This window comes from Gracilibacillus orientalis (genome assembly GCF_900114645.1).
GTDB lineage: Bacteria > Bacillota > Bacilli > Bacillales > Amphibacillaceae > Gracilibacillus > Gracilibacillus orientalis.
The window spans coordinates 1-57,671 of the sequence record NZ_FOTR01000008.1; the positions used below are offsets into that span (position 1 = coordinate 1).

The 57,671-nt window shown below is 37.6% G+C and carries 44 protein-coding genes (1 of these 44 running past the window's edge); 4 read left to right on the forward strand and 40 right to left on the reverse strand.

What is annotated here, in order from left to right; translation table 11 throughout:
* Positions 1-272: 272 nt before the first annotated feature.
* The 5 genes from BM121_RS14365 to betB all read right to left on the reverse strand — a co-directional run bounded on the left by BM121_RS14365 (position 273) and on the right by betB (position 6,916).
* Complete coding sequence (locus BM121_RS14365; RefSeq protein WP_091484348.1) at positions 273-944, reverse strand: DUF899 domain-containing protein; 672 nt, start codon at positions 942-944, stop codon at positions 273-275.
* A gap of 31 nt (positions 945-975) precedes the next feature.
* Positions 976-2,457, reverse strand: coding sequence for an MFS transporter (locus BM121_RS14370; RefSeq protein WP_091484349.1), 1,482 nt, complete (start codon positions 2,455-2,457; stop codon positions 976-978).
* Between the two features lie 119 nt (positions 2,458-2,576).
* Entirely contained in the window at positions 2,577-3,077 is a 501-nt protein-coding gene (locus tag BM121_RS14375) for a MerR family transcriptional regulator (RefSeq protein WP_091484350.1), read from the reverse strand.
* 584 nt (positions 3,078-3,661) lie between these two features.
* Positions 3,662-5,356 carry a choline dehydrogenase gene (gene betA / locus BM121_RS14380; RefSeq protein ID WP_091484351.1) on the reverse strand — a complete coding sequence of 565 codons (1,695 nt, stop codon included), beginning with the start codon at positions 5,354-5,356 and terminating at the stop codon, positions 3,662-3,664.
* Positions 5,357-5,449: 93 nt separating this feature from the next.
* Positions 5,450-6,916, reverse strand: coding sequence for a betaine-aldehyde dehydrogenase (gene betB, locus BM121_RS14385; protein ID WP_091484352.1), 1,467 nt, complete (start codon positions 6,914-6,916; stop codon positions 5,450-5,452).
* A gap of 224 nt (positions 6,917-7,140) precedes the next feature.
* On the opposite strand from betB, the gene cudC reads away from it, so the two are divergent.
* Positions 7,141-7,734, forward strand: a complete 594-nt coding sequence (gene cudC / locus BM121_RS14390; RefSeq protein ID WP_425432242.1) for a choline uptake/conversion transcriptional regulator CudC — start codon at positions 7,141-7,143, stop codon at positions 7,732-7,734.
* Positions 7,735-7,946: 212 nt separating this feature from the next.
* Here cudC and BM121_RS14395 read toward each other — a convergent pair whose 3' ends face one another.
* The 20 genes from BM121_RS14395 to pcrB form a co-directional block, all read right to left on the reverse strand.
* On the reverse strand, positions 7,947-9,518 hold the full coding sequence (locus BM121_RS14395) for a response regulator transcription factor (protein WP_091484354.1): 1,572 nt from the start codon (positions 9,516-9,518) through the stop codon (positions 7,947-7,949).
* Positions 9,508-11,259 carry a cache domain-containing sensor histidine kinase gene (locus tag BM121_RS14400; protein ID WP_091484355.1) on the reverse strand — a complete coding sequence of 584 codons (1,752 nt, stop codon included), beginning with the start codon at positions 11,257-11,259 and terminating at the stop codon, positions 9,508-9,510. Before BM121_RS14400 ends, BM121_RS14395 begins: the two co-directional genes overlap by 11 nt.
* Before the next feature lie 170 nt (positions 11,260-11,429).
* Positions 11,430-12,074, reverse strand: coding sequence for a YesL family protein (locus BM121_RS14405; RefSeq protein WP_091484356.1), 645 nt, complete (start codon positions 12,072-12,074; stop codon positions 11,430-11,432).
* A gap of 203 nt (positions 12,075-12,277) precedes the next feature.
* On the reverse strand, positions 12,278-13,186 hold the full coding sequence (locus BM121_RS14410; protein WP_091484357.1) for a carbohydrate ABC transporter permease: 909 nt from the start codon (positions 13,184-13,186) through the stop codon (positions 12,278-12,280).
* A complete protein-coding gene (locus BM121_RS14415; RefSeq protein WP_425432243.1) occupies positions 13,183-14,115 on the reverse strand; it encodes a carbohydrate ABC transporter permease in 933 nt (310 codons plus the stop codon). The genes BM121_RS14410 and BM121_RS14415 overlap by 4 nt, the downstream gene beginning before the upstream one ends.
* Positions 14,116-14,172: 57 nt before the next feature.
* The gene (locus BM121_RS14420) at positions 14,173-15,504 is read right to left on the reverse strand and encodes an ABC transporter substrate-binding protein (protein ID WP_091484359.1); all 1,332 of its coding nucleotides are present in this window, start codon (positions 15,502-15,504) and stop codon (positions 14,173-14,175) included.
* Positions 15,505-15,906: 402 nt separating this feature from the next.
* Positions 15,907-17,952: a glycosyl hydrolase 115 family protein gene (locus tag BM121_RS14425; protein ID WP_091484360.1), complete on the reverse strand. Its 2,046-nt coding sequence runs from the start codon at positions 17,950-17,952 to the stop codon at positions 15,907-15,909.
* Positions 17,953-18,121: 169 nt separating this feature from the next.
* Complete coding sequence (locus BM121_RS14430; protein WP_091484361.1) at positions 18,122-18,799, reverse strand: GntR family transcriptional regulator; 678 nt, start codon at positions 18,797-18,799, stop codon at positions 18,122-18,124.
* 439 nt (positions 18,800-19,238) lie between these two features.
* Complete coding sequence (locus BM121_RS14435; protein ID WP_091484362.1) at positions 19,239-21,215, reverse strand: GDSL-type esterase/lipase family protein; 1,977 nt, start codon at positions 21,213-21,215, stop codon at positions 19,239-19,241.
* A gap of 299 nt (positions 21,216-21,514) precedes the next feature.
* Positions 21,515-26,290: a cadherin-like beta sandwich domain-containing protein gene (locus tag BM121_RS14440; protein ID WP_091484363.1), complete on the reverse strand. Its 4,776-nt coding sequence runs from the start codon at positions 26,288-26,290 to the stop codon at positions 21,515-21,517.
* Between the two features lie 590 nt (positions 26,291-26,880).
* On the reverse strand, positions 26,881-27,393 hold the full coding sequence (locus BM121_RS14445) for a YehS family protein (protein ID WP_091484364.1): 513 nt from the start codon (positions 27,391-27,393) through the stop codon (positions 26,881-26,883).
* Positions 27,394-27,475: 82 nt separating this feature from the next.
* Positions 27,476-28,855: a 23S rRNA (uracil(1939)-C(5))-methyltransferase RlmD gene (rlmD, locus tag BM121_RS14450; RefSeq protein WP_091484365.1), complete on the reverse strand. Its 1,380-nt coding sequence runs from the start codon at positions 28,853-28,855 to the stop codon at positions 27,476-27,478.
* A gap of 199 nt (positions 28,856-29,054) precedes the next feature.
* Positions 29,055-29,969 (reverse strand): diacylglycerol kinase, encoded by a 915-nt coding sequence (locus BM121_RS14455; RefSeq protein WP_091484366.1) that lies wholly within the window; start codon positions 29,967-29,969, stop codon positions 29,055-29,057.
* Between the two features lie 217 nt (positions 29,970-30,186).
* Positions 30,187-31,620: an Asp-tRNA(Asn)/Glu-tRNA(Gln) amidotransferase subunit GatB gene (gene gatB / locus BM121_RS14460; RefSeq protein WP_091484367.1), complete on the reverse strand. Its 1,434-nt coding sequence runs from the start codon at positions 31,618-31,620 to the stop codon at positions 30,187-30,189.
* On the reverse strand, positions 31,620-33,089 hold the full coding sequence (gene gatA / locus BM121_RS14465) for an Asp-tRNA(Asn)/Glu-tRNA(Gln) amidotransferase subunit GatA (protein WP_091484368.1): 1,470 nt from the start codon (positions 33,087-33,089) through the stop codon (positions 31,620-31,622). Before gatA ends, gatB begins: the two co-directional genes overlap by 1 nt.
* Before the next feature lie 12 nt (positions 33,090-33,101).
* Positions 33,102-33,392, reverse strand: a complete 291-nt coding sequence (gatC, locus tag BM121_RS14470) for an Asp-tRNA(Asn)/Glu-tRNA(Gln) amidotransferase subunit GatC (protein ID WP_091484369.1) — start codon at positions 33,390-33,392, stop codon at positions 33,102-33,104.
* 105 nt (positions 33,393-33,497) lie between these two features.
* Entirely contained in the window at positions 33,498-34,655 is a 1,158-nt protein-coding gene (locus BM121_RS14475) for a CamS family sex pheromone protein (RefSeq protein WP_091484370.1), read from the reverse strand.
* Entirely contained in the window at positions 34,655-36,667 is a 2,013-nt protein-coding gene (gene ligA, locus BM121_RS14480) for an NAD-dependent DNA ligase LigA (protein ID WP_091484371.1), read from the reverse strand. Before ligA ends, BM121_RS14475 begins: the two co-directional genes overlap by 1 nt.
* A gap of 18 nt (positions 36,668-36,685) precedes the next feature.
* Positions 36,686-38,935: a DNA helicase PcrA gene (gene pcrA / locus BM121_RS14485; protein WP_091484372.1), complete on the reverse strand. Its 2,250-nt coding sequence runs from the start codon at positions 38,933-38,935 to the stop codon at positions 36,686-36,688.
* A gap of 14 nt (positions 38,936-38,949) precedes the next feature.
* On the reverse strand, positions 38,950-39,630 hold the full coding sequence (pcrB, locus tag BM121_RS14490; protein ID WP_091484373.1) for a heptaprenylglyceryl phosphate synthase: 681 nt from the start codon (positions 39,628-39,630) through the stop codon (positions 38,950-38,952).
* 625 nt (positions 39,631-40,255) lie between these two features.
* On the opposite strand from pcrB, the gene ahpC reads away from it, so the two are divergent.
* Positions 40,256-40,819: an alkyl hydroperoxide reductase subunit C gene (ahpC, locus tag BM121_RS14495; RefSeq protein WP_091484374.1), complete on the forward strand. Its 564-nt coding sequence runs from the start codon at positions 40,256-40,258 to the stop codon at positions 40,817-40,819.
* Positions 40,820-40,834: 15 nt separating this feature from the next.
* On the forward strand, positions 40,835-42,361 hold the full coding sequence (gene ahpF, locus BM121_RS14500; protein ID WP_091484375.1) for an alkyl hydroperoxide reductase subunit F: 1,527 nt from the start codon (positions 40,835-40,837) through the stop codon (positions 42,359-42,361).
* An 81-nt stretch (positions 42,362-42,442) separates the two neighbouring features.
* Here the strand turns inward: ahpF and BM121_RS14505 are convergent, their stop codons facing one another.
* The 6 genes from BM121_RS14505 to modA all read right to left on the reverse strand — a co-directional run bounded on the left by BM121_RS14505 (position 42,443) and on the right by modA (position 48,292).
* Positions 42,443-43,429 carry a Gfo/Idh/MocA family protein gene (locus BM121_RS14505; protein WP_091484376.1) on the reverse strand — a complete coding sequence of 329 codons (987 nt, stop codon included), beginning with the start codon at positions 43,427-43,429 and terminating at the stop codon, positions 42,443-42,445.
* A 92-nt stretch (positions 43,430-43,521) separates the two neighbouring features.
* Positions 43,522-43,818, reverse strand: a complete 297-nt coding sequence (locus tag BM121_RS14510; protein ID WP_091484377.1) for a YerC/YecD family TrpR-related protein — start codon at positions 43,816-43,818, stop codon at positions 43,522-43,524.
* Between the two features lie 18 nt (positions 43,819-43,836).
* Entirely contained in the window at positions 43,837-44,880 is a 1,044-nt protein-coding gene (locus tag BM121_RS14515; RefSeq protein WP_091484378.1) for a DUF3048 domain-containing protein, read from the reverse strand.
* 188 nt (positions 44,881-45,068) lie between these two features.
* Positions 45,069-46,811 (reverse strand): adenine deaminase C-terminal domain-containing protein, encoded by a 1,743-nt coding sequence (locus tag BM121_RS14520; protein ID WP_091484379.1) that lies wholly within the window; start codon positions 46,809-46,811, stop codon positions 45,069-45,071.
* A gap of 94 nt (positions 46,812-46,905) precedes the next feature.
* A complete protein-coding gene (gene modB / locus BM121_RS14525) occupies positions 46,906-47,556 on the reverse strand; it encodes a molybdate ABC transporter permease subunit (RefSeq protein WP_091484380.1) in 651 nt (216 codons plus the stop codon).
* A complete protein-coding gene (gene modA, locus BM121_RS14530; RefSeq protein WP_245780812.1) occupies positions 47,531-48,292 on the reverse strand; it encodes a molybdate ABC transporter substrate-binding protein in 762 nt (253 codons plus the stop codon). The genes modB and modA overlap by 26 nt, the downstream gene beginning before the upstream one ends.
* A gap of 83 nt (positions 48,293-48,375) precedes the next feature.
* Here modA and moaC point away from each other — a divergent pair, with 83 nt between their 5' ends.
* The gene (gene moaC, locus BM121_RS14535; protein WP_091484381.1) at positions 48,376-48,861 is read left to right on the forward strand and encodes a cyclic pyranopterin monophosphate synthase MoaC; all 486 of its coding nucleotides are present in this window, start codon (positions 48,376-48,378) and stop codon (positions 48,859-48,861) included.
* Positions 48,862-49,032: 171 nt separating this feature from the next.
* Here the strand turns inward: moaC and BM121_RS14540 are convergent, their stop codons facing one another.
* The 9 genes from BM121_RS14540 to purM all read right to left on the reverse strand — a co-directional run.
* On the reverse strand, positions 49,033-49,545 hold the full coding sequence (locus BM121_RS14540) for a MogA/MoaB family molybdenum cofactor biosynthesis protein (RefSeq protein WP_245780817.1): 513 nt from the start codon (positions 49,543-49,545) through the stop codon (positions 49,033-49,035).
* Positions 49,546-49,627: 82 nt separating this feature from the next.
* Complete coding sequence (locus BM121_RS14545) at positions 49,628-50,974, reverse strand: DUF2252 domain-containing protein (RefSeq protein WP_091484383.1); 1,347 nt, start codon at positions 50,972-50,974, stop codon at positions 49,628-49,630.
* Positions 50,975-51,000: 26 nt separating this feature from the next.
* The gene (locus BM121_RS14550) at positions 51,001-51,855 is read right to left on the reverse strand and encodes a hypothetical protein (protein ID WP_091484384.1); all 855 of its coding nucleotides are present in this window, start codon (positions 51,853-51,855) and stop codon (positions 51,001-51,003) included.
* Positions 51,839-52,765 carry a WD40/YVTN/BNR-like repeat-containing protein gene (locus tag BM121_RS14555; protein ID WP_091484530.1) on the reverse strand — a complete coding sequence of 309 codons (927 nt, stop codon included), beginning with the start codon at positions 52,763-52,765 and terminating at the stop codon, positions 51,839-51,841. The genes BM121_RS14550 and BM121_RS14555 overlap by 17 nt, the downstream gene beginning before the upstream one ends.
* 365 nt (positions 52,766-53,130) lie before the next feature.
* Positions 53,131-53,979 carry a VOC family protein gene (locus BM121_RS14560; RefSeq protein ID WP_091484385.1) on the reverse strand — a complete coding sequence of 283 codons (849 nt, stop codon included), beginning with the start codon at positions 53,977-53,979 and terminating at the stop codon, positions 53,131-53,133.
* 108 nt (positions 53,980-54,087) lie between these two features.
* Positions 54,088-55,344: a phosphoribosylamine--glycine ligase gene (gene purD, locus BM121_RS14565; protein ID WP_091484386.1), complete on the reverse strand. Its 1,257-nt coding sequence runs from the start codon at positions 55,342-55,344 to the stop codon at positions 54,088-54,090.
* Positions 55,345-55,506: 162 nt separating this feature from the next.
* The gene (purH, locus tag BM121_RS14570; RefSeq protein WP_091484387.1) at positions 55,507-57,042 is read right to left on the reverse strand and encodes a bifunctional phosphoribosylaminoimidazolecarboxamide formyltransferase/IMP cyclohydrolase; all 1,536 of its coding nucleotides are present in this window, start codon (positions 57,040-57,042) and stop codon (positions 55,507-55,509) included.
* A 2-nt stretch (positions 57,043-57,044) separates the two neighbouring features.
* Positions 57,045-57,617 (reverse strand): phosphoribosylglycinamide formyltransferase, encoded by a 573-nt coding sequence (purN, locus tag BM121_RS14575; RefSeq protein ID WP_091484388.1) that lies wholly within the window; start codon positions 57,615-57,617, stop codon positions 57,045-57,047.
* On the reverse strand, positions 57,610-57,671 hold the 3' portion of the coding sequence (gene purM, locus BM121_RS14580) for a phosphoribosylformylglycinamidine cyclo-ligase (RefSeq protein WP_091484389.1). The gene runs 967 nt beyond the window's last position; only the last 62 of its 1,029 coding nucleotides appear in the window; the start codon falls outside the window, past its right edge; its stop codon occupies positions 57,610-57,612. Before purM ends, purN begins: the two co-directional genes overlap by 8 nt.

Consider the following 57,671-nt stretch of genomic DNA (forward strand, 5'->3'; position numbering starts at 1 on the left):
AAGTGGTGCTCCATACTTGATCGTCGTTCAGTAAAAAACTTTTCATGGCTCTTTTTCATCATGCTTAATAATTTTGTGAAATCCTCAACCGCCAACAGCTCTTACATTTCCATCAGACTCGATGTTAAGTGAAAATAAAGTTGTTTACTTTCTAAGATGAGAATCCGCATATATCCGTTGAAAAATGTGGCTTGTTCAAATAATAGTTGTTTACTTTTCATGTTCAGACAGTTATTGCGCGTATTAACTTTATGCACCCGAATACCGTTATTCTAGCGACCTAGCGGTGTTAGATCAAGGTAGTTCAAGGAAAAAAGAAGGATATCCAGGCCACGTGAATAGGTTGAATAAGTGTGAAAAATACGATCATCTTCGCGTAAAAACACACTCACACCTGGTAATTCAGTACCCCATATGTCCCAACGTCCGACAGCCTTCTCATGCTCTTTCTTACTTCTAAAGTTAATTTGGAGTGGAGTGACGGCCTCATCCAATGTGACATGAAAATCGTAATTGAAGTCGCTTCCGAATGAAGAATACCAGGGAAACGTCCAGCCCATTTCCTTCTTGTATGCAACAATTTTAGATAGAGGTGCTCGGGAAACCACTGCTAACGTTGTGTTTTTCTCATGAAGATGTGGCAAATGGCCAAGGTCGTCCATATGGTGTGTACATCCTGAGCATGCCTTGTTCCAGCTAGGATCGAACATGACATGATGGACGATTAGTTGGCGTCGACCTTCAAACAGGTCGAGCAGACTGGCTTTTCCACGTGCCCCTTCAAAGATATACTCCATATCAATTTCGACCATTGGCAACTTGCGGCGCTCAGCATTCAGTTCATCTCGTGCCCGGGTGAGTTCCTTTTCCTTCTTGAGAAAATCTTTACGGGAAGCAAGCCATTCCTTTCGGGAAACGATGTTTGGTTTGGTAGTTTCTTGCATGATGCATTTCTCCTTTCGGTTTTTTATCAATTTATGATGACACGTCTGTGTTCTCAGTCTTTTCCTTTCGAGGCTGACCAAGAAAAATGAGAGAAGCTAACAGCCCAAGCAGAGCAAATCCGGCTGCCACTCCGAACGCGAATTGGTAACCTTCATGCAAAGCAAGCAACTGAACTTGTTGATCCGCATCATCGGGAATATAACCAGTGTGTGATATTGCAATAGCTGCAAGAAGTGACACACCAAGTGGACTACCAATAGAACCAGAGGTTTCTACAATGCCAGAAGCCAACCCCGAATCTTGTTCAGCAACTCCTGTCAAGGCAGCAATTTGTGAGGCAACAAAGGCAGCACCCATCCCAAATCCGAACATTAGTAAACCAAGTAAGATGATCATAAATGAACTACTTTCGAATGGTACCATGGTCAACGTCATACAACCAATTCCAAGCATAACCATACCGAATGCGGCAACTTTCTGTACACCAATACGTGACACAAAGCGCTGTCCCACAGAGACCCCTACAATCGATATAACTGTCATAATCATCATTGTCAGGGCAAATTGTACAGCCGAGTATCCAAGTATTCGTTGGGCATACATGGTAAAAGTAAATAGCATGCCATCTACCGACATGAATGCTGCTATGCATACAAAGTTGCCACCTACAAGTGTTTTCGAACGAAAAATTCCTAATGGGACAAGAGGAGCTTGAGATCGTGACTCAATGTAGATAAAAAGTAACACAAGAGCACCCGAAATCAGCAGCAAACCGATCGTCTGCATCCCCAACAAGCCGGCCATTGGTGTTTCCGAAATGGCATAGACAAGAAGAAATAGAGCAATCGTTATGGTTATAGCACCAGCTACATCAAAAGTACGTCTAGTCTCTCGCACCCCACGACTCTCGTGCAACAACAGAAAACTTAATGCAAACACAGCAAGACCAACCGGCACGTTGATGAAAAATATCCATTCCCAACCAAACCACTCCGTTATTAATCCGCCTATCAACAAACCTGAAGTAGCACCGATCCCTCCAAGTGCTCCCCATACACCAAGTGCCTTGTTGCGCTCAGTTCCCTCCTTGAAAGTGATCATCAGAATAGAAAGTGCAGCCGGAATCATCATGGCCCCTGAAATACCCTGAATCATACGTGCGACAATTAACACCTTGTCCGTCCAGGCAAATCCACAAAAGAGGGAGGATAAGACAAATAAGCCAACGCCGAACATGAACAAACGGCGACGGCCAAGTATGTCTGCTGCACGACCACCGAGCAGCAACAGGCAGCCGAAAGTCAGGGTATATGCTGTAATGACCCATTGTACATCTCCTGCTGCAAAACCAAGACTTGATTCGATAGACGGGATGGCTGTAAAGACAGTTGTAGAGTCGGTCACAACCATGAAAAAAGCAGTACAAAGCAGTGCAAGAATGTATGTGCGATGTCGTTTATCGATGACATCCTTGTCGGTCTTCTTCACGTCTTTCTTACTTCTAAATCGCATTAGTTGTCTCCGCTTCTTTCAAAATAAAATAGGATCATCATCTGTGGAGCATTATAGGTCTTTTTAATGACAAAAGTGTCGTGTGTTGCAAAGCGTTTGTTCATCATTTATTCCTCCCTTTAGGTTGATTCATTTGAATGCTTGTCGAGAAAGTCGCCAAGCTTGTCGAAGTGGTGCTCCATACTTGATCGTCGTTCAGTAAAAAACTTTTCATGGCTCTTTTTCATCATGCTTAATAATTTTGTGAAATCCTCAACCGCCAATGGCTCTTCCATTTCCATCAGATTCGATACATTTTGTAATTCTTTTAAAAGTTTCTGTTGAACTCTGATATGTTCTCTAAGTCGATCGATTTGAAGCGATACAATTTCGAATGGATTGTAATTGTCATCAGCTAGAATCGATTTAACTTCATCGAGTGATAAACCTAGTTCCTTTAATGCCAGTATTTGTTGTAGACGTGAAAGGTCAGATTCGTTATACAACCTGTATCCTGAGTTAGAATATCCAGATGGAGAATACAAGCCAATTTGATCATAATACCGCAATGTTCGAACGGTTACCCCTGTTAATTTTGCAAGTTCCCCAACTTTCCAATATTTCTTACCTGCAATAATCATCCCCTCATTTCGCGCGACTATTAATTACCGGTGGCTTTAATATAAATCATTACGTGACGTAAGGGTCAAGTTAATATATAAAATTTATTTTAAAGAGATAAAAAGTATTGAAGGGATCCTAAATCATATCGGACTCCCATCCCCCATAGAACACCCTTATTTTTCTTAAGATTATCACACACACCTGCTGAGTATTTCTTTTCGATTGCTCAATTTATAAAAGGAAAATTTCACTACACTAATATATAAAACGGTCGTTTTGTGATAAATAGAAAGAAAAGGGAGTGCAAAGGAAGTTCTTGATGTACTCGAACCTTGATAGGTTTTACGGACGATTAGCACCGTGTTAAAGAAGAACTATGGGGTATCAAGTCCTGTGACCAACGTCGATACTAGAGTATCCTGTTCGTCGTACTTTGTACATTCACAATTTTTACTACGTCTCGCATTACCACTCTGCTAACATTTTATACTTTTCTAACGTAAAAAAGAGCATTACATTGCTTTGTTTTGCAATGTAATGCTCTAAATATATATCTAAAAGGGGGTAATACATTCAGAATTAGTCCTTCTCATAAAAAAAATTATTTGGTTTGTTTAGTCATTGTACCTGCATCTGCCGGATCAATACCATGACGGTAATAGTCCGCATAAATAGGCTTGAGAGGCTCTTTTCCAAGAATTAAGTCTGCTGCCTTTTCTGCTAGCATCAACACCGGTGCATGGATATTACCGTTAGTGACGTAAGGCATGGCTGATGCATCAGCCACTCGAACATTGTCGAGCCCATGAACTTTCATAGTGTTCGGATCTACGACAGCCATAGGGTCTGAATCTGGTCCCATTTTTGCCGTGCACGATGGGTGAAGTGCAGTCTCCGCATCTTTTGCTACCCAATCCAAAATCTCTTCATCTGTTTGAACAGAAGAACCAGGGGAGATTTCTCCTGAATTATAAGGCTCCATTTCTGGCTGAGACATAATTTCTCTTGAAACTCGTATAGCTTCAACCCACTCACGTCGATCCTGTTCGGTAGAAAGGTAGTTATAGACCATACTTGGATGTTCTTTTGGATCTTTCGAACGAATCTTTAAAGACCCTCGAGCATCAGAATACATAGGTCCTACGTGTACCTGGAATCCATGATCAGTGTCCGCTTTTTTTCCATCATACCTTACAGCTACCGGAAGGAAATGGAACATCAAATTTGGATACTCGACTTCCTCGTTCGAACGGACAAAACCTCCGCCTTCAAAATGATTGGTAGCTGCTGGACCTTTGCGACCAAGTAACCACTGCAAACCGATCCAAGGCATCCGCAATTTATTTAAGTTAGGCTGTTCGGATACCGGTTTCGAACAAGAGTATTGGATATAAGCTTCGAGGTGATCCTGAAGGTTTTCACCAACACCAGGAAGATCAACTTTTGGTTCGACACCAACTGAGCGCAGATGTTCTGCATCGCCCACACCTGATAGTTGAAGAAGCTGTGGCGTATTGATTGCACCGCCGACAAGTATAACTTCACCTGCTTTGACATGATGCATCTTCCCATTTCGTTGATATGTCACACCTTCAGCTTGTCCACCATTTATGTCGATATTTGTAACGAATGCACGTGTTCTTATGGTGAGGTTCTTACGGCTCTTAACCGGATGTAAATAAGCGCGAGAAGCTGACATCCGTCTACCTTTATACACGTGTTTATCAAATGGTCCGAACCCTTCTTGACGATAACCGTTCACATCAGGTGTTCGAGAGTATCCAGCCTCGACAGCTGCATTAAAAAAGGCTTGGAATAATGGATTTGTTGCTGGTCCGCGTTCCAATTTGATAGGACCATTGTGACCACGAAGTTCATCATCTGGATCTGCTGCTATAGCATTTTCCAAACGATTAAAATACGGAAGACAGTGTGCAAAATCCCATGTTTCCATACCTGAGTCTTTTCCCCAACGTTCATAGTCCTTTGGATTGCCACGCTGGTAAATCATACCGTTAATCGAACTTGAACCACCAAGCACCTTACCACGAGCATGCTTAATTCTTCGACCACCCATATAAGGTTCAGGGTCAGACTCATATTTCCAGTCGTATAAACTTTTTCCGGCAGGGAACGGCAAAGCTGCTGGCATTTGAATCAATAGATCCCATGCATAGTCACTACGTCCTGCCTCTAATATAAGAACACTGTTTGTCCCATCTTCACTAAGGCGGTTACCAAGTACAGAACCTGCACTACCACCGCCGATGATTACATAATCAAATGTTGCACTCATTTTACGAACCTCCTTATATTTTGAATGTAGAGATGAGAATATTATGAAAACATTCATCAAAAACCTCATTCAATTATTAGAACAAAATAATAGTTACTTAAACCAATTAAGCGGCTCTGGATTGAGATTGCGATAAACATGTTTCGTTTCTGTGTATTCTTCCAATCCAATTTTGCCTAACTCACGTCCGATTCCAGACTGTTTATATCCACCCCACGGAGCTTGTGCAAAATATGGGTGGAAATCGTTGATCCATACAGTGCCCATCCGTAATTCAGATGCAACACGTTCCGCCTTATCCACGTCTGTTGACCATACCCCGCCGGCAAGGCCATAGATGGAGTCATTAGCAAGACGCACTGCTTCTTCTTCACCTTTAAAACGTTCGACCGTTAAAACGGGACCAAATACTTCCTCCTGCACAATCCGCATACTAGAACGACAATCAGTTAATATGGTAGGCAAGTAGAAGAAGCCGTTTTGCAGTTCGGGGGCATCAGGACGAGAGCCGCCAACCAATACGTTTGCTCCTTCTTGTTTTCCGATTTCCACGTATTGTTCAACTTTTTCTCGATGCTCTTCTGAAATCAATGGGCCAGATTGCGTTTCCTCATCGAATCCGTTACCTAATTTAATTCGCTTAGCTCTTTCCGCAAGTGCTTCGACAAAACGGTCATGAATTGAATCTTCAACAAGTAACCTAGCCCCTGCTGAACAAACCTGACCAGCATGGAAGAAAACGGCATTCAAAGCCTGATCAAGCGCCGTATCAAAATCAGCATCCGCAAATACGATATTCGGATTTTTCCCTCCGAGTTCCAGCGCAATCTTTTTCACATTTCCGCTTGCCGCCTGCATAATCTTCTTACCTGTCACAATACCGCCTGTGAAAGATATGAGATCGACGTCATGGCTCACGGCTAATTCGTTACCAACTGTTTCACCTTTACCAAGCACAAGATTGACTACGCCGTTCGGAAAATCTACTTCTTCCATTAATTCTGTCACTTTAATAGTGGTTAATGGAGTAATTTCACTTGATTTCATTACAATTGTATTTCCAGCCGCAAGCGCGGGTGCAATTTTCCAGGCTGCTTGTAAAAGTGGATAATTCCATGGCATGATTTGACCACAAACGCCAACCGGTTCACGAACAACTTTACTTTGGCTATTTGGAATCGGTGGTTCAATAATTTCTCCGCCGTCTTTATCAGCTAAACCGGCAAAATAACGAAAAACCCCTGCAATATCATCCATATCTGCACGACTTTCTTCGATTGTTTTTCCAGTATCCAGCGATTCTAATTCCGCAAGCTCTTCCTTATCTCTTTCAATCAAATTCGCAATTTGGAATACTTTATTACCTCGTTCACTAGCAGGTGTATATCTCCAATTCCCATGATCAAAGGCTTTTCGAGCTGAAGAGATTGCTAGTTTCGCATCTTCTGCGTCCCCTTCAGCAACCGTTGCAATAATTTCCTGATTAAACGGGTTGATGATGCTCCTGCTCTCTCCAGAGCGAGCCTCAGTCCATTTCCCGTTGATGAACATTTTTTTCATATATTTTCCCCCTTACATTAATTTTGTTAAATTATTTTTTAACGTATTGAACACATTAAATATACCACAGTGATTTTTCTTTGTAAACCAACGTCTATTTTTGATTAAATAATTTTTGACATTCACGCAAGATACGGTATAGTTAAAATTAAAGAAGTTAAATTTATATTTAACCAGTTAAATTTTAATTATCTGCCAAACATAATATGAAATGAGGGATGAAATTGGAAGATAAAAAAGATGAAAAACAGCAGAAAGCTGGAGAATTGCTTGAAGATGCAGAACGCGCAGTCATTAACTCTATTGCTGAAACAATGGATCTATACGGCGTCACAGCATCTATCGGAAGATTATACGCAACCATGTATTTCAAGCATGATCCCTTGACTCTTGATGATATGAAAGATGATCTTGGAATGAGTAAGCCGAGTATGAGCACCGCCGTTCGAAAGTTACAAGATATCAATATTGTAAAAAAAGTCTGGAAAAAAGGTTCTCGTAAGGACTTATTTATTGCCGAGAAAAATTTCTTCCAATATTTTTCCCATTTCTTTGGGGATAAGTGGGAAAGGGAAGCTAAATTAAATCTTTCGTCCATCAATTATGCTATAGAGAAACTGCAACAAGTACTACATGATGAGGAAATCGATGAAGAAATGAAACAACGAGCTGAACAAGATTTACAGCAACTCGAGGAATATAGGAGCTATTGCCACTGGTTGGAGAGACTTACCCATTCCATTGAATCCGGTGAGATTTTTGAATTCTTACCAATTGAAGATCCGAATCCAAAAGATCACAATCACAATGAAGACTAACCAAATATGCTAGTGAAAGAAATGAAAAACAGCCTCTCGCTATGTGGAAGAGGCTGTTTTTTATTATATGCTTCTAAAAACAATGAAATAGTGCATTATTATATTTTCGAAGGACTCGGTATAGATATTAAAAGCTCTCACTCCCCCCAAGTGTAGCAAGTGTCTGTGTACCTTGACCGTATCCAAACCTGATTTAAGATGGAATTATTAACTTAATACGAGTTATTTTTTGAAACCACAAACAAATTTTTGTATTCTGTAGGAGACATTCCTGTGTACTTTTTAAAAGCCAGACTAAAGTAATGGCTTTTATTACCAAATCCTGTAATATCTGAAATCTCAAACATTTTCAAATTACTTTTTTCTTCCAAAAGATGTTTTGCTTTCTCCATCCTGAGTCTATAAACATATTGTGAAAATCGTTCTCCCATTTCGCGTTGAAATAAGCGACCTAGGTAGTCTTCATTCATGAATAATATTTCTCTAGCAATTTTTTTCAAGGATAACTCAGGGTTAGCTAATTGTTCTTCAATATAGTTAATAACTTGTTCGACGGCTTTACTGTATTTCTTTACAGTATACTCATAGTTTGATTTAGTAATTTCAATCCCTAATTTAGTCACATATTGTTCAACTTGCGAAAGTGTATCCATTTTATCTAACTCTATAATAGCTTGGGCATAAGTATCTAAATCATCAGAAGTACTTTGTTGCAATATGTTAATTAATAGCTCCATGCATTTCATATTAGTAATTTCTATTCTTTGTTTAGTATTGGACAAGTGCATAAAAAAATTACTCATTTGTAACTTTACCGCTTCGACGTGTCCAGTTTTTACAGAAACAACAATTTTTTGAAAATATTTATCTAAACTATTATTTACTGTATCTTTTTCTAAATTAATTTCATTCTTTGTTATTAAATGTCCTTCACCGATATAAAAACCATATTGTAAACATTCGCGAATATCTGCATACATAGATTGTATTTCTTCAAGTGGAGCTTCATCACTTATCGCAATAAACGTTTTTTTATCATAATATTGAAGAAAAACTTGTTGTATCTCCTCGAGTGGTTTTTCTAACTCTGCATGTTCTACAGAACCAAATAAAAGCAAAATATCTCTATTAGATATTGCACTAATTTGTAATTTCTTTAATGCAAGCAATTCCTCTGAAATGTTTTTTAAAGCAAACCTTCCAAGCAAACTACATTCCTTTTCAGGTCTTAATAATACTAATCTATAAAACGAATCAGTCATTTCAAACATCTTTTTTATACTTTTAGTATTAGCTAAATAACTATCCATTTCAATTGCTTCAACAAGAAATTTTTCTTTTATTTGCGGCAGGGCTTTCTTCCAATTATCCGTCATCCTATTAAAAATCTGCTCCTTTTTTTCTTTTTGACGGATATCTTCTAGTACCTTTTTGAGAGATTCTGTTATTTCTATATCATCACAAGGCTTTAAGATATATTCTTGCACTCCAAATTTCATCGCCGTACTTGCAAACTCAAATTCGTCATAGCCTGATAAAACGATGAAGTTCACATTTAAATTCTGATTGTGAACTCTCTTAATTAGTTCAAGTCCATTCATCTCAGGCATCATAATATCTGTTATTACTATTTCTGGTTCTTCCTTTTCAATAATATCTAATGCTTCAATACCATTTTCCCTTGAACCAATTACTTTTAACCCTAGTGACTCCCAATCAATCAATTCTATAATTCCTTTACAAATTGTAGGTTCATCATCGACTATTAACACCTTATACTTCATGATTGTCACTAACCTCCTTTAGAGGAATTTTTAATGCAACAGATGTTCCTATTGGCTCCTTACTATGTACAGTCAGACCATATTGATTTCCAAAACTCAATTTCATACGCTTATCTATATTTTTCAGACCAATACCTGTACTAGATGAACTTTGACCATCAGTTTGAACTTTTTCTAATTCAGATTTACTCAATCCGGGTCCATTATCTGAAATAATAATCTCAATAAAGTCTTCTTTACTTTCAATCTTAATGTTAATTCTGCAAGTGCCCGCTTTTTGTTCTAATCCATATTTGATAGAATTTTCAACTATTGGTTGTAAACACATCTTTATAATATATTTATCCTTTAGGTGTTCCGGGCATTCACAATCAAATTCAAGTCTACCTTCATAGCGATACTTAAGAATCGTTATATAGGCGTCTACAAGCTTTAATTCTTCACCAATAGTCGTAACATGATTAGAATTTTTAGTTGCACTTCTCAACATGGCACCTAAAGCCTTCACCATCGTCGCTATCTTATGCTGTTTACTTAATTTTGCTTCCCAATTAATAAAATTTAACGTGTTGTATAAAAAATGCGGATTGATTTGAGCTTGTAAAGCCTTAAGTTCTGCCTCTTTTATTAGGAGTTGTTTGATGTAATTTTCCTTAATTAATGTTCTGATTTTATTAACCATGAAAACAAAATCATTATTAAGTTTGGCAACCTCATCACCATCAGGTTGTTTTTCTAGAGGAAATTCTGTTATCTCAAATTCTTTTTTATCTATTTTTTTCATTCGATTACTTAACTTAATAATCGGAGCTGTTATATGATTAGATAATTTCATACCTACTACACAAAGGATGAACATTAACACAATAAAAGTTAGTAAGAGAATAAGACGAGTAATGGAAATACTATTAAATATACTTTCATAAGGGACTACTGTGTAATAGGACCATGACGTATAACCAGAATATCCTTTAGTTATCAGATACTTATTTCCTTCGATATTCCTTATATCATATGATCCCACTAAATCATCGGGACTAAATTGTTGTTCTGGTAATAGTGGATCCTTATAAATTTTTTGATTATTCTCATTAAATATTAAAAGTTCCCCTCTTGCATCTGGCCAAGTACTAGAAACCCATCTAACAAGTCGCTCAGGGTCAATTCTTATTAAAATATATCCAATCGGTTTAAGTTGTTCCACAGATCTTAGTTTTCTTGCGACTAAAAAACTCGAATCACCTTCCATTGGTTTAAACCATGATATTTCCCCTTGAGTGTTATCTAGCTTGTTCATAACCATCTCCAAGTAATTACCTTTAAATACTGTAACACTATTACCAACCGTATATTCAACACCTTTCGTATTAAGATAACTAACAGAGGAGATATAAGGTTCTGCTTGCGAAAGTGATAGAAGTTTACTTCTCATCTCATTGGTTGCGACATACCTTTCATAGGATGAAGAATCTGTATTCATTTGCTGTAAATTGTCTTGCGTGCTTCCTTCCATTAAGAACGAAAAAGTATGTTTCTCAACTTTTCTTAATTCATTTTCTAATGCAGTTGTGTACACATTCAGCATTTTAGATGTATTATTAAGCAATTGTTTATCATAAATATGGTAAACAACTTGTATAGCGGAAAAAGAAATGGTACTTACTGAAATAACAAATACTAATAAAATAGATATAAGTTTCTTTTTGATTGAAAGTGTGTTGTAAAATCTTTTTATATTCAATAGTATCTTACCTTCTTTCTAAAGATGTTATCTCATTTACTTAAAAGTATTAATATTAAAGATACTACAACAGTTAGTTAGAGTAATAAATAAAGATAATATGTAATAACATACTCACAAAATTAAAGCGATTACAAAAATCTATTATGCTTTTTATCAGCCTACCACCATTAGTTTACCATAACATTTTTGGAATGTTTTGCGTTTTTCTGTTCCACTTTACGAAATGCTTTATTAGATAATTCCATTAATAGATATGAAGTAATACTTATTGAGAAAAATGGGATTAAAAAGGGGATTGCTGTACTTAGAAAAACACTCAAAAAAATTACAGCAAACATTACAAAAGTTATAATAGGATTGATCATCCCAATAACACACGCAAATTTGAAATACTGTATAAAGCTAGCTTTGTAATGTACATAAACCGGAAATATAAATAGGGATATAACTGCAAATAAAACTAATATAATACTGAAAACCAATGTCATTGCGTTAATAAACATACCATTTGATTGATTAATATAGTTAAAATCAGTATATAAAATTAACCCAAATATTATCAGTACCAATCCAATCGCATTACTCTGTACAAACAATTGTTTATAAGTACTTACAAACAATTTAAATATATAAACTGAATCCTCTTTATCAATGATCCATTTTCGAACGACAGTGAATGTAGCAATTGTCGCTGGAAATAATCCAAAAATTCCTAGACCAACTAAAGTAAATACCCACCATAATACATTGACATATGCAAAAAGCATTATCCAATTACACGTTTTATAAATTACATTACTAAGCCCGAACATTTTTCTCCTCCTGTTGTAAAATAACTAAATTTGAGCACAGCAGGTTTTGCCTCTATGCAAACCTGCTGTACGATTTTTTCATTCTATATAGAATATGTCCCCATTTACATCCATTAGCTACTGAGTCATGTAACTCAAAATATGAATTAGTAGCTTAGCACTCTTAAGAAAATCTAATTCTTAGTTTATCCATTTTAAATTGTCTAACCTTTTACCCCACTTGTAGCAATACCTTCTACTAGGTAGCGTTGGAATAAAAGAAATACTCCGATAACAGGTATTAAAGATAGAGTTGACATAGCAAATAATCCACCATAATTACTATACGAATTCGGGTCCAAATATAAATTCAAGGCTAAGGATACGGTAAACCATTCAGGTGAACTTATAAAAATTAACGGTTGAAAGAAATCTTGCCATATCCAGTAAAAACAAAATATAGTAGAAGTAACGATAGCTGGTGCTACTAAAGGTAATATTATTTTAAAGAATATACCTAACTTGCCAGCGCCATCCATCTTAGCGGCTTCATCCAATGAAATAGGTAAACCACGAATGAACTGTACCATTAAGAAGATAAAGAAGGCATGACCGAATATCCATGGTGCCATTAATGCTGGTAAACTATCAATTAATCCTAACCATCTTAATATAATATATTGTGGAACAACCATGACTTCGTTAGGAATCATTAGTGTTACCATTACACACATAAACCAAAATCCACTAAATTTAAAATTCACTCTTGATAAAGCATAAGCAGCCATTACTGAACTAAATACTCCGCCTATCGTTCCCGCTCCTGCAACAATCAGTGAATTTAACATGAATCTTCCAAAGGAGTACCCACTTATACCATCCCAACCTGAAACATAATTTTCAACAATTGCCCATGTTTCGGGAATTAGGGAATAAGCATTAGTAAACATTGTTGCGTTATCTTTGAAAGAACTAGCTAATGCCCATAATAATGGATAAATCATTATAACACCAATGACTAGCGCCGCTATGTGAAAAGTCAGAGATGAAATAATTTTCTTTCGATTTCTTTTTTTCTTAAGCTTACTAATTTCCTTAGGCTTAGTTCTTTTATCTATTGTTGTATCAATCATTTCCCTCCTCCTTTCGACTCATAATAAACCCATGAATTTTGTGTTTTGAAAACAATAAATGTAAATAAGCCGATAATGGATACTAATACCCAAGCCATTGCACTACTATATCCCATTTCAAAATAAGTGAAAGCTCGTCTATATAAATTAAGAACATAGAATAAGGTGCTGTCCATTGGTCCACCTTCAGTAATGATAAAACCTTCGGTAAATACACGAAAACCATTAATAGACTGTAATATTAGATTGAAGAAAATAACTGGTGTTAACATTGGAATTGTAATTCTTGTAAAATTAACCCAGCTATTTGCTCCATCAATTGATGATGACTCATATAAGCTATTAGGTATCTGTTTTAATGCCGCTAGGAATATTAGCATAGATGATCCAAATTGCCAAACTCCAAGCGCAATAATTGTCCATATTGCTGTAGAAGGATTACCAATAAATGATACATCTTGTGGTATCCCCATAATCGCAAGAAGAGTCATTGCAACTCCATCATTACCGAACAACTGTTTCCAAACTATTGAAACAGCTACACTACTACCTACAATAGAAGGGATATAAAACAGAGTTCGGTACACCCCTAAGAATTTACGTTTGCTATTTAAAAGCATAGCAACAAGTAATGCAAAAAATAGTCTTAAAGGAACCATTACAAATACATAAAAGAAAGTAACTTTTAAAGATTGCCAGAACGATTCATCCTGAAACATTCTTTGATAGTTATCTAATCCAGTCCATTGAGGAGGACTTAACAGATTATAACTTGTAAATGAATAGTAGATAGAAAGAAACATTGGTGTCACATACATTATCATAAAACCTAGTAGCCACGGTGAAAGCAAAAGATAGCCGACGAGGTTTTCATTTTCTTTTTTAATTCCATTTTTAACTTTCATGTAGATCACCCCTCCATGCTGTATAACATCATAGAGGCTGAATCTTACTTATTAATCCAGCCTCATGTTGTTAAATTATTATTAATTTCTACTTAATATATTATTTGCTTCACTTCTAAAATTAGATGCCGCTGTTTCGACGTCAATCTGACCATACAACGTTTTGTCTACTGTATCATTAAAAAGTTGTTGCACTTCCGATACTCCTGCTGGTTCAGGCGGGTCAATCGAAGTAGCATTCTCAGCAGCTAAATCGATATAATCGAACATTTTTTGTGACTGCTCAGATAGTTGAGGCTTTAAATAATCTCTGATTTCTGAAGAAACCGGAATACCTCTTTCCGCTTTAATAATGTCATTTGCTTCCTCACTATTATTAAACCAATTAATGAATTTTGTTGCTTCCTCTTGATGCTTGGAAGATTCTGCAACTGACCAAAACATACCTGGCTTAATCCATAATCCATTCTCACCACCTGCTTTTTGAGATGGAGTCATTAACTTCAAATTAGGGTTTGCTTCTTCCGTAATTACTGCGAAGTTTGACCAGTCAAATGTAGTTGCTCCTTCTCCTGTAACGACCGGTTCTGCTTCTTTTCCTTTAGAAGAAATTTGTGCCCATTCATCTGGATTAGGTAATGCATCATTCTCTTCAAGTTCTTTTAATAAGTTTAAATAGTCTACAAAAATTTGATCATCTTCATACCCTAGCTTTGTTCCATCTTCAGCAAACAACGATTTACCATGCTGTCTTACCCAAAGAGAGAAGTTATGCATATCTGTTATCTTCGCAGTACCATATACTCCTGTTTCTGATTGAATTTGCAACAGGTCAGATTTAAAATCCTCCCAAGTCCATTCAGATGTAGGTTCTTCTACTCCTGCTTGCTCAAATACTTCAGGATTATAAGTAACTGCTATTGCCGAACTAGAAACTACCGCTCCTGTTAATTCATTATTTACTTTACCTGAATCTACTAAGTTCGCATCTACGTTGCTCATATCGAGTGTTCCATTATCGACAAATGGTTGGAGGTCTGCTAAAACACCATTATCACTAAAAGTAGCAATATAAGAGTAGTCCATTTGAATGATATCTGGCATTGAACCACCAGCAGCCTGTGCAGATAGCTTATCAAAATAGCCATCCCATCCTGATGGTGTAGTTTCAAAAGTGACATGTGGATTTTGTTCCATGTATAAATCTAATACTTGCTGCGTGCTATCATGTCTCGTTTGTGATCCCCACCAAGTGATGTTAAGGGTGATTTCATCCTGAGAATCTCCCTCATTATTTGTTTCTTGTTCCTCATTATTAGCGTCCTTTGAACTGTCATCTGTGCTCGAACAAGCAACTAATCCAAACAAACCAATTAGAAGTACTAATAAAAAACCTAAAAATCTCCTGTTCATCTAATCACTCCCCTTTTCATATTTATATTCATATTATAAACGCTTACACTCACCATTTCCTTACTATTTACCTATATGATTTTATAATTTACCGACTATTTGAAGCGCTTTCAGTTTAGATGTGCAACTTTTTTTCTCTACTTTTATGGTTAACAGGACTTCTGAATCATAATGAAGTTATAATTTGAATAAGGTGAACAACCATCCAATGTGTATCAGAGCATCTCACAGGATAATAACTGCATAGACATTAGCAAATTCACAGAATCATAAAAATGCCACAATATCATCATTTAAAGAAAGTAATAGAAATTAAAAAACAGAAGCAGATCTTAAAAGACCAGCTTCCGTATATTTTTTCATTAATTTCCGCTTTCTTGATTGTTCAACGCTTAGTAGCTATTACGATAGCATGTTTGGAATACTACTATCTCTCCATTTGTCATCACCTGAATCTTCTTTCATTAAAGTAAGCAACTCCTCATCCGTCAAATGATTTTGTATATTTGTCAGCAATAAGATCTTCCTATCTTCTTCAGAATACAGAAGCTCTCTTTGCCAGTAAAAGAATCTAGGTCCTTCCCCTATAACACGGATATAACCCATTAAATTCTTCAACACATGTGCTGTAAACTTGAAATTACTCAAACAGTCATTAGCATAAAAGCCCTTCCAGATGCCATATTCATGATTTCTCATCTCTTTATTTGCATCTGCAAATTTTTCAGAAGCCAAACCTACTTTTAAAAACGCACTCATATATTTTTTTTCAACAAAGTATGCATACGCTTCACAAAAATCTAGTGAACCTTGGATACAATACAAATGAATTTTTGTTTGTAAATATATAGTAGCATCAAACAGTGTTTTTTGTTCACCTGTCAAAGTATTACTAACTCTGTTACACGTGTCATATAAATGAGTGAATGACTCTAAACCTCTGCTACAAGCCTGCCTAAAGTAATCTATTTGTTTATTAAATCCAACGTTCCCAGTAGCCCAAACATAATGTGACGCAGTTTCTTGATCATTTTCCATCCATTGACTTGCTAAAATCCTTACCCCATAATTATAAAATTGTTCACCGGCCTGATCATCTTCATGTTCACCATACTTGATAGTAGCTTTGGGATATTCAGAAAAACATTCCGCAACACCATCTGCACCATCAAAGTATTCTGCCACAAATGCTTGAGCATGTGCTGCACTATTAATATTTTCACCTTCCCAAATCTTTTTGATAACGTCCAAATAAAAAACATGTGGACGTATATTGGAGGCATTTACAATCAAAAAGTCGTTTGCTCCTTTTGTAAACGCATGATGTAATTCATTATTTACCATGTCGACTGAATTAGGAAGCATTGTCATATGGCTTGCCGCTTGTAAATCATAGAACGACACATGGTAATACATGCCATGCCGACCATCTTCTCTTGGTAAGGCTGGCACTCGCGGATTAGAGTTGCCTTGCCTTCTCGAGACCATTTTTCCGTATCCATTATCAGCCCATATTTTTATGATTTCAGGATTTAATTCGATATAACCTTCTTGATATAGTTCCATCATTTCGCCATATAAATTTGTACAACAAATAGGGTTATCTACATATTTCTTTACCATTTCATACTGCATATTAATAAGCTCACTAATTAACGCACCTTGTTTTTGAGGTGTATCATACTCAGGATTTTCTTGCCAAAACGGATAATCTCCTTGCCCTCGAAAACCTAGATTATAAATCGTCTTATTTTCTTTCTGTTCTAATATCCCTTTCTTCCATAGTTCTTGAAACTTTTCAGCATGTTTTGTATAAGAGGCATCTAAATGTGGATATTCTCTAGTAAACATCTCTGCACCCAATGGTTCAGCATGGTGATGTGTTATCCAAAGTCCTGCATCAACTGCCTTACTTCGATATTTCCTGGAATTATTATCTGTTCCGGGGATAATCATATTACCTCCACACCTAAGTAAAGCTTCAAATGCCATATCCCAAAATTGATCTGAATCATTTTGTTGACTCACATAATCGATCAATACCTCATCATTGATAAACCAACCCCGATACTTTACGATCTTTTCTCCGGACTGATAGGATTGTATCGGAACTTCAATTTTGTCCGTTTGCTTGATTTTCTGGTCCATCCAAAACCAAAACGGCTTTATATTCAAAAAATCACTACTTATAAAAAGTAATGCATAGATAAATCCGAGGTCATCTGATGCTCGTACTTCCATCATGTCTTTAGATAAAACGTCAATTCTATATTCCTCTTCACCTAGTAAGTTATCTTCTATCAATCTAATTTGATTATCGTTTGTATCAATTTGATCAAACACCTTCTCAAAATCACGATTTAAGATTTTGATACCGTTCCATATCGGTTTTGATGCTAGCTCAAATTTGATTGTTGTCCCTCCATTTAAATCAAAAAAGCTATCCATACAAAATTCACTCCCTATTTATAATATATCTTCCCAAATGATTTAAATTATTTTTCATTTTATTTATGTTAGCGCTGTGACAAAGATATTATTTAAAGACAATAGTGAATTATCATAAGCTCAGATAATTTTAATTAAAACTTGTGCAGCCTCTATAATCAAAAATTATCTAAACAGTGAGGAAATATGAACTTTCACCATTTAAATCCTTTTTCTCAACATTTACTAATCCCAAATGATCATTGATTATTTGCTCAGCCAATATAGCATCACCGTTAGAAATAGCATCAAAAATTTGATGATGTTGAGAAACAATAATGTGCCAATCATGATTAATTAACTTTCTAGACAATTTTAATCGATCGAACTGGATATTCATTTGCTTAACCATATTCCATGTCCGAACTTTTCCACATCCCTTATATACGAGACAATGAAATTCATCGTCTAATTCTAACAGTCGTTGATATGAGCCCTTCTCTAATAAAAAATCTTGTAATGTTAAATTAGTCTCTAGCTGTAACATCATTTCTTTATCTAAGGATATCATTGCTTCTCTAATAATTGCTTTCTCAATATTTTCTCGAACGAATCGACCTTCCTCAACTAAATCCAAATCTATTTTTTTCACAATTGAACCTATTTGAGGAAAAGTACCTAAAAGTTCTTCTTGATTCAATTGCAAAAAAGCTTCTCTCACCGGTGTTCTACTTACCTTTAATTCGTCCGCTATCTCTTTATATGATATTTTAGTTCCAGGTACAATTTCTCCATTCATAATTTGATCTTTCAATACGTTATACACATAATCCCTTGATGAACCTCTTGCTCGATTCTCACCAGACATAGCTTCCTCCCCTTCATGGTAGTATCGTAGTTTTGTAAATGGTAATTTTACTACAGTCAATTAATAGAGGATCTTTTTCGTGTGGGGCGGGATAGGAACTTTTTCCCGCTATCTTAGCTTATTTGTTATTCTGAATAATAAGATAAATTCATTATTGTATAATTATTCATTATTATGTTAACTTAGTTTTGCTATCTTTTCTTTATCATTTACCTATTAATATTTATGAATTTCCGACTCTTTTAATAAAATTCAGAAATATCAATGTCGAAAATCACTGATTTCTTATTCATTAGATATAGTTTGTCAGTATCTAATAACAAAAAGAATAGATCTGAGAATGGAAGCAGATCTATTCTTTATTAATGAATTTCCCAAATTAAAATAGTTTGCTTATCTATGGTGTGGGAGACTATAACAAGATTTCCGCTCTATCCTGTTATCCTTCAAGCATTTCTTCTACCCAAACGTGGATAATGTCTAATTGTTCGCTACTCAAAGCTTTACCTTCTTGGGCACTCACTTGATTGAGGAATGCATTCACTTGATTATCTCTTGCTTTATTTTTTCCTTTCTCTTCCGAAGCTTTTGCTTTTTCTAATTTTGAAGTTAGCGCATTGGTGATGCCTTTACCACCATTTACGTCATTTTCATTAATAAACGCGGTCACTAATGATGATAGGTTATCATAATTAACTTCAACCTCAATTAATCCATCGGTTGCTGACTTGAGCGCGGAAATGGCTTCTAATAGTTCTGCTTCAGTTTCAACAGTTTCTACTGCTTCTTCTGCTGGTTCAATTGCCAACTGAAGTTCCTCAAAAGATTCTGTTGTGTAGAAATAGTTGTCATTATCAATTGCTTGAGCTTCTTCTATGATTGCCTCTAATGGCTCGGTATCAACTGGTTTACTAATGAATTTCAACCTGTCAACACGTGCCGCCTCATAATGTTCAAAATTACCCTCAATCTTTATCAAGCTACCTTTCTGTATACTAACATTTTCGAAATTCTTATTAGTTAACGAGATGCTATCTGCTCCAGCGGAAGCTAGATCACGGTCTGCAGTCCATGAACCAATAAGAGTATCACCTACATACAGGCTGTAATTAGATTCGCCGTCATTTTCATCAAAGTAATTGACTTGAATATCATACGTACCTGATGCCTCTGCAAATGTATAACTTGCAGTTCCTGTACCTGACGAAGGAACCTTAATATTATTCAAAAACGATGCTTCTTCATTATTCTCTATCGAGTAATTTGAAAGATCCATGCTCTCAGCTTCAACTATATGTTGTGTGACAGGTAGATCTAAGTATGTCTTTAAAATAGGAATCAAATGTTTAGCTACCTTTGTGTGCCCTAGACTAGTTGGATGAACACTCTCCCCCCCTTTAGCATAATCTTCTGTATCGGGGTCTTTATAGCCTTCAAGCCATCCCGTTGTATCAACATAGTGAACCTTAGTATCACCCGCATCAATTCTCGCATCAACAGCATTGCTAACTTCAGACTCATACCAACCGTTGAAAAGCCTTAACGCAAATATCTCAGTATTGGGGTATAAATTCCTGAGGTATGTCAAAAAGTCAATATAATGCTGTTGAAAAAGAGCTGGTTGGGCATCAGTGTAATAATCGTTTGAGCCAAGGTTTATCACAATAGCTTTAGGAGCATACGTTGAATGGTCCCAATCTGAGCTCGTTCTGTGATAAGCGGATTTCAGTCGGGAATATGCAATTTCCATATCTACAGTAGAAGATCCATATCCATCTATGAGTGCTATACCGGGATATGAAATTTGCGTGTGCTCACTCCCCAGTAGGTCACCTACCAACCATGGGAATGCACTTGCACTCCGATATTTAGTGTCATAACCACTAGTAATAGAATCACCTATGAATTCAATAATCTTATTGTCAGAAATCGAAGGTTCTACTGTTGTTTCTCCAGAATCAAGTAACAATCCATTGAATACAATTTCATCTCTGTGAGAGTAGGTCGCAACCTTTAACGTATGCGTTCCCGAAGGTAATCCATTAGGTGTTAAATTAACTGTCCCATTAACATCTCTGATCAACTGATCACCAGTATCATTGATATTTACAATAAGTGATACTGTTTTGTCCAACTTAAGCTGTACACTTGAACCTGTAAACCTGACCTTCATGTATGCTCCATTCCAATAACTGTGATAGGAATCTTGATCGCTTTTATCCCATCGGCCGTAATACTCTATATTTGCATCACCAGGGTGCACTGCATTTGCCGTAGTTTGGGTAGTTGTCTTAGTAACACTCGATCCGGCTGTATGAACAGAAATTGAATTTAAACAAAGTACAGCGAACATTATAGTAAAAGTAAACCATAGGACTCTAATGGCGCCCACTTTACTCTTTTTAACAGAATACATTCATTTTCCTCCTTCAATTTTCACTTCCATGAATATTGAATCAACATTATGAATCAGAAATCCCCGAACACATAGAATCCGCCAAATGATAACGATTACTTAATGGTGGAAGAAGGCTCTAGAGCTACACCAATGTAAACTTCAATTTATACCTATTAATTAGATTTGGGAGACTGGGATACATTCCTCAGTCCCCCAAACTATCTGACTAATAGTCTATATGTTGTAGCGCCTGTTACTCTTCAAGCATTTCTTCTACCCAAACGTGGATAATGTCTAATTGTTCGCTACTCAAAGCTTTACCTTCTTGGGCCAAAAAAGGTTTCAACAGTTTCTACTGCTTCTTCTGCTGATTCAATTGCCAACTGAAGTTCCTCAAAAGATTCTGTTGTGTAGAAATAGTTGTCATTATCAATTGCTTGAGCTTCTTCTATGATTGCCTCTAATGGCTCGGTATCAACTGGTAAACTTAACTGCTCAACCATTTGTTGATACATCCCATCGACAATCTCACTGTCTGCATCGGTGTCCACGATTACAGTTTCACTATGATCACCCTGAAGTACTGTAATAGAGTAAGAGCCCTCAGGTACATGGAAGTAATATTGAAGCTCCCCACTTGTATCCGTTTTATCCTTCAATCCATAGTTGTCAGTGAGTTCATTGTATGCAGCTGTATAAATGGCACCTTCTGAGTTAGCAATTTCCACAGTAGTTTCATCAGCAACATTACCATTTAATGCTATGTCTCCAGACAAATGATACAGTTCAGGAGCAGGTGGTTCTTCTGGAATCACGGTTAATGTGTATTCTCTATAGGCAGTTCCATCTTGTGCATCTACCCTTATTGTGATAGAAGATTCCGAGGTTAATGGAATCCGGTTAGAAAATTCACCACTTTCAACTTCCTGACCATTTATTGTTAAGCCCGCTGCATCCGTATTCAATGTCGCTGCAATTTCTATTTCACCGTCAGCAGTAGTTACCCCTTTCACAGTGTAATCTGTGTTTTCTGGTGTAAAGGAAGGATTTAACTCACCAATTGATAGATTTATATCTGTTAAACTTGTATCTTTTTGAGCTGGTGTTCTTGTCACATCAATTGTGTATGTCTCGGTTGTAACGCCGTCCTCAGCTGTTACAGTTATCGTAATCTCATTTTCACCTTCATTTAGTGAAATAGCCTGTGATTCTTGACCGTTTTCTACTTCTTCTCCGTTTACCTCAACACTTGATACGAATTGGCTTGTAGTAGTTGGTGTCACTTGAATTTCATCAACATAGTTTCCAGCATCCACTGTATATCTTGTATCCGATACCTTAGTGAGTTCACCTTGGCTTATAGCGATTGAGTCAAGAGTCGAGTCATCCTTGGCATAAGGTACGCCTTTAATAACGCGAATATTATCCATGTAAGCTTCTACCATGTTGCTGCTAGTCGCAGACACTTCAATCTTTTCTACATCTTCAATTTGACTTCTGAATGGTGCATTATCCCAAATCATTTGTCCATCAATAATTAAATCAAATTCTTTTGTTATGATGTTCATCACAATTTGAACGTTATACCACTTTCCTTGCTCATAAGGCATTACAGTTTCAGAAGCTCCGCCATTATAAGCTACAATGTTACCTTTATCAAAGGCAAAGCTCACACCTTTTTGGCCATTACTACCATAAATATATGGAATACTTACCCATGAGGGACTACCATAAATATCATTTCTCATGATATCCGCTTCTACCGTGACAATACCAGTTAATTCTTCTGGTTCATAATTCTTAGTAAATGAAGTTACTCCACTATTCGTATCACGCTTAAAGTAGAACGCTGTGTTAGTAGAATCAGTTGGATCAGTAACTACAGTTACATCGCCACCATCTTTTGAAACGTCCCAATCCACAGGCAATTGCCCAGATTCAAAATCCTCATTAATTAGATATTCTGGGTGATTCCCTGTTAGGAACAGGTCTTCTTGAGGTGCAACATGAGCAGGAAATATTTCAATATCACTTATATGATCTGGATTATATCCTTCCTTAGTAGCCTTAAGGTTGTAGCCTGCACCGTGCAAGGCGCTATCAATTACATATTCACCAGATTCGTTAGAAACCGTAGTATACTCGGTTTCATCTTTAGCAGTTAATGTAATAGTTGCTCCAGGCAAAGGCTCGCCATGTCCATCTCGAGCAATACCACTTATCCCACCAAATTCAGTTGTTGGTTCCATTACTAGTTCAACATTTGATAATGTATTTGTAGATTCTACATCAACAACATCAGTACCGGAATTGTACCCGTCTTTACTTGCTGTTAAGGTATAATCTGTACCAACAGGAACATTTAATAATGAGAAATAACCTGTTTTATCTGATTTATCACTATATGTTTGCCCGTTAATCTCAACAGAAACTTCGGCTCCTATAACTCTATTGCCATTAGTATCCTTTACTTTTCCTGTAACTGATTCAGTAGTACTATTTTCGGATCCATAATATTCAAAAGCACCAACATCTGGTGTTCCGTGATAGACTGAATTTCCTGCCATATCTTGTCCACCATTGTTTGCTACTTCAGCTCCAGCACCAATTAATGGAGAACCTGATAATAGTTTATACCCATCTAAAGAATCTAAAGCTGGACCTGATTCCTCTGTTCCTTTTCCACCTGTATTTACAGCTGCCAGCATTGGATCGATCGTAATTGCATTCTCATCATCTGCAGGAATTGGGAAATCGGCACCATAATAACTATTATTGTTATAACTAGCACCACCACCTGTAGTGAAGACCGCATCATCTCTTGTAGAGTATAGAATGTTATTATAGATATTGTATTCGGAATTCATAAATATCCCATAACCATACACCATGTATTTACTTTCTTCATTGTAAATCGTGTTATTATAAATTTCTGCAGTTGCAGCACTATTAGAATGGAGATAAACTGGATAGCGATCCGTATTCTCAACAACATTGTAACGTACAATGACATCTCCAAAATCGAATTGGCAAAGTAAAAATCCATCACCAGTGTCATGAACATAGTTATACTGGAACACAGTATTGGTTGTTGCTTTATCTGCGTCAATACCGTTATGATCGGCACCGCCAGCTTTTCTTCTAGTATCAAATACTTCGTTATACTGAACAACTACATCATCTGTATAATACAGCTCAATGCCTGATGTTCCTGCACCAGCAACAACATTATTCTCAATTAGTCCATCTTGAACACTTGTGAAATAAATAGAGTTACAACCGTAATCTGTATCATATTGATCTAAATAGTTGTTTCGAATCGTTACGTTGGTATGCGGTGTAAACGTCTCATCACTTGGTGAATCATATATACCCCAGCCTACCTTTTCTGCACCTTCGTTAACTCCTGCATATTGCTTGATTATAATTCCACCGAATGAAGTGTTTTTAATGCTTGAGTTCTCAACAATAACATCATTAAATGTCGTTGGATTTCCAGGATTAGCAGGATCCTCTACAGTGGTATCAAATACAATACCCCCTGTTCTTTTCGAATTATCCCAGCCTGTTCCCTTTTCAATACCTGGTCTTGGTGGATTCTCAGGACTACCACCTATCCAATTAACTTCACCACTAACGTCGTGAACGGATACATCGTTGATTCTAAAATGATTTAATTGTGTTCCGTTATCACCTGTAATGTGGATACCTCGGTAATTCCCTAATGATTCAGCAAATGTTGTCTCAACAGGAGGTTCATTACTCACATCAAGGTTATTAATTCCCCAATAGGATTGGTTTTTCAGATAAACCGCTGCACCAAATTGACCTTTACCTTCAATCTTTGGCTTATCACCTGATCCATATTGATCAATAACAATAGGTTTATCTGAATCACCAGATCCCTTTGGATAAAGTTGGCCAGTCCATGATTGTCCAGCTTTTAATAGTATTTTATCTCCTGGTTCAAAAGTTGTAGCATTTACTTTATCTAAAGATTTCCATGCTGCGTCTTCCGTAGTACCATCATTGTCATCGTTTCCATTTGTAGCATCTACATAATAGACGTTTCCATCAACAGCAGGTGCTGCTTCTCTTGTAACGTTAATTTGATACGCTACTTTCGTTCCGTCCTCTGCTGTTACTTCAAGGGTAAATTTATTCTCCCCTTCAATCAAAGAAAGTTCGTAAGCTGCACCACTAACAACCTCATCTCCCTGTATATCAATAGAAGCATTTGAACTCTCCGTAGTAGGCGTTACATTAATACTTGAAGTATCAAATGGGACACTGGTAGAGTAGTTTGTATCATCAACATTAAATGTCCCTGCATCACTGGATAATGAAGCTAGTGTGGCATTGTCATCCACAACATTTGCATTTTCTTGAGCAATACGCACATTGTCAAGATAAGTTTCCATTACATTGCTGCTGTTAGCATAGAATTTCACTTCGGCAATATCAGAAACTGATTCTCTAAATGCATAATCATCAGCTACCAATGTTCCATCAACATATAAATCGTAAGTTTGTGAGTCAATATCCAACACGAACTTAAGGTTATACCATTGGTCTTTTTCATATTCCATTACATCTACTGTAGTATTTCCATCACGAGTTTTAATTACCCCGTCATCAAAAGCTGCACTAATAGCCCTATTACCATTTGAACCAAAAATATATGGAACGCTTGCCCAGCTAGGATCACTGATAACTCCATCGTTTCTCATAATATCTGCTTCAACAGTAACAATACCAGTCAATTCTTCACCAGCAGCGAATTTCTTAGAGAAACTTGTTTCCCCACTATTTGCTTCACGTATCATACGTAAAGCATGGTCACCTCGGGGCGATTCAACTACTTCTACACTCCCGCCCGATTCAGAAATATCCCATTCAGCTGGGTCGAAATCGCTTTCGAAATCTTCATCTACTAAATAATTTGATTCTCCTGTACTTTCAGTAGCACTGTCAGAATTTGCACTCACTTCGGTAGTAACAAAGACTGCACTAAAGGTTTGTAAAACTAATAGAAAGATTAAAAATAATGCTACCCTACTGTTTCTTTTTTCCACTGACTTATACTTTTTCATTCTTCTCCTCCTCTTTTTTCTTTCAAAATAAACAATTAAAGCGTTTTCATTTTTTAAGGCCTGAATAATGGAATATGTAACCCTCCTTTATAATTATTCACCATCATTCTAGTCCATTTCGTTAAGTTTTTCTTTATCATTTACCTACTAAACATTATAAAATACCGACTACTTATTAAAAAAAGGAGAATATGATATAATTTACGACTATATTTATTCTTAATAGAATTATTTAATAAAGTATCACCTGTAAAATGACCGACTTCGATAATAGGAATTTATAAAATGCATTCGAAGGTGAGCAATTATCAAAATACTAAAGGAAAAGGAGAAAGATAGAACTAGTTTCCTGATACAAAAAAGCCTGCATGTTATATTGAAAAAAACAGTAAATCCATAATCAATTTTCAAGAAAATATTGAAAGGATATTGATTTGCACATAAAAATCTCGGGTTCTTATTGAAAAAACCCGAGAGACCTGAAATCGAAAATGTTTATTCTAATTTTGAAATTTACTTTTTAATTACATACCAAGTCAGGTGAACGGTTTATTCCACTACTTGTAGATACTATGTCCCTATACCTTTCCTCAGCCCCTATACCTAACAGTCAATCCCTTCAATAAATTTCGTGCATATTTATCTCCGCATTCTTTGAAATTCTTATGTCCCTTTTTCCTTAATAGGGCTCCTAATTCACTTTTGGTAATAGTGACGCCTGCTTCTTCTAATAGTTCAATAATATCCTCACTTGTTAATGTTAGTGCTATTTTTATTTTTTTGAGAAGGATGTTATTAGCAGGTTCATTGGACAATGGTGGTCTTTCAGGTTGTCCCGGTTTTGGCTCTTGTTTTCCTCTTTTAAAAATGATTAAGCCATTTAAAAATAACTCTAAATTCTTATTATTGACATTTATACTCTCTTCATCATCTGCTGGATCAAAATCATCCTCATAATCGTAATCATCTTTGGGTTTTGTGAGCATTTTTTGCACTTCTTCTTTTGTCACTTCAATGCCACCAAGTTTAAAAATCTCTACCATATCTTTATCTTTAATATCTAATGCGTATCTTAGTCTAATTAATATATCATTATTAGTCATCAATAAACCTCCTACAAAGGGAACAGAACGGGACTGTTCCCTTATCCACTTTCATTAACAGTATACCTGTTTATTTTAGTTGCTACAATTTCCGCTCCAACCAACAAACATTCTCAATGTGCGTCGTCTGCGGAAACATATCCACTGGCTGCACTTCTTTTGTCTCATATCCGCCATCCTCTAATATCCGCAAATCTCTTGCTAATGTAGATGGATTACAAGATACGTAAACAATTCGTTTTGGTTTCATCTCTAGCATAGCTTCCAGTAATGCCTCGTCACAGCCTTTTCTTGGTGGGTCTACGACAATAACATCTGGCTGCAGGCCTTGTGCTCGCCACCATGGCATTACTTTCTCCGCTTCTCCTACAAAAAATTCTGCATTGTCTATGTGATTTAGCTTCGCATTTTCTTTTGCATCACTTACTGCTTCTGGTACGATTTCCACACCGTATACCTTTTTCGCCTTTTGTGCCAGAGATAACGAGATTGTTCCAATACCACAGTAGGCATCAATCACTGTTTCACTTCCTGAAAGATTCGCATATTCTAACGCTTGATCATATAATTTTTTCGTTTGTGGCGGGTTTACTTGATAGAATGATTTAGCAGAAATGGCAAACTTGATATCTCCAATCTGATCGTAAATGTATTCTTCCCCCCAAAGTACTTTCGTTTTATTTCCGAGAATAACGTTCGTACGGTCTGGGTTAATATTTTGCACGACCGATTTAACATGAGGATTTGTTTCGGTTATTTCCTTGATCAGTGTATCTAACCCAGTTACTTTTTCTTTTCTTGTTACTAATACAACCATCGTCTGCTTTGTTTCTTGACCAGACCTCACCATAATATGACGTAAAATACCACGGTTATTTTTCTCATCATAATGAGGGATACCTAACCGATTGGCAATTTCACGCACCGCCTCAACCATGCGGTCATTGACCTCATCAGTAATGATGCAGCGGGCCATATCATCAATAATTTCATGACTTCTTTTTCGATAAAATCCAGTTATTAATTCACCATTTTTCGATCCTACTGGTATTTGAACCTTATTGCGATAACGCCAAGGATCATCCATGCCGATCGTTGGATGAATCGGTATATTTTCAATATGGCCGATCTTTTTCAAGGCGCTTTGAACTTGATTTCGCTTCATTTCGAGCTGCATCTCATAACTCATGTGCTGCAGCTGACATCCACCACATTTATAATACACATTACATGGTGGTTTGACACGATCTTCACTTTCTTCTCTTACTTCTATTAATCGACCGAATCCGAAGTTCTTTTTGACCTTTATTACTTTCACTTCTCCTGTTTCACCAGGTAATCCATTAGGAACAAAAAGCGGATAGCCGTCTACTTTTCCAACTCCAGCACCTTCGTGCGTAATATCTTCAAATGTTAATTCGATTGTTTGATTTTTCTTCACAGGTGGGGCTGTTTTTGTCATATTATCAACGTCCTTTTTCTCAGGTAAAATGTCTTTATTCGTCAGTCGACATTCTCTCTTATCATATGTTGTCCAAATTTTATCACAGCTAATGACAAATAGAAAATACTGTGTCTAATTTGATCATTTCCTGGGAAATAATCCTATAATTTTATCGAAAAATAAAGGTACACTCTCCGACAGAATGTACCTTTTCTTACTATTCGATTTTCGCTTGTTTTTCGATAAAATCCTCGGAAACAAAAAAATCGATATGCTGATAGAGGTTTTCAAATTCACCTGGTAACAAACCGCCGTACTCTCCATCTAAATTAAGTTGCATTTTTTCTTCTGTATGTACTTTAATGCGATTTGCTCTCGTGTAGAAGATATGATTATCCTCTAAGTGTGCGCCTTTTGTCGCAAGGCTAGCAATACGAACAAATTCAGCTAAATTTGTCTTCCGCAGTATTACTAAATCAAAATACCCATCATCCATTTTAGCTGCTGGTGCAATCTTCTCAAAACCGCCTACCGAGTTCGTATTAGAGACAAGGAAAAGCATGATTTCATCATCAAACCATTTTCCATCGTACTCAATTTGAACTTGCGTTGGCTTCAAAGATGGAAGCATTTCAATTCCTTTCAGATAATAGGCGAGCTGACCAAGCATCGTTTTTAATTTACTGGGGACTTCATAGGTTAATTCTGTTAACTTTCCGCCACCTGCTATATTCATGAAGTAACGATCATTTACTCTACCTATATCAAGCTTGCGGATATTATGCTCAAGTATCACACTTACAGCTTTCTGGATCTCACGAGGAATACCTAATGCTCTTGCGAAGTCATTGGTTGTCCCAACTGGAATAATTGCTAACTGCGGTCGATATTCCTGCTCTGCCATACCATGTATGACTTCATTAATGGTGCCATCCCCACCTGCAGAAATTATCAGATCAAACTTGCGTTCTACCGCAATTCTCGCAGCATTTATCGCATCTCCTTCACATGTAGTCGCATGGGCGGATGTTTCATATCCTGCTTCTTCAAAGCGCCTTAAAACCTCTGGCAGCTCTTTTTTGAAAGCCTCACGACCAGATGTTGGATTGTAGATAATGCGTGCACGTTTCATAGTCATTCTCCTCTTAACGTAACTTCCTATCTTACATCATAATAGTTTTAACAAAATTTGCAAACAATAACTTACTTTTATTTCATGAAAGAATTCTCTTTCCCCAGATAAGTGCTGTTGGTAGCACAATATTATTCTTCTTTCACGAGATAAAAGAAGATATAATATATCGTGAAGAAAGGACTGTGCTATGTACTGCACAGTCCTTCAACTTTTTTTATCTTTTTTCGATTTCTTCATTGATGATTTTGTTTACCATTGGTGGGTTGGCTTGTCCTTTTGTTGCTTTCATTGTTTGACCAACGAGGAAGCCGAGTGCTTTGTCTTTACCATTTTTGAAATCGATGATGGATTGTTCATTTTCATCAAGGATGCCAGTGATAATTTCACGAAGTTGACCTTCATCAGAGATTTGCACTAGTCCTTTATCTTTGACAATTTTTTCTGGTTCTCCGCCATTTTCCACTAGTTCCGCGAAAACTTTTTTCGCCATCTTAGATGAGATTGTACCATCTTCAATAAGTTGAATCATTTTCGCAAGAGCTGCTGGTGTCATTTTCAAGTCTTCGATTTCGACTTGTTGTTTATTCATATAGGCTGATACTTCACCCATTAACCAGTTAGACGCTTGTTTGGTATCTGCGCCAGCTTCAATGGATTCTTCAAAGAAGTCAGACATTTCTTTTGTACTTGTTAATACACCTGCATCATAAGCTGGCAGGTCTAAATCTTTCACATAACGTTCGCGACGAGCATCTGGTAATTCCGGAATTTCAGCACGAATGCGCTCTTTCCATGCGTCATCAATATAAAGTGGAACAAGATCTGGTTCTGGGAAATAACGATAATCATCAGAACCTTCCTTAATACGCATAAGAATCGTTTCTTTCTTTTGCTCATCGTAACGACGAGTTTCCTGAAGGATCTCACCACCGTTTAGTAATACTTCACGTTGGCGTTTTTCTTCAAATTCCAACCCTTTTTGAACAAAAGAGAAGGAGTTTAAGTTTTTCAATTCTGTTTTGGTACCGAATTCCTCTTGCCCTACTGGACGGATGGAAATATTGGCGTCACAACGCAGGGAACCTTCTTCCATCTTACAGTCTGATACACCTGTATATTGGATGATATTTTTTAGTTTTTCTAAATAAGCATATGCTTCTTCTGGTGTACGAATATCCGGTTCTGATACGATTTCGACAAGCGGTGTACCTTGACGGTTATAATCCACTAAAGAATAGCCATCATCACCGTGGGTTAGTTTCCCAGCGTCTTCTTCTAAGTGAAGACGTGTGATACCGATACGTTTCTTTTCTCCGTTCACTTCAATTTCGATCCAGCCATTTTCCCCGATAGGTTGATCAAATTGTGAGATTTGGTATGCTTTCGGATTGTCTGGATAGAAATAGTTTTTACGGTCGAATTTTGTATCTGTTGCGATATCACAGTTGATCGCCATTGATGCTTTCATCGCATAATTTACTGCTTCTTCATTTAATACAGGTAATACACCTGGATATCCTAAGTCGATCGGGTTTACGTTAGCGTTTGGCTCTGAACCAAAGGCATTAGGACTTGGACTAAAAATTTTCGATGCCGTTTTTAATTCAACGTGTACCTCTAAACCAATAACTGTTTCAAAATTTGTCATTATTGGTCACCTCCTAAATTAGGACGTTTCTTGTGATGATCAGTTGCTTGCTCGTAAGCGTATGCCGTACGATAGATGGTTGATTCATCGAAGTGTCTACCAATGATTTGTAGCCCAATTGGTAAACCGTCACTTGAGAAGCCACAAGGTATAGACATACCCGGCAATCCGGCAAGGTTTACTGGCGTTGTTAAAACATCATCCGTATACATTGTTAATGGATCATCAATTTTTTCACCGACTTTGTATGCTGGTGTTGGTGTTGTTGGTCCAATCACTACATCATACTCATCGAAGATTTTTTCGAAGTCATTTTTAATAAGTGTACGTACTTTTTGTGCTTTTTTGTAGTAAGCATCATAGTAACCAGAGCTTAATGCAAATGTACCAAGCATGATACGACGTTTTACTTCGTCACCAAAGCCTTCTGCACGAGACTGTTTGAACATATCAACCATATCAACGTTTTTCTCTGTACGAACACCGTAGCGTACACCGTCGAAACGAGATAGGTTGGCACTTGCTTCTGATGATGCTAGCAAATAATAGGCAGCAACCGCATATTTAGAGTGTGGTAAAGAAACTTCTTCCCATGTTGCCCCTAATTCTTCATATTGTTTTAAAGCAGCAAGAACTGCCTCTTTCACTTCTGGGTTAACCCCTTCTTGTAAGTATTCTTTTGGTACAGCAATACGCAAGCCTTTAACATCTTCTTTGAATGCATTACTATAGTTTGGAATATCTACATTGGCTGAAGTGGAATCCATTTTGTCATTGCCTACAATTGCCTGTAGTAAATGGGCATTGTCTTCTACTGTTCTTGTAATTGGTCCAATTTGATCAAGTGACGATGCGAACGCAACAAGACCAAAACGGGATACAAGACCATATGTAGGTTTCATTCCAACCACACCACAAAATGCTGCTGGTTGACGGATCGAACCACCTGTATCAGATCCTAATGAGAAAAATACTTCTCCTGCTGCTACAGCTGCTGCGGAACCACCACTGGAACCACCGGGAACATAGTCTGTATTCCATGGATTACGGGTATTTTCATAGCTGGAATTCTCTGTAGAAGAACCCATCGCAAACTCGTCCATATTTAATTTCCCGATATTAACTGTGTTTTCTGTGTCTAATTTCTGCATAACCGTTGCATCATACAAAGGATCGTTCAAATTATCAAGGATTTGACTTGCACAAGTTGTGCGCAATCCTTTCGTTACGATATTATCTTTAATTCCGATTGGCATACCATATAAAATGGATGCGTCAGAACCTAATTTCTCGTCTAATTCTTTCGCTTGCTTTTTTGCTTCTTCTTCATTTAATGTCAAAAATGCTTTGACTTGATCATCCACTGCATTTATTTGGTTATATGAAGCTTCGACAAGATCACTAACAGTAATTTCTTTATTATGTAGCTTTTCTTGTAACTCCTTTAACGTATAATCAAAAAGTGACAAAAGAAACCCTCCTTATTCAAGAATTGATGGTACACGGAACTGACCATTTTTTTGATCTGGTGCATTCTTTAACGCATCTTCTTTCTTAATCCATTCTTTCGGCTCATCTTTGCGCATTACATTTTTTAAATCTAATACGTGTGTTGTTGGCTTGACGTCATCGGTATCCAACTCGTTTAAAAGCTCTGCGTAATTGATGATATCTCCCAATTGTTGGGTGAATGTTTCTACTTCTTCATCTTTTAAAGCTAGACGTGCTAAATTTGCGACGTGCTTTACTTCTTCTTTTGAGATTTCTGCCATGTTATTTCACCTCCATATATATTAGAAACTAACTATTATATTAGTAAAATCCATAACGTTTATTTTACCATTAATCCTATCTTTGCAAAACTTTTTTGAATAGAATTATCGGTATATGTGTACAGTTCCTTCTTCTTCTCCTGCGTCTCTTATAATTAAAGCCTCTTGTTTTTCACCAGATGTGATATTGACCTCTAACTGATAGGTATTAGGAAAGCCTGATAAAACGAGTCCATAGACATATTGTGTAAAACCGATTAATTCTGCCTTCCCATAAAAAGATACCGGGATCTCCACTGTTAATTCACGTAACTCACCATTTTGGAAAAAGCCTTTACCTATCACACTTACATAGTTCGGGAAATAGGAGCCAATATCTGCTTCAAAATCGACTAATGTTGCCCCTATATCTGGATACGTACTTTTTCCATAATCGGATGGAAACATCACGTTTTCTTCATTTACTTCCTTCCAGTCCCCCACAGATGAACTATCTCCAGCAACATTCGTTTTTGCAACAAAATTTCCTGGTACTAGAGAGTTTTGCTCTTCTTCTCGAAAGATAGCTAACATAATAGGGACATTTTCCAGTCCTTCCATTTCACGAATACGTTGAACAATTTTCTCAGCTATATCATTAGCCTCACTCATCATGTCTTTCTTTGAAATCTCTTCTTCATAATATGGGGAGTATGTACCGTCTTCTAGCTGTGTTCGAAAACGGTATACAGATTTCATCGCAATTCCGATCGAAATTCCTGCCAGCTCCACAGAATCATCATCTGTTTTTCTTAGATAATCTTGTTCTAAAATGTGTGACAAGTATTTCGGGTTGTCTTTTTCTCCTTCTTTACCTTCTTTCTCAAGCTCCGGATTAAGTCCCGATGGCTGATCTTCCTCATCATAGCGTGACAGCCAGTTATATAAAATATCATCAGTTAAATACTGACCTTCCTGGAAATAGTATGTGTCCGGATCATATACCTCCATAGAGTGACGGCGTAATCCTTCCTCTAATTCATCAATATCGAGGCGATTGGCTACTTGATTGGTAATCACTCCTCTTGCTTGGCTTAAATTAGAATCAATTAATACTCGATAATTCTCTTCATCCAAATTATATTTCGGAATGATCGCTGTGTCTTGTAATGAATCATCTATATTTTCATCGATTATAGCTTCCTCTTGTTCTTCACCAAAATCCGGGGCACACCCTGCTAATACTAAAACGACAATGAAGAGGCTAGCTACAGTCTTCTTCATTATACTTCCTCCTCTATTACTTCCTGAAGTTTTGATTCATTCCAAATTTCGACATCTAACTTCTTAGCCTTAGCTAATTTAGATCCAGCCTCTTCCCCTGCGATCAGTAAGTCTGTCTTTTTACTTACACTACCTGTTACGTTACCACCAAGCGTTTCAATGTGCTGCTTGGCTTCTTGTCTTGTATAAATAGCTAATTTCCCTGTTAAGACAACCGTTTTACCAGCAAACGTACTATCTGTTACAGTTTCATTTACTTTCGGTCCATTGTAAGTAAGGTTTAAGTTTAAATCCTTTAATTCAGAGATAAGCTGTTTCACTTTATCATCTGCAAAATAATGAAAAATGGAGTCTGCCATTTTATCGCCTATTTCATCAATCGCTACTAAGTCATCCAAACTCGCTTGCTGCAGACGATCTATTGTTTCAAAATGGGCTGCTAAAGTTTTTGCTGCTTTCGAACCAACATAGCGAATGCCAAGACCAAAGAGTACCCGTTCTAGTGAGTTTGCCTTTGAATTTTCAATGGCAGTTAACAAGTTTTCTACCGATTTTTCACCCATGCGCTCTAATTTTAATAACTCTTCGCGCTCTAACCGGTAAAGATCGGCAATGGTGTGAATGTATTGTGCCCGGAAAAGTTGTTCGATTACTTTTTCTCCGAGGCCGTCAATGTTCATCGCCAGTCTGGATACGAAATGACTCAGACCTTCTTTTAACTGTGCCGGACAGTTTGGATTAATACAGCGTAGAGCCACTTCCTCTTCTAAACGGACAAGCTCGTCCCCGCAAGATGGACATGCTTCCGGCATAGCAAAAGGCTGTTGCTCCTCTGTTCGCATATCCTCGACAACACGGACCACTTCTGGAATGATATCTCCAGCTTTTTTGATCACCACTGTATCGCCAATACGGATATCTTTTTCTTGGATTAAGTCTTCGTTGTGAAGTGATGCTCTTTGTACGGTAGTACCGGCCACTTTAACTGGATCCAATATAGCAGTTGGAGTGATAACGCCTGTTCTTCCAACACTTAATTCAATATCGGTAAGCTTTGTAACCGCCTCTTCTGCTGGGAATTTATAAGCGGTCGCCCATCGCGGGCTTTTTGCAGTGAATCCAAGCTGTTCCTGTGCCTCAAGATTATCAACCTTTATGACAATCCCATCGATATCATAGGAAAGAGTTGCTCTTTTTTCTACCCATTCTTCTACATATTGGACCACTTCTTCGATACCATGACATTTTCGCCATTCTGGATTAGTTTTAAAACCCAGTTCTTGCAGGTAGGTTAGACGCTCACTATGGGTTTCTAAAGAACCAGATTCCCATTCACCTACCGCATATAAGAAAATATCTAAATGACGTTTTGCCGCAATTTTAGGATCGAGCTGACGCAATGAGCCTGCCGCTGCATTACGTGGATTGGCAAACGGTTCTTCTCCATTCTCTTCACGGGCTTCATTTAACGAAACAAATGCTTTCTGGGGCATAAATGCTTCCCCACGAACTTCAATCGGGGACCCATCCTTAATCCTCAAAGGAATACTTCTTACTGTTTTCAGATTACTGGTTATATCCTCACCTGTCGTTCCATCACCTCGTGTCGCTCCTTGCACAAAAAGTCCATCTTGATAACGTAATGAAATCGCCAGTCCATCGATTTTCAATTCACAAACATAGGTAACTTTGTCGGTTTCTAATCCTTCACGAACACGGCGATCAAAATCTTTTAACTCTTCTTCATTAAAAGCATTGCCTAAACTTAACATCGGTACACGATGGGGTACTTTCTCAAATGCGTCTATTGGCTCTCCACCTATGCGTTGTGAAGGAGAGTCGGGTGTAACTAAATCGGGAAACTCAGCCTCAATTGCTTTTAATTCCTTCATTTTTGTATCATATTCGGCATCCGATACGCTTGGGTTATCTAACACATGGTATTGATGATTATATTCGTTTAATTCATCTCTTAAAGCGACTAATTTTTGACGTGCCTCTTGCTCTGTCATCCGATAAGCACCTCCTTTTTACACCTTCGTAATTGGGGCGAATTTAGCGAGCAGTCGTTTAATTCCTGTTGGTGCTGGGAAGGCAATGTCTAATTCCATCGCATCGCCGGAACCATCAACTTTTACAACTGTTCCTTGCCCCCATTTTTTATGCGTAGCTTTGTCGCCTACATTCCAGGCTTCTTTTTCTCCACCAGTTGTTTCATTAACATAACGAATCGGTTTACGCTTCGGTTTTTCCATTTGTTGTTTTTCAAACGGTAAGTCCTGATTTTGAATAGCCATTCGCCCAGACTGTGAGCCAAACATCGATTCCTGTAATTCTTCTTTCCCCTCTACTAAGTCGGCTGGAAGTTCATCAATAAAGCGACTTATAGGGTTCATATTCGTTCGTCCAAATAATGTCCGCATCTTCGCATGGGAGACGTGCAACAGTTCTTCTGCTCTGGTAATCCCTACATAAGCGAGGCGTCGTTCCTCCTGCATTTGTTCCTCATCCATCATCGAACGGCTATGTGGAAAGACACTTTCTTCCATTCCAATTAGAAATACAACTGGAAACTCTAGCCCTTTTGCCGCATGTAATGTCATCATCGTTACACTGTCATCTGCAGTTGGATCATCGTCCATGCGGTCTATATCTGAAACCAGTGCTAAATCAGTCAAGAAATTGACTAACGTTTTATCCTCATTTGTTTCCTCAAAATGTTTCGTAACGGTTTTGAATTCTTCAATGTTTTCCAGACGTGTTTGTGCTTCAATGCTGCGTTCATTATGAAGCATTTCTTCGTAGCCTGTTTTATCAATGACTTCTTTGACCATGTCAGTTGCGGATAGAAATTCTTGTTGCTGTGTCCAATTTTTAATCATCTGGCCAAACTCCATTAATGATTTTGCTGCTTTAGCACTGACACCGACAAAATCTACTTCTTGCACTGTCGTGTATAATGAAATATCATGTGCCGCAGCATAAGCCTGGAGCTTGTCCAGCGATGTTTTTCCGATACCTCGTTTTGGTATATTAACGACACGGACAAAGCTAATATCATCATCAGGATTGACAATTAAACGTAAATAAGCAAGCAAATCTTTAATTTCCTTACGATCATAGAACTTAGTGCCCCCGACCATTTGGTACGGAATATTTGCTTTCATAAAGGTTTCCTCTATCGCACGTGACTGAGCATTCGTACGGTAAAGAATCGCAATATCTTTATGCGTATGTTTAGTTTCCTGGATTAATTCTTCAATCCGATCCGCAACAAATAATCCTTCTTCTCGTTCTGTTGACGCTTGAAAATAACGAATTTTATTTCCATCCTGATTTTCAGTCCATAGATTTTTCGGTTTTCTACCCATATTGTTTTCGATTACCTGATTGGCAGCTTGGAGAATTGACTTTGTAGAACGGTAATTTTGTTCCAGTATGACGACACGAGCAGACGGATAATCTTTTTCAAAAGAAAGAATATTGGAAATGTCAGCACCACGCCATGCATAGATCGATTGATCAGAGTCGCCGACAACACAGAGATTTTGAAAACGTGCTGCCAGTTGTTTCACTAATGAATACTGCGCATGGTTGGTATCTTGGTACTCGTCAACATGAATATATTGAAAACGACGCTGAAAGTACTCTAATACTTCCGGGACTCGTTTAAATAAGTGTATCGTCTGCATAATTAAATCATCAAAATCCAGTGCTTGATTTTTACGCAATCGCCGCTGGTATTCGCTATACACTTCCGAAACTTGACGATCAAAGAAATTGTTCACTGATTCTGCAAACTTTTCAGGTGTAATAAGTTCGTTTTTCGCACCGCTAATCACACCGAGTATCGCTCTCGGCTCAAACTTCTTAGCATCGATATTTTTATCCTTAACGATATTTTTGATTACGGTGAGCTGATCACTACTATCTAATATGGAAAAGTTTCGACTGTATCCAATTCTGTCAATATCTCGTCTCAGGATACGTACACACATCGAGTGGAAGGTGGACACCCACATATGGGCTCCATATGGTCCTACAAGGCCGGATATTCTTTCTTTCATTTCACGTGCCGCTTTATTTGTAAAGGTGATCGCTAAAATATTTCGGGGTGAAACTTCCTTTTCATCTAACAAATAAGCAATACGGTGGGTCAATACGCGGGTTTTTCCACTTCCTGCCCCTGCCATGATTAGTAAGGCTCCTTCTGTATGCTGTACAGCTTCGCGCTGTTCTTTATTTAATCCTTTTAACAAGTCTTGCATCATCCGACTCATTGTTACACCGTCCTTTATTTTGTTGCTTTCACCGTTTTTAACGCTTCTTTCGGGTTATCATATAGTGCGTTGCCGACCACTATGATATCGGCATATGCACTTATCTCAGCGGCTTGTTCCTTTGTTGCAATACCACCGCCGTAAATTAATTTCGTATGGTTGAGTTCCTGACTGATTGTTTTTACTAGTGTCGGATCACCGTATGTACCACTGTATTCCAAGTAAAAGAAAGGTAAGCGGAATAAATGCTCTGCCATTCTTGCATAGGCAATCGTTTCTTCGTTGGAAGGCAGGTTGCAATTAGCATGCTGATAGACTTTTGACTTATCATTCATAATACAATATCCTTCAGCAAACATCTCGTCCCAATTAACAATGTCGCCATATTCAAGTACCGCTTGATGTTGTATATCCATCATCCATTTTTTATCTTGACTGTTTAACACCAATGGCACAAAGTAATAATCATAACCTGGTGTAACAGATTCGATATTGGATATCTCTAAAATAACAGGTACCGTATGACGGCGGATGCCGCTTAATAATTGCAATACACCATCTAATGTTACATCATCTGTACCGCCGACCATAATGGCATCTGTGCCTGATTCACATATTTTATCTATCATTTCTTCAGAGATCTCTTTGGCTGGATCTAACTTGAAGATATGTTTCCATTCGTCGATATTATACACAATCTGATCCTCCAATAATGAAGATTCTATATCCATTATTTCATTATAGCAAAAATATACACCTTTTTAGAATGATATTGGAAAAGAATTTAAGAAAACGTCACAATCGTTTGTAAGGGGATTTTGTAATCGTGGACAAAAGGAAGATGAGAGGGAGCAGGAGAAGAGTCTTACGGACAAAATTATATCACTATACCTTACTTAACCTACTAAAATTAAATTCACACGTTCCCTTAATAAAAGAAACGTGTGTAGATATTCCTATGCAAGCTGTTTTTTCTCGTCTTTCACAATCATTCCCTCCTGTAATAAAATATAACGCTTTATGCTTACTTCTATATTACTATATCATCCAGTAATTAATAAAAACTCAGTTGAAAACCAGTCACCGATAGACAACTGGTGATTCATTTAATTCGCTCCATTGTGAATAAACAATGAATTTTACGTTCAAAATGGTAGAATGAAAAGAATTATTTCAACGAATTTATGAACTATAATTATATCATTACACATATAAGGTTATTTATTTTATAATAATGTTTGGTGTGTAATGAATACTTTTTATTCAAAGAATAAGTATTCAAAAAAATAAAAAAGCACATACATAAGGAGGACAATCATTATGTCATTAATTGGAAAAGAGGTACTACCATTTCAAGCATCTGCATTTCGTCAAGGTGATTTTGTAGATCTAACAGAAGAAAATTTCAAAGGAACCTGGAGCATTGTTTGTTTCTATCCCGCAGATTTCACATTCGTGTGTCCTACTGAATTGGAAGATTTACAGAATCAATATGCAGAATTACAAAAGTTAGGTGTAGAAGTATACTCTGTTTCTACAGACACTCACTTTACCCATAAGGCATGGCACGAAAGCTCTGATGCCATCGGTACTATCGAATATACAATGATTGGAGACCCTTCACACATCATCTCTCAAAACTTTGATGTACTACGTGAAGATGCAGGTCTAGCTGATCGCGGAACTTTCATTATTGACCCTGATGGTGTTATCCAAGCAGCAGAAATTAACGCAGAAGGTATTGGCCGTGACGCTAGTACACTAGTTAATAAAATTAAAGCTGCACAATATGTACGAAGCAATCCTGGTGAAGTGTGCCCGGCTAAATGGGAAGAAGGCGGCGAAACACTTAAACCAAGTATTGATCTAGTAGGGAAAATATAAGAAAAGAGGGTCAGAATGCTTGATCAAGAAATAAAATCACAGCTTAATGAATATTTGAAACTGTTAGAAAATGATATTGTCATTAAGACAAGCATTGGTTCTGAAGATGTTTCAAAAGAAGTAGACGAATTAGTAAAAGAAATTGCAAACATGTCTAATAAAATCACAGTGGAGAAAGGCTCATTTGATCGCACTCCAAGTTTTAGTATAAATCGTGCCGGTGAGGACACTGGTATAATTTTTGCTGGTGTTCCACTTGGTCATGAGTTCACTTCACTCGTGTTAGCACTCTTACAAGTGAGTGGACGTCCACCAAAAGTTGATGATTCTGTTATAGAACAAATCAAAAAACTAGAAGGTCCACTACACTTTGAAACATATGTAAGCTTATCGTGCCAAAAATGTCCTGATGTCGTTCAAGCACTTAACATTATGAGTGTTGCTCATCCTGCCATCACCCATACGATGGTAGATGGATCTGCTTTTAAAGAAGAAGTAGATAGTAAAGATATTATGGCTGTTCCGTCTGTTTACTTGAATGGAGAACAATTTGTGGATGGTCGACAAACAATTGAAAGCATTCTGGAAGCATTAGGAAGCAGTGCTGACACTTCTGAGCTAAATGATAAAGATCCTTATGATGTATTAGTAGTTGGTGGAGGTCCTGCTGGTTCTAGTGCTGCCATTTATGCTGCTCGTAAAGGTATTCGCACTGGTATCGTAGCAGAACGCTTTGGTGGACAAGTTCAAGATACACTTGGTATTGAAAACTTCATCACTACCACTTATACAGAAGGTCCTAAACTAGTTGCTAACTTGGAAGAGCATGTTCGTGATTATAAGGTTGATATCATGAACTCGATGCGTGCGAAGTCTTTACAGAAAAAAGACCTTTTTGAGCTTGAATTGGAAAACGGTGCAACACTTAAAAGTAAAACCATTGTCCTTTCAACTGGTGCACGTTGGCGTAATACCGGCGTTCCTGGTGAAGCAGAATTCAAAAACAAAGGGGTTGCCTACTGCCCACACTGTGACGGCCCAATCTTTGAAGGAAAAGATGTAGCCGTAATCGGTGGTGGAAACTCTGGTGTCGAAGCAGCAATTGACCTCGCAGGTATTGTTAAACACGTTACATTAATTGAATTCGCTCCAGAACTGAAAGCAGATAATGTTTTACAGGATCGCCTATATAGCTTATCCAATGTAACAGTACTTGCAAACGCAAGGACTTCTGAAATTTATGGTTCAGATAAAGTTGAAGGACTCAAATATGTAGACCGTGAAACAGAAGAAGAGAAAAGTATTGAGCTTGCTGGTGTCTTCATTCAAATTGGTCTCGTACCAAATACTGAATGGTTACAAGACACGGTTGAATTAAATAAATTTGGCGAAATCGTTGTCGATGACCATGGTACAACAAGTATCCCTGGTGTGTTTGCTGCAGGTGACTGTACGAACAGTGCTTATAAGCAAATCATCATTTCCATGGGATCTGGTGCCACTGCATCACTAGGCGCATTCGATCATATCATTCGAAATTAATTTGAAAGAGGTTGTCACCTTTTGTTAGAGTGACAACCTCTTTCTATTATTAAAATATACTTTTTTATTTTAAAAAAAGCGTTACTTTTTATCAGCTGGAAATACTACTCCGATTTCTTTTCTAGCCTGATCTAGGACTCGAATGGTTTCCAAGGAGTTTTCCCATGTATTCACTTTATTTTCTATTTCATTATTTTCTATTGATTCGATAAATGATTTTGCTTCATAATACATCGTGTTTTCTTCTTGCCCAGCATCTAAAATCTCTTCAGAACCATCTTTATACAAGATTTTCACATCACTCATATCAGAAAACTTTCCTATCACGATGGATCCTTTTTCCCCTTGAATTTCTGAAGGGATAGAAGAGTTAGTTATTTTAGAAAACATACAGACACCATTTAAGGAAGGGTAGTCCACTGTCACCGTTCCTTCACCGTCAACACCCGATTCCAGCAAATAGGCTGTAGCTTTTACACGATCTGGACCACCAAATAACGCCACCATCGGATAAATACAATAGACACCGATATCCATCAATGACCCATTGGATAAATCTGGCTTAAATGCGTTTAATACAATACCTTCTTTGTATTTGTCATAGCGGGAGGAATATTGACAGAAGTTTGCAACAAAGCGACGAACCGGTCCAATTTCATCCAATTTTTCTTGAATGAGCTTGAAATTGGGTACATGAGTCGTTTTCATTGCTTCCATAAGCGTAACATTGGTTTGTTTTGCAGTATCGATCATTGCTTGTACTTCCTGTTCATTGGAAGCAAAAGGTTTTTCCACAATAACGTGTTTACCACCTTGCATACAAGCTATCGCATATTCACTGTGTAATGCGGTTGGCGAAGCGATATAAACAGCATCAATATTCTCACTGCTTGCCAACTCATTTAGATCTGTATATGTATGCTCCACATTATACTTACTCGCAAATTCTGTTGCCTTTTCTTCCGTTCTTGAATAAACAGCATTTAATTGAAAATTATCTAATTTACTTGCTCCATCAATAAATCGATCGGTAATCCAATTCGTACCAATAACCCCAAAGCGAATCATTATATCCTACCTCCATGTTTTTGTTCATTTTCACGACGCTTTCATTCAGCATCGAAAAAGAGTCCCTCTCGTCACAAGAGGCACTCCTTAGTTTACTCTTTTTCCTTTAATCGGTCCAACACCATACTGTATCCATCGGTACCATATGCAAGGCATCTCTTCACTCGAGAGATAGTTGTCGAGGACGCGCTAGACTCTTCCGCGATCGCTGTATATGTTCTGCCTTCATCAAGCATTTTGGCTACTTGCAGGCGTTGCGCAAGTGATTGAATTTCGTTCATTGTTGCAATATCATCAAAAAAGCGGTAACATTCTTCCCGGTCTTCTAGCGTTAAAATAGCATCAAATAATTGATCTAATTGTTTGCCACGCAATTTATCGATTTGCATGGTATACATCTCTCCTTTTTACTCCGTCGCACTTGATAGTTCCACACCATCAATACCAGGACTTGTAGGAATCACATTGATCCAAGTTTGTCCTGGAACAAACGGAACAGGCTCTCCATCTTTTGTTGGGATTATTCTACCATCTTTTCGTTCCCATTGCACGTCTTGCACTTTACCTTGCTGTAGTAATAAAGCATTTCCGCCAGATGCAAAGTCAATTTCACGTCTTCCTTCATCGTCTATTACTTGATGGGCTGTTTCGATAATGAGTACGTTATCCAATTGAATTGGAGAATTGTCCGCATTGTCTACTGTTTGTACACCGTCACTAAATCTCAGATATTTGTCCGCCACCTCATCGTATTGGTAGCTTACACTATTACTTCCATATCGAAAGCTTATATCAGTAGCTATTTCACCTTCTACATCTTCTTCATCTGAAAATGTCATTGGTTGATACGCTGCTTCAAGTTCGTATCCTTGTTCCTCTGCTCGTTGATAGATGCCATCAAACAAAGTATACGAGTTATGTGGTGGATTACGATCAGGTGATCTTTCAAATAACACCTTATCATTATCATAGTACATGCCATTTAAACCTTTTACTGCACCTGTTTGGATCATATTTTCAATATGATCCGCAGCACCATGATATACATAAATGGCATTATAATCGTTTGCTAGATTAAAATAGTATGGTCTTGCACTTCTGACAGGTCCGACTCGATCAGGAATATTACTGTGGAAAAGTGCCATAAATCTAGTAACATTACCTTCAGCAAGAATTTCAAACACTATATCTGCCTGAGAAAGTCCTGTTTGCGGTCTTGCTTTTGGATGATTATTGACCATTATAGCAATCATGCGATCTGTCAATTCTTCATTAGATCCAAGGCCTGTTAAAGGATATACATGCTCTGGTTTCTCCGTTGTTTCAGGATCTGCCGGTTCCTCTTCCACAATTTCTTCTGGTTCTTCCTGCTCGTTTGTTGCTTCTTCATTATGAGAACATGCCACTAATGAACATAATACAATCATAAAAAGAACACATAATTTCTTCATTAAAAAGGCCACCTTTTCTTATCATCTAAAAATAGTAAAAACGCAATATCGGCATGCTAATTCACTGCATGCCGATAGATCTAATTCTATTATAGAGGATAGTTGACTAATAGCCAACCTCTTTTCTTGTATATTCATAGATGTCTAACTTCAACTAAGTGAGTTCCTAAGAGCGCTCTACATCTTCCTTATCTCATAATCGCTGGAAAAAGTATATCTTTTTTCTTCACATCGATAATACCTAGTGGTGTAATTCGGACAAAAGGTAAGTGCATCGATGATAAAAATAGTAAATTGTAAGGAGGATCCACATATTGATAGCCATGATCGATGAGAATTTCTTTTAATCTTTTGTCTTCTGCTATCAGTTTTGGCATTTTGCCTTTGTACATCATACCAGCAATTTGTAACGGTAATTCAAAAATTACTTTTCCTTCATGTACAAGAACAATACCCCCACCAATTTCTTTCATTCTTGAAAATGCAAGCAACAGATCTGATTTACTTTTTCCGATTAACACAATATCACCTGTTAAGGAATAGGAACTGGCCAATCCTCCTAACGTTTCCGTGAATCCTTTAATAATCGTATTCACTCGCCACTTTCCATGACGGTCGATTAACATCAAGAAGGATTCATCCGTTGAATTCGTAATTTCTTCTGTATTTGCATCAATTGTAATCGGATATGGTTTCATGATTACATCATTGACCATTTTCAATCCGACCGGCATCGAGAATTGCAAGTCTTCCTCAGTTAACTGCCAGTCTAATGCGAGCTCTCCTAATCCATATTTATCCCAATCGATTTCGACATCTTGATCTATCAACTGCCCATCTTTTTTTAACCATTTACCTTTGGCAATAACAGATTCAGGTGTGGCATTATTAACATCTGATAAGATATTAAGGTGTGCTACTCGACCCGGAGCAATACCACCGAGTCGTTCTTCTAAATGAAATTGTTCTGCTGCATTATATGTTGCCATCATATAGGCTTCGATCGCCGGAACACCACTGTCTATTGCGATTTGAACACATTGATTAATTATTCCATTTTCATAAAAAGCAGGTGTGGAACCATCTGTTGTCATCGTTAAGAAATCATAAGAATCGATACCAAGATCCTGCAGTTCATTCAACAATTTCCCCAAATCAGGACGTATCGAAGAATTACGTAAACCAACGCGATACCCCATGGATAGACGATTATATACCTCTTCACCTGATAATGCTTCATGATCTGAGCTGACACCAAGCAGCTTTAGCTTTACTAATGTATGCTCGGATGCACCAGGAAAGTGCCCTTCAACTGGCTTGCGAAGCCGCTTTGCTTCCTGCATCCAATGAAGAATACGATCATCGTCACGTAACACTTGTGGCCATGCCGTTAATTCCCCACCTTGCACAACAGCTTCATGCTGTAACCATGCTTGCACTTCCTCATCCGTGAAAATTTCTTGTTCTTCATTTATTTCGGATTGTGAATCAAACCTTGCCCACCAGTACATCGATACAGGGAGCTGCATGAAATCTTCTAGTAATGTAAATGCTTTTTGTCTATTAGTCAAATACAGCCATGGTAGATTGTCGTTCATCATTGTTGTTGTGCCTGTTTGCCCGGCATACATCGCTAATTCATAAGGGTTATAAAGTTGGAATGGGTGTGCATGTGGTTCGATATATCCAGGTACTACATATTTACCTGTACAATCCACTACTTCCGTGTCTGTTAATGACTTTGGTAATTTCGAACCAACGTATACAATCCGATCATGATAGATCCAAATATGTGCCTCCAACCATTTTCGTAGGAAGACATTTAAATAATAAGCATTTTTTAAAATAAGTGTTGGTGATTCTTTGCCATCAATAACGGCTACTTGCTTACGAATTTCTTTATTACGCCATCTATATAAATGATCATTCATTATAATCTCCTCAATTTCTTTGTAATTTTCTTTTATTCTAACACGCATTGATAGCGTTTGCATTGTGTGTTTTTTACAAATTTATGACTATTTTTTAGTCAGATTTACGTATAAAAAATAACATAACAAATGATACGACAATGATTGACAAAACCCATGCCCATGCTAGTGTCATTTTATTTGATTCAAAAGCTACATAGATCGCCATCGGTACTGTTTGCGTACGCCCGGGAATATTGCCGGCAAACATTAACGTAGCACCAAATTCCCCTAAAGCTCTGGCAAAGCTAAGAATGATCCCTGAAAGAATAGGCCGTTGAATTAATGGTAATGTGATATACCGAAAAACATTCCATTCATTGGAACCATCTACTCTTGCTGCATCTTCAATATGACGGTCTACAAATGTTAAACCCGTTTTGACAGACTGATACATAAGCGGAAAAGCAACCACCACTGCTGCGATAATAGCTGCCCAAATCGTAAACATAAGCGATTGATTAAAAAGCAGATTCGTTACTTTCCCCAACATTCCGTTTTGACCAAATAGCATAATTAAAATAAACCCAATTACAGTAGGAGGTAAGACGATCGGTAATAGTAATAATGTTTCAATCAAGACTTTTCCTTTAAACTTTTTCTTAGTCATCAACCATGCTGCTGAAGTCCCCAGGAAAAAGACGATTATTAATGCTATGACCGATACAATTAATGATAATTTAATCGGTTGAAAAAATGCTTCCATCTATGTCACCATCTATTTCTAGAAATCCATAATGTTTAAATATGTTAAGTGCTTCTTCTGACTGTATATATTGATAAAAGGTTTCCACCGCCTGAGAATTCTCGATGATACCGACTGGGTATATAATATCATCGTACTCCCCCATTGGCAGTGTTTCATTTACTTGTACGTCATCAGAGATCAGCGCATCTGTAAGATATACCATTCCGGCGTCAACATTGTTACTTTCCACATATTGTACAATTTGTCTTACGTCTTTGGTAAAAATTAGTTGCTCTTCTATTTCGTTATAGATTCCTTGTGCTGTCAATGCTTGTTTTGCATAATTACCAGCAGGAACAGTGTCTGGTGTACCAATCGCTATTTGATTAAATGGCTCAATCGTTGGCGCTAATTGTTCATCTTTTGGTTGAATCCATACGAGTTCATTTGTTAATAAAGCTTGCGCATTTCCTTCCTTGATTAATCCTGCTTCCATAACACGTTCAAAGTGATCTAAAGAAGCCGAGAAAAAAATATCTGCAGGTGCTCCCTGCACAATTTGCTGACTTAATGCTCCTGAACCACCAATATTCATGGCAACGGTTATATGAGGATTTTCCTTTTCAAATTGCTGGACAACCTCTTGTAATGCATCTGTTAAGGATGCTGCTGCAGAGATCGTTATTTCCTCTTCCTCTGGTTGACATCCGGTTAATAAGGTGATAGCTACTAATATGTATATAACTCGCTTCATTTTAATCTGTACCTTTCCGATCATGATCTGTCTATTATAACATGTTTTTTTATAGTATAATGTTGGCGAGGGTTGGTGATAAAATGGATGAATTTTCTCATATAAATGAACAAGGTAGAGCGAAAATGGTGGATATAACCGATAAAAAGGTAACGAGCAGAATCGCCATAGCCCGTTCGAGTATTTTTGTTAATCAGGAAATTTATACAAAAATCGTCGATCAAACGATTGGCAAAGGGGATGTCCTTTCTGTTGGACAAGTGGCCGGAATCATGGCCGCAAAGCAAACATCGACCATTATTCCGATGTGTCATCCATTACCATTAAGTGGTGTCAATATTCAGTTTGACTGGCAAAATAAAGAGGATAATTATCAATTAGTGATAACGGTAGAAGCCAAAACAAAAGGCAGTACCGGCGTTGAAATGGAAGCCTTAACCGCTGCCTCTATAACAGCACTTACAATTTATGATATGTGTAAAGCGGTTGATAAAGGGATGGTAATTGGCCAGACTTATTTAGTTGAAAAAACCGGCGGAAAAAGCGGTACATATCGGAGAGAAGGATAAGGTCATAAGTAGCCTGTTTCGAAGTAATCAACATATAATTGTTCTTTGAAACAGGTTACCTTTCCATTCGTCGTGACCAGATTCTCGGATAATAGCATTTGGGGATTGGCTTCAATCTTTTGTTCCATATCTTCTATTTTCCATTTCCTCTCCCAAACCAACTCACGCAATCTATAAGTCTTTATTAATCTCTCTCATAACATGTCCCAGTTCCGGAATAATCAATTTTTCCATTGCTAATTTTACGGCACCAGATGAACCCGGTGTTGCAAAAACGGCTTTGTCCTGTACTACACCTGCTGTAGCGCGGGAAAGTATCGCCGCTGAACCGATATCTTCTAAGTAACTGAGCATGCGGAAGATTTCCCCGAATCCAGGTAGTTCTTTATCTAGCATGCTCTCGACCGCTTCGATTGTCACATCTCGTTTGGCAATGCCCGTGCCGCCATTAATTAAGATCGCATCAATGTCAGGCTGCTGTATGCCTTTTTCTATGGCTTGTTGGATATCAGCTTGTTCATCTTTCACAATATCATAAGCGTTCACTTGATGATTGTTATCTTCTAAATATGTATGCATCAGCTTACCACTTTTGTCAGTCTCCTTCGTTCGTGTATCACTAACAGTAATGATTTTACAACTCACTGTATGTGGTGCTTCTGCTTTGTGTGTTTGTAGCATGATTAATCTCCTTGTTTTACAAAATAGACATAATCCCTCATTTGCTTAACAGCCTTCGAAGGATTATGTATTTATATAGATAATTTTAACTTTTATAGAAATATGTTTCTAGCCAATCAAGGAACAACTCGTAATCCTGTTCTACTTGGCGTTTATAAAAACGTGACCATAATACCATTTCCTGAATAAATGCATCTTTATTTCCCTCGATCGTCTGATAAATAACGTCTTCACTGTGATAGTCCAGTAATTCCTCATTGATATCTTGGTCAGCTCGAGCATGAATTTTCGCTGCGATCTTGCCCATGATTTTGACGGATTGCTTAATGGGCTTTAATTCATTGAGATGCTTTGGTGAGATGTCTTTATCGTAAGCACAACGTTCTCGCACATAAAATTCACGGTTCCCAATCGTTAGGTGACCTAAGTATGCATCTGTTTTATGGTGCATCGCTTTTTGAGTCGCTACTACTCGTTCTCCCTGGTGTTTATAATAGTCCCAAAATGTTCCATTATATGGCACAAAATAAGCTGGTATCGCTGGACGTGCTTCTTTGACTTCTAATATGACGTCATCGTTATCCAATTCATTTGTTCCTTCAATTAAGACATAATATCTTTTGAGGCCTGTGGATGCGACGCCAGCTCCCGTTTTCTTGACAATGTCCTTGATTTGATAATGATCGTTTCCTTTAAATAAGGATGATTCAATCGAATCTAAATAGTAGTCCCAGTGTTCTTTTATTTCTTTATATTCTTTTGGTGAGACCTTCTCGAGCTTTTCTTTTTCAAGGTTAAAGACGCGCTCTCCCTCATCATTTACAGTGGTCTGTTTATGCAGTTCATGTGTTGCTTGGCGTTCCTCTAATTTATTCAAGACATTTTTGATAGGACCTTTCGCATTATCGACTGTGAAATGTAATGCTTTCGGGTCATCTTCTCGTTTGGCAAATTTCTTGATCTGCTTACGATAAGCTTTCAAAAAAGTGGTGACTAACTCATCACGATTTTCTTCATCTGTAATCCCTTGCTGTTCCGCTAGCAAACGGATGCTGACCACCATTCTTAAAACATCATAAAGATAAGAGCCCAGATACCCCTCATCAAAGTCATCGACATCAAATACTAGATGTCCTGCTTCATCTTGGAAACTACTAAAATTATCAAAATGCATATCACCCATAATCCATGTCGGCTTATGCTCGGGTGTATGGAAACTGAATGGGATTTTCGTTACATCATAATAGAAAAGATAGGCACTACCTCGATAAAAACTATATGGATTTTGTTTCATTTTGTGATATTTTTTACGTCTGTCTTTTTTCGAAAGTTCCATTACATAGCTGTCTAGTTGTTCTAATATAGTATGTAGTGATTGCTTCCGTAATAATAGACTTGTTTCCTGGACTTTTGTTTGAATGCTATGTACCATCAAAATCTCTCCTCATGCTCTTTTGATCATTGAATCATAGAATATGCGTTGCCTTCATATTGTAGCGAGATGGCTTCTGTATCCTTGGTTGTTGCTTCATATAAGATAATCTCACCAGTAGGAGGTTCTGCGTTATTTTCATCAAAGAAAAAATCATCCCCTAATGCAATCGTCCATTTTGCTTCCGCATTATCAGATAAAACAATGGCTAATGTACCATATTGTTGAGTCTGATCCCATTCGAATAATTGACGGTTAATTGTGATACCTTCCTGATTAACCGTTATTGCCGTGTTCTCATCTTCCCATTGACCATAAATTTGAGCGCCAACATAGGAATAAGACGAACTATCTTTACGATCACCGTATGTGCCAACAAATTGCTGCATCTGTTGCTGTTTGTCTCTATATGTAAAAACAGCAATATCATCCGCTAACCACATAAGATCTCCTTCTTTGTCAATTGGACTTGGCAATGCTTCTTTCGGACGACCTAATATCCGATAATAACTGCGATAATAGGTTGCTTCACCCGTATTCGTATTTTTCTTCAGTGAGAAAATTTGCTTGGTATCTGGTGAGATACTTGTAATATTTTTAATATCTTGATTACTTTGATACATCAAATAACTATTTGCTATAATGATCAAACTCGCTATAGTAACAAGGATAACATTTCCCATTTTCTTAAGCGAAAGAATCGACAAGAGACTTAATCCTAAACTAATGACAATGATAATATTAAATATATAAAATAAACCGTTATCAATATATTCTGCCTGATAGTGTGATTGAACGATAAGACTGCCCACTTGCAATAAGAGAAAAGCAACAGCAATCAGAAAAAAGACGCCACCGAACCACTTAGCCCTCTTCTTCATTTTCCGGTTCTACCTCCTCTGAAAATTCCCATGTATGTCCATTATCAGTTGAAATAAACTTGGCTCTAATCAATCCGTCTCTATAGTAGTCACCATTAGGCCCTTGATCCATGATTAGGGCTAGATGATCTTCTTCTTTAAATGGTGCTCTGGCAATGACAAAGACTCTATCATATTTTGAAGGCATATCAAATACGGCCTGTTCCCACGTTTCACCTTGGTCATTAGTCACATATAAACTTGGCTCCTGAGGGTTAATCGTACCATAGGACATAAAGCCTGTCTTCGCATCGACAAAACCACCATCCGCTATAAGTCTTGTTGTATCCGGGATATTAATAGATTGCCAGCTTTCACCCTGATTCGTAGTTATGTAGATAAACGACACTTCCGATGACATCGTTCGATCTGCAGAAAAAATAACATACCAAAATTGATCATCAAGGAATACTACTTTGCGGAATCTGATAGAAGGGACTCGATCACTTACAACCGTTTCATCCCATGTTTCCCCCTGATTCTGTGAATGAATCACTTTTACTACTCCTTCCGAATAAAGAAAAGCAGTATCATTCTCTGTAAGAATAAAACTATTATCTATTAATTCCGTTTTATTCCCTTGGTATTCACCTTCAAATAGCTTATCCTTTTCAATAGGGACTAGTGTCCATGTATTACCATCATCATAAGTAATTTGCAAGTCATCATTTTGCAGACTATAGCCTATTCTATCCTCCACGTTTATCGGAACTAACGGAGCTTTTTCAGTCGTAGCATTTTCTTCATCTGGTTGATTCTGTTCCACTATAGCTGAGGGTAAAGGAATGGGCTCACGCCTTTGATAATAAAACATCGACATGATAATCGCCAAGCCAATCATACAACTAAGAACTATTAATACTTTTTGCACCATGTAATCCTCCTCACCTTCATTATACGATACCTAAAGCTATTCTAAAATCATATATACTGACTGTGTAGTCTTAACGAACTAAATCTGAACGTTATGATCAAAAAGTTAAAATTAAGAAAAGGCTTGATTTAGATCAAGCCTTTTCTTATCTAATTGAGGAACTGTGCTTTGATGATGATGGACACTTTTTTGGTTTTCCCACTATTTTTGTCCTTCATCTCACTTATGATGGACACTTTTCTGATTTCCCCGCTACTTTTGTCCTTCATCTCGCTTATGATGGACACTTTTCTATTTTTCCATTTGCTTTTGTCCTTCATTAATTCAAAACATTTTTTAAAACTGTGTCATAATGCTCTTCCCTAATAAGTTAGAATAATTTTATTCCCAGACGGATCTCTCGTAATAGCTTGGTATTCTTCTTCCTCAACAGAAGCTCCAATTGCCTTTAAATTCTGAATCGTACGATGGACCGCTTCTTTAGTTGGATAGCTGATCGTATAAGATTGGAGCCCAGCACTATTTTCTGATGGCGCAGGTGCACCAACTCCATTCCACGTATTTAAGCCAATGTGATGATGATATTTTCCTGTCGAAATGAATAATGCTTGATCACCGAATTGACACACTGTCTCAAAACCTAGTCCTTTTTCATAAAAATGCTTGGTATTTCCGATTTCCGCAACATAAAGGTGAATATGTCCCATAGCAGTCTCTTGCGGCAGCCCTTGCCATGCATCTTTTTCACCTTCTTTTAAAAGATCCTCAAAATCTAATGGATCAACGGCCATATTCACTTGATCACCTTGCCACGTCCACCCTGCAGGATCTCTGTCACGATACACTTCAATACCATTTCCATCTAGATCAGAAAAGTATAATGCCTCACTCACTAAATGGTCAGATGATGCCAATGGTAAACCTACCTCCATACTATGAAAGACAAAGTTTGCAAGGTCTTTTCGTGTTGGTAATAGAATAGCAAAATGGTATAACCCTGTCGTACGTCCCTGTTTAGGCACTGCATTTTCGGGTTGTTCAAGTGTAAGAATACTTGTTTTTCCATCTGCAGTAAGTGCTGCGGTTGTGTTTGTTTTTTCTAATATATCAAATCCAATGACTTTTTGATAAAAGGCAATCGATCTAGCTAAATCCTGTACTCTTATGGTGACATTGCTGACAAACGTTATCGGTTTACGATGAAAGTTCATAATCAATCTCCTTTTTAATTACTTTATGTAAGCAATTATACTTTTGTAAGTGGATGATATCAAGAAAAAGCTACTAATCTGTAAAGAATAGTAGCTTTCCTATATCTGTCATTCTTTTGAGAATCCAATATCTTTTCTATAGAAAAAGTCGTCGTTTTGATCAAATCGTTTCAGATATTGGTAGATTTCTTTTTGTGCTTGTTCCGGGCTGTCCTGAATTGAACCTACTAGAAGAACACGACCACCTGTTGAATAGAATGATCCATCTTGCGACTGACCTGTTCCAGCATGGATCACATATACCTGATCATTTGCCTTAAGATCTGGGAGGACCACATTTTTAGCATATGAACCAGGATACCCCTTCGAAGCAACCACTGTCCCGATCGCATAACCATTCTTCCATTGAAATTGTGGATCTTTTCCGGCAGTTACGTCTTCAATTACTTGAATGAGATCATTTTCGAGAAGAGGCAATACCACTTGTGTTTCGGGGTCACCGAATCGCGCATTAAATTCGATGACTTTAGGTCCTTCTTTCGTCTCAATCAGACCACCGTAAAGCACCCCGGTATATCTACGACCTTCCTTTTTCATTCCTTTTGCAACAGGCTTGAGTATTTTTTCAACCGTAAATTCTACAAGTTTTGGGTCTAAATCCGGTACCGGAGAAAAAGCACCCATACCACCAGTGTTTGGACCTTCATCATTGTCATAGGCACGTTTATGATCGCGAGCAGGTACCATAGGATACACATTTTCTCCATCAACCAAAGCAAAAAGGGAGAACTCTTTTCCTTCTAAATATTCTTCGATAACTACTCTGCTTCCAGCTTCCCCGAATTTGTTATCGGTCAGCATATTGTCCACTGCGTCTAACGCTTGTTGCTCTTTCATTGCAACTACGACACCTTTTCCAGCGGCAAGTCCATCTGCTTTTATGACAATTGGTGCACCTTCTTGTTGTACATATGCTTTTGCTTTTTCAACATCAGTAAATGTCTGGTATTTGGCAGTCGGTATATCATATTGTTTCATAAATGCTTTAGCAAAGTCTTTGCTACCTTCAATAAGAGCAGCTTCTTTTTTAGGGCCGAATACTTTGAGGTTTTTTTCTTGGAAAGCATCTACTACCCCTTTGGTTAATGGAACTTCAGGACCCACAATAGTCCAATCTATTTCTTCTTTCTGTGCAAAAGCGACTAATTCTTCAATCGCATCATCTTTGATTGGAACACAAGTTGCATCTTGTGCAATACCGCCGTTTCCTGGTGCGGCAAAAATTTCTGTTACACGCTTGCTCAGCTTTAGTTTTTTGACGATGATATGCTCACGACCACCGCCACCAATTACTAATACTTTCATGAAAGGCCTCCTATTTTTGCGAAAAATGAGATAATGATATGATTACGAATTATAATCGTATTATTGCGAATATCGTGTTCTTTATTGAAACCTAATAATATGACATTTTCTCACTTTCTAGACAGCAAAGGATTCTCAACTTTTTGAGAATCCTCCTTTTTCTTAGTGCTTGAAGTGGCGCATTTTGGTTAATACCATAGCAATTCCATGTTTATTACATTCGTCAATCGAGTCTTGATCGCGCTTGGAACCACCTGGTTGGATGATAGCTTTGATTCCTGCTTTTGCTGCATTTTCTACTGTGTCTGGCATTGGGAAGAATGCATCTGATGCCATTACGGCACCTTGTGTTTTTTCTCCTGCCTGCTCAAAGGCAATTCCAGCAGCACCAACACGGTTCATTTGTCCGGCACCAACCCCAAGTGTCTGGTCCCCTTTTGTGACAACAATCGCATTAGATTTCACGTGTTTTACCACTTTCCATGAGAAAAGAAGCTCATCAATCTCTTTTGCATCTGGTTTACGTTCAGTCACTACTTCTAAATCTTCCGCTAACACTTTACCATTATCACGGTCTTGAACAAGGAGCCCGCCAATTACACTAACTACTTTCTTCGTATCGTCTTCGTTTACGTGCATGGATGTTTCCAGTAAGCGAATATTCTTTTTCACAGTCAAGATTTCGAGAGCTTTTTCAGAAAAGCTTGGTGCAATTACGATTTCTAAGAAAATTTCTTTTAACTGGTTGGCAGTTGCTTCGTCCACTTCACGATTAAGTGCTACAATTCCACCGAAGATTGATACCGGATCACCGGCATATGCCTTTTCAAAAGCAGCAGAAATCGTGTTACCGATACCTACACCACATGGATTCATATGCTTCACGGCTACTGCCGCCGGTTGTTCAGGGAATTCAAGCACAACCTCTAAAGCTGCATTAGCGTCCTGGATGTTATTATACGATAATTCTTTTCCATGCAATTGTTTTGCATTGGCAATCGATGCACCTTTGACATTTCCTTCTTTATAGAACGCTGCTTGCTGGTGCGGGTTTTCACCATAGCGAAGGGATTGTACTTTTTCGAACGTTTGGGTGAATGTTTCCGGATCTTCTTCACCTGTTATATCAACAAAATAGTTAGCAATCATAGCGTCATAGTTTGCCGTATGACGGAACACTTTTGCCGCTAGTTGTTTACGAAACTCAACCGCTCCACCATTATTACCTAAGTTATCTAACACCGCATCATAATCAGATGGATCAACGACTACAGTGACGTCACGGAAGTTTTTCGATGCAGATCGTAACATCGTTGGACCTCCGATATCAATATTTTCGATCGCATCTTCTTCTGTTACACCTTCTTTTGCAATCGTTTCTTTAAATGGATAAAGATTGACAACGACAACATCAATCGGTGTGATGTCACGCTCTTCCAGTTGCTTGACATGAGATTCTTCATCACGACGAGCAAGAAGTCCTGCATGAATATATGGGTGTAACGTTTTTACACGACCATCCAAAATTTCATCAAAATTGGTGATTTCAGAAACACCTTTTGCAGGTAATCCAGCATCATGTAATGCTCTTAATGTACCACCTGTTGATATCAGTTCATAACCTAATTTGTCTAACCCTTCTGCAAAAGGGACTAAATTACTTTTATCAGACACACTTAGTAAAGCACGTTTTTTCAACGTTATTCTCCTCTCGTGATCAGTTTTTGAATCGTAGCTGGATATAACTGATGTTCTACTTGCTGAATCGCTTTTTGCAAATCATCTCTTGTCATACCGTCTTGTACATCAACTGCTTGTTGAGCAATAATTTTCCCTGTGTCCATCCCGGCATCCACATAATGCACGGTAACACCTGACACTTTCACACCAGCATCAAATGCTTGTCCGATTGCGTCCAATCCAGGAAAAGAGGGTAAAAGCGAAGGATGGATATTGATAATTTTCCCTTCAAAGGGACGTAATAATGTCTCACCAATCAATCGCATATATCCTGCAAGAATAATCAAATCAATTTCTTCTTCTTGTAGCACTTCAACAATTTTCGCTTCAAACATCTGCTTATTTCGGTATTGTTTTGGATCAAATACGAAAGCAGGCGTTCCATTTAATTTGGCATCTTCGACTACTTTTGCATTTGGCTTGTCACAAACAAGTGAAGTTACCTCAGCATCTAGTGTACCATTTTTCACCGCTTCGACAATCGCACCGTAATTACTGCCGGTACCAGATGCAAATACTGCTAATTTAGTCATGGGAGAATGTCACCCCAGTTTCTTCTGTAACCTCACCGATGAGGTAGGCTTCTT

Coding starts and splice junctions, on each gene's coding strand:
- BM121_RS14375 (WP_091484350.1), bottom strand. CDS start 3,077: ATGATTATTGCAGGTAAGAAATATTGGAAAGTTGGGGAACTTGCAAAA.
- BM121_RS14410 (WP_091484357.1), bottom strand. CDS start 13,186: ATGATTGATACAACAATAGATAAAAGAACTAAGCCTAAGGAAATTAGT.
- BM121_RS14430 (WP_091484361.1), bottom strand. CDS start 18,799: ATGTCTGGTGAGAATCGAGCAAGAGGTTCATCAAGGGATTATGTGTAT.
- BM121_RS14445 (WP_091484364.1), bottom strand. CDS start 27,393: ATGACTAATAATGATATATTAATTAGACTAAGATACGCATTAGATATT.
- betA (WP_091484351.1), bottom strand. CDS start 5,356: ATGAGTGCAACATTTGATTATGTAATCATCGGCGGTGGTAGTGCAGGT.
- ahpC (WP_091484374.1), top strand. CDS start 40,256: ATGTCATTAATTGGAAAAGAGGTACTACCATTTCAAGCATCTGCATTT.
- BM121_RS14510 (WP_091484377.1), bottom strand. CDS start 43,818: ATGCAAATCGATAAATTGCGTGGCAAACAATTAGATCAATTATTTGAT.
- BM121_RS14545 (WP_091484383.1), bottom strand. CDS start 50,974: ATGGTACATAGCATTCAAACAAAAGTCCAGGAAACAAGTCTATTATTA.
- purD (WP_091484386.1), bottom strand. CDS start 55,344: ATGAAAGTATTAGTAATTGGTGGCGGTGGTCGTGAGCATATCATCGTC.
- BM121_RS14550 (WP_091484384.1), bottom strand. CDS start 51,855: ATGAAGAAGAGGGCTAAGTGGTTCGGTGGCGTCTTTTTTCTGATTGCT.
- BM121_RS14455 (WP_091484366.1), bottom strand. CDS start 29,969: ATGAAACGTGCACGCATTATCTACAATCCAACATCTGGTCGTGAGGCT.
- BM121_RS14425 (WP_091484360.1), bottom strand. CDS start 17,952: ATGGATAGCTTTTTTGATTTAAATGGAGGGACAACAATCAAATTTGAG.
- BM121_RS14475 (WP_091484370.1), bottom strand. CDS start 34,655: ATGAAGAAGACTGTAGCTAGCCTCTTCATTGTCGTTTTAGTATTAGCA.
- gatC (WP_091484369.1), bottom strand. CDS start 33,392: ATGGCAGAAATCTCAAAAGAAGAAGTAAAGCACGTCGCAAATTTAGCA.
- purN (WP_091484388.1), bottom strand. CDS start 57,617: ATGACTAAATTAGCAGTATTTGCATCTGGTACCGGCAGTAATTACGGT.
- modA (WP_245780812.1), bottom strand. CDS start 48,292: ATGAAGCGAGTTATATACATATTAGTAGCTATCACCTTATTAACCGGA.
- BM121_RS14520 (WP_091484379.1), bottom strand. CDS start 46,811: ATGAATGATCATTTATATAGATGGCGTAATAAAGAAATTCGTAAGCAA.
- BM121_RS14405 (WP_091484356.1), bottom strand. CDS start 12,074: ATGTTCGGGCTTAGTAATGTAATTTATAAAACGTGTAATTGGATAATG.
- pcrA (WP_091484372.1), bottom strand. CDS start 38,935: ATGAGTCGGATGATGCAAGACTTGTTAAAAGGATTAAATAAAGAACAG.
- BM121_RS14420 (WP_091484359.1), bottom strand. CDS start 15,504: ATGAACAGGAGATTTTTAGGTTTTTTATTAGTACTTCTAATTGGTTTG.
- BM121_RS14370 (WP_091484349.1), bottom strand. CDS start 2,457: ATGCGATTTAGAAGTAAGAAAGACGTGAAGAAGACCGACAAGGATGTC.
- BM121_RS14440 (WP_091484363.1), bottom strand. CDS start 26,290: ATGAAAAAGTATAAGTCAGTGGAAAAAAGAAACAGTAGGGTAGCATTA.
- modB (WP_091484380.1), bottom strand. CDS start 47,556: ATGGAAGCATTTTTTCAACCGATTAAATTATCATTAATTGTATCGGTC.
- gatB (WP_091484367.1), bottom strand. CDS start 31,620: ATGACAAATTTTGAAACAGTTATTGGTTTAGAGGTACACGTTGAATTA.
- BM121_RS14560 (WP_091484385.1), bottom strand. CDS start 53,979: ATGAACTTTCATCGTAAACCGATAACGTTTGTCAGCAATGTCACCATA.
- rlmD (WP_091484365.1), bottom strand. CDS start 28,855: ATGACAAAAACAGCCCCACCTGTGAAGAAAAATCAAACAATCGAATTA.
- ahpF (WP_091484375.1), top strand. CDS start 40,835: ATGCTTGATCAAGAAATAAAATCACAGCTTAATGAATATTTGAAACTG.
- BM121_RS14505 (WP_091484376.1), bottom strand. CDS start 43,429: ATGATTCGCTTTGGGGTTATTGGTACGAATTGGATTACCGATCGATTT.
- BM121_RS14515 (WP_091484378.1), bottom strand. CDS start 44,880: ATGAAGAAATTATGTGTTCTTTTTATGATTGTATTATGTTCATTAGTG.
- BM121_RS14395 (WP_091484354.1), bottom strand. CDS start 9,518: ATGAAGTATAAGGTGTTAATAGTCGATGATGAACCTACAATTTGTAAA.
- BM121_RS14435 (WP_091484362.1), bottom strand. CDS start 21,215: ATGTATTCTGTTAAAAAGAGTAAAGTGGGCGCCATTAGAGTCCTATGG.
- betB (WP_091484352.1), bottom strand. CDS start 6,916: ATGAAAAAAATGTTCATCAACGGGAAATGGACTGAGGCTCGCTCTGGA.
- ligA (WP_091484371.1), bottom strand. CDS start 36,667: ATGACAGAGCAAGAGGCACGTCAAAAATTAGTCGCTTTAAGAGATGAA.
- BM121_RS14365 (WP_091484348.1), bottom strand. CDS start 944: ATGCAAGAAACTACCAAACCAAACATCGTTTCCCGAAAGGAATGGCTT.
- moaC (WP_091484381.1), top strand. CDS start 48,376: ATGGATGAATTTTCTCATATAAATGAACAAGGTAGAGCGAAAATGGTG.